The following is a 55,678-nucleotide window of genomic DNA, read 5'->3' on the forward strand; positions in this document are numbered from 1 at the left end:
GACGCGTGTGGCGCACGGGAAGGCGTCCGGACATATCCGGTGGCCCGAACGCCTTTGACGAGCGCCGTCAATTCGGCGTCCGCACCGCCCCAGTTGGCGACACCGCGCGGGATCTTGAGCCGCACGGGCAAGCGCCAGCGCTCGCCGGCACGAGGCGCGGCAGCTTCGTTCTCCTCGCCCCTGCTGTCTCCGCTGCCCCTGCCGCCCCCGCTGCCCCTGCTGCCCCTGCCGCCCCCGCTGCCCGTGCCGAACCTCGACTGCGCGGCCCACGAAAGTTCGATCCGCCTCGGCACTGGCACGGACTCACAGGCGAAGCGCCCGTGTGCCTGGCGCACACCTGATGCCGCCGGCGCCCCGGGTTCCGCCCGCGTGAGCGCACATCCCGCCTGCACGGCATATGCGTGTTCGACGTCGAAGGCGAACCGAACCCCATCGTCAGTCGATGCCGGCAGTCCGGCAACGACGCCAACGACCATTACGTCTCGCCCCTCCCATTCGGCCGGCAGCCGATCGCCCATTCGCGCGTCAGCGCGCAACGCCGCCCAGCCGTAGCCGAATAACCCGGCGCACGCCGCAAGTGCGGCTATCGCAACGAAACGCCATCTGCGCGATCGGGCCGCGGCAGAGTTCGCGCCGGACGCGGTGCGCGCCGCGCGCGCGTCTGACGGGCCGCACTCCCCGATGCGGCGAGCCCCTGGCGAATCGCCGAATTCGCGCGCCTGGCCGGAGCCCACCCCCACTGCCCCAGCTGCCCCGCCAACTGCCCCGCCAACTGCCCCGCCTGCTGCCCACGGCGCCGCCACGGCCCCCGCATTCCGCCCTTTCCGCATGTCCTGCACGGCCTGCGCATTCCGCACATTCGGAACGCCGGGCGCCCTGGATGCTGTCCACGCCATCCACGCCGCCACCACGCCGATGGCGGCACAAGCGCCGCCCCCCGCCCCCAACACCACCGCCAGCCACCGACCGGACGGCAGCACCGCCGCCTGTTGAAGCCACCAGACGCCCGCAACCCAGGCGAGCAGCACGAGTCTCATGACGTCACCGCGTCACAGTTTCGCGATTCGCGCAACGCCGCAGCGTCAGCGCGCCGGCGGGGCTGGTTTCGGGGAAAACAGAGAAACGGCAGACGCCGGCCCGTCGCCCGGCGTCATCGCCATCGCGCCCGACAACCTCGGCAGCACGCGCAGCGCATTGGCGCAGGTCGCCTGCGAGAGCGCTTCGGCCGAGATACCGCGCAACCCGGCAAGCACGCGCGCGATGCGCGGCAATTCGGCCGGGCTGTTGCGCTGCTTGTAGCGCCATTCGGGGGCGATGTCGGGGGCGTCGGTCTCGACCACCAGTGCATCGATCGGCATGTCGACAGCCAGGCGCCGGATCTGCAGGGCCCGCTCGAACGTCATCTGTCCGCCGAAGCCGAGACAGAAGCCCCGCTCGACGAACATGTCCGCCTGCTGCCGACTGCCGTTGAACGCGTGGGCAATGCCCCCGCGCGGCGTGAAGATGCGCAGTTGCTTGAGCAGGGCATCCTGCGAGCGGCGCACGTGCAGAATGACCGGCAAATCGAAATCGCGCGCAATCTTCAACTGCTCGACGTAGAAGAACTGCTGGCGCTCGGGGTCAAGCGTCTTCACGAAAAAGTCCAGCCCGATCTCCCCGATACCAACGAAGCGCGGATCGTCCATCGCGGCCTCGACGGCCCGTCGCAGCGTGGCAATGTCCTCGTCGCGAGCGCGCGGCGTATAGAGCGGATGTATGCCCAGCGCGTAGGCGCCGCCGGCAATGGCGCCGGCGGCCGCGCGTGCGCCGTCGAACGTCGCGCACTCGACAGCGGGCACGACGAGGCCGGCCACGCCGCCTGCCACGGCGTCGGCAATCACGGCCGCGCGGTCAGCGTCGAACTCGGCGGCGTCGAGATGGCAATGGGTGTCGATCCACATGGCTGATGTCCTTGAGCGTCAATTCTACGGGGCGATGACAAGGCTCGCACATCGTCGTTGCGCGGGCTATCGGACAACACCGCGTCAGGGGCTAGGACTTTGCCGAAACGGATGCGGCACGGATGCCGCAGGGGTGCCGCACCTGCAACGAAAAACGCCGGGACTTCCCGGCGCTTTTCCCTGTGTTTTCCCTGCATTTTCGCTGCATTTTCGCTGCATTTTCCCTGCGTCTTCCCCTTGGCCCCCGACGGGCGGCACGAGACTGCTCAGGTCGCCGCACGCCTGCGCTCACGCCGGCTCGAGCTTTCCTTCGCGCAGCCGCAGCGCGCGGTCGCATCGACGAGCGAGATCGATGTCATGCGTGACGATCACGAAGCTCGTGCGCAGTGTCTCGGACAGTTCGAGCATGAGCTCGAAGACAGTCTGCGCCGTATGTCCGTCGAGGTTGCCCGTCGGCTCGTCGGCGAGCACGCAGGCCGGTTGCGTCACCAGCGCGCGCGCCATCGCCACGCGCTGGCGCTCGCCGCCCGACAGTTCCGCCGGACGGTGCTTCACGCGCGACGCGAGCCCCACGCGCTCGAGCATCGCCAGCGCCGCCGATCGCGTCTGCTCGGTCGGCAGGCGGCGAATGCGCAGTGGCATCGCCACGTTGTCGAGCGCCGAGAACTCCGGCAGCAGATGATGGAACTGGTAGACGAAGCCGAGCGACTGATTGCGCTGCGCCGTCTTCTCACGCTCCTTGAGCGACGAGAACGGCTTGCCCAGCAGCGACACCTCGCCGCGCGAGGGATCGTCCAGCCCGCCCAGCACATGCAGCAGTGTGCTCTTGCCGGAGCCCGAAGCTCCCACGATCGCCACCTTCTCGCCAGGCGCCACCTCGAGACTGGCGCCGTTGAGCACAGTCACGTTGAGCTGGCCCTGACGGAACGTCTTGTGCAGATCGCGCGCGCGCAGCACCGGCCCGTCGTAGGCGAGGTTCGGCACGGGGTTCAGGGTCTTGTGAGTGTCACTCATAGCGCAGCGCCTCCGCCGGTTTGACGCGCGAGGCGCGCCAGCTCGGGTAGATCGTGGCCAGCGCCGAGAGGATGAACGAAATCACCCCGATGCGGATCACGTCCGACGATTGCAGATCCGAAGGCAATTCGGAAATGAAGTAGATGTCTTGCGGCAGGAAATGAATGCCGAGCAAGCGTTCGATGAATGGCACGATGGTGCCGATATTGACCGAGATCAGACAGCCGAGGCCCACGCCGAGCAACGCCCCGGCAAAGCCGATCGTCACGCCCTGCACGATGAAGATCTTCATGATCGAACCGGGCTGGGCGCCGAGCGTGCGCAAAATGGCAATGTCCGCGTACTTGTCGGTGACCGTCATCACGAGCGAAGACACCAGATTGAACGCCGCCACCGCAATGATCAGCGTCAGGATGATGAACATCATGCGCTTCTCGGTCTGCACGGCCACGAACCAGTTCTTGTTCTGCTGCGTCCAGTCTCGCACCCACATGTTGCCGGACAGCGTCCTGGCCAGTTCCCGCGCCACGAGCGGCGCCTGCTCCATGTCCTGGATCTTCAGACGCACGCCCGTCGGCCCGCTCAGGCGAAACAGCGTCTCGGCGTCCTGCAGGTCGATGAGCGCGAGCGAACTGTCGTACTCGTAATGGCCGGCCGTGAAGATCGCCACCACGGTGAACTGCTTGACCCGGGGCAGCACGCCTGCCGGCGTGATGGTGCCTTGCGGCGCGACGAGCGTGATCCTGTCGCCGATGCTCACGCCGAGCGAGCGCGCCAGCTCGCGTCCGAGCACGATGCCGAAGCTGCCCGGCGTCAGATTCGCGAGCGTACCCTCGGTGATCTGCTTGCCAAGATCGGACACTTTCGCTTCCTCGCTCGGGACGATGCCGCGCAGCACCACGCCGCGCACGTTGTCGTCGCGCGTGAGCATGGCCTGCTCGCCCACATAGGGGGCCGCGGCGATCACGCTCTTGTTCTGCATGGCTTCGGCGGCGGTGCGCTGCCAGTCGGGCAGGTTGCCGTCGACCGCGAAGACTTCGATGTGCGCGAGCACGGAGAGCATGCGGTCGCGCACTTCCTTCTGGAAGCCGTTCATCACCGAGAGCACCACGATGAGCGCCGCCACGCCCAGCGCGATGCCGGCCATGGAGATGAACGAGATGAAGGAAATGAAACCGTTGCCGGAGGATCGCTTGCCGGTGCGCGTGTAGCGCCAGCCGATCTGCCATTCGTATGGGAATTTCAAACGGATTCCTGATTCTTGATAGGGATCGATCGGAGCGTACCGGGCCGGTGTGCACCGGCGGCCCCGCCCGGACAGGCAAGGCCGCCGCAGCCGAAGCACGGGTACGTTCCGTACCTGACGTCAGGGTCACCCAACTGCCAGCGCGAAGTTTGCCATACAATTCGCCTCGACATGGATACACCTGCCCTGCACTTTCTTTTGCCGTTCGCGCTGCCCGCGTCGGCCCACTTGCCCGCACTTCTGGCCGGTTTGGAGTTGCCCGCGCTCGAAAAGTTGCTCGCGCGCGGCCTCCCGTCCGCGCAGGACGTGCCCGAAGACCCGTTCGTCCCCACCCTGCCTCATGAGCGCTGGCTCGCCGACGCCTTCGGGCTGCCCGGCGGGCCCGAGCGCGCACCGCTCGCGCCGTTCATGCTGCTCGAAGACAGCGGCACGCTCGACACGCGTTTCTGGTACTGCGCGCAGCCCGCGCATATCCACATCGCAACCGACCATCTGGTGCTCACGGACCCGGCCGAGCTCGCCCTGAGTCACGAAGAATCGGCCGCGCTCTTCGCCACCGCCCATGCCCTGTTCGCGGAAGAAGGCGCGGAGCTGATCGCGCCGCGCGCCGATCGCTGGTATCTGAGCACGCCGACGCTGGGCGACTTGCTCACGGCGTCGCCCGCACGCGCGGCCGGACGCAACGTCGATATCTGGTTGCCGCAGGGCAAGGCCGAGCTGACGTGGCGCAAGTGGCAGAACGAGGTGCAGATGGCGTGGTACGACCATCCCGCCAACCAGGCGCGCGAAGCGCGGCGCCTGCCCCCCGTCAACGCCCTCTGGCTGTTCGCCGGCGGCCAGCGCATTGCGGCGCCGCGTCTGAACCGCCCCTGCGTGAGCATCATTGCGGACGCTCCGGCCACGCGGGGCCTGGCGACCCATCTGCAAATCGCCCTGCATCCGAGCAGCGCGGGCCTCGGGGCGGCCAACGGCCGCACGCTCGTGCAACTCGACGGCCTCACGCCGCACTTCCTGACCGAAGACTGGGCCCGCTGGCGCGACACCCTCGTCGGCATCGAGCGTCAATGGCTCGCGCCGGCGCTCGAAGGCGTCGCCAAGGGTCGCACTCGCGAGGTCGCCGTCACGCTGTGCGGCGACAGCCACAGCGTGACGATCCGCATGCGCGGCGGCGACCTGCGCAAGTTCTGGCGGCGCCAGCCGCTCGCGGCGCGCATGGTGCCGCTCGCCCGGCTTGGCGAGGAAGCGGCATGACCGACATTGTCACGCGTCACGTCGACGACGCCGCGGCCGATGCCCTCGCGCGCGACGGCGTCCATCCGGTGCTCGCACGCCTGTTCGCCGCGCGCGGCGTGGCCGCCAGCGCGCAGACCGAAACGGCGCTCGGGCGACTCATTCCGCCCACGCAGCTCAAAGGCGCGCAAGAAGCCGCCGCGTTTCTCGCCGACGCCATCGCCGCGGGCAAGCGCATGCTGGTCGTGGCCGACTACGACTGCGACGGCGCCACGGCCTGCGCCGTCGCCGTTCGCGGTCTGCGCATGTTCGGCGCCAGGGTCGACTATCTCGTGCCCAATCGCTTCGAGTACGGCTATGGCCTCACGCCCGAGATCGTGGCGCTCGCCGCGCGCGGCAAGCAGGGGCCGCCCGACGTGCTGATCACGGTCGACAACGGCATCGCCAGCCTCGACGGCGTGGCCGCGGCGCAGGCGCTCGGCATCGAGGTCGTCGTCACCGACCACCACTTGCCGGGCAGCGAGTTGCCCAACGCGCGCTGCATCGTCAATCCGAACCAGCCCGGCTGCGAATTCCCGAGCAAGCACCTCGCGGGTGTGGGCGTCATGTTCTACGTACTGCTCGCGCTGCGCGCGGAACTGCGCCAGCGCGGCGCGTTCGACGCACGCGAGCAGCCGCGGCTCGACACGCTGCTCGATCTCGTCGCGCTCGGCACCGTGGCCGATGTGGTGAAGCTCGACGCCAACAATCGCATTCTCGTGGCGCAGGGACTCGCGCGCATGCGCGCCGGCCGCATGCACCCGGGCATCAACGCCCTCTTTCGCGCGGCGGCCCGCAACGCGCGACAGGCCGGCAGCTTCGACCTGGGCTTCGGGCTCGGCCCGCGCCTGAATGCCGCCGGACGCCTTGCCGACATGTCGCTCGGCATCGAGTGTCTGCTCACCGACGACGATGCGCGCGCCTGGACGCTCGCCCAGGAGCTCGACGCCATGAATCGCGAGCGACGCGAAATCGAAGCGGGCATGCAGCAAGAAGCGCTGGCCGATCTCGCACGCTTCGATCCGCGCGCCGCGACCACGCTGTGCGCGTTCAACGAGACGTGGCATCAGGGCGTGATCGGCATCGTGGCGGCGCGCCTGAAGGAGAAGTTCTACCGCCCGACCATCGTGTTCGCGCCGGGCGACGATGGTTTGATCAAGGGCTCCGGCCGTTCGATTCCGGGCTTTCACATGCGCGACGCGCTCGATCTCGTCACCAAGCGGGAGCCGGGATTGATCGCCAAGTTCGGCGGCCATGCCATGGCGGCGGGCCTCACGATCGCCGCCGACGCCTTGCCCCGGTTCCAGGCGGCCTTCGAGGCGGTCGGGCAGGAATGGCTCGACGAGAAGGCGCTCTCGCGCGTGATCGAGACCGACGGTGACATTGGCGACGACTGCTTCGCGCCGCCCTTCGTGGCGCTGCTCGATGCGCAGGTCTGGGGTCAGGGCTTCCCGCCGCCCGTATTCTCCGGCGAGTTCGACGTGCTCTCGCAAGCGATCCTCAAGGACAAGCACCTGAAGTTGCAGCTCGGGCGCGGACGCATGCGTTATAACGCCATCTGGTTCAACCACGCCGACACGCTGCCCAGCCGCGCGCGGTTCGCCTACCGGCTGGCCGCCGACACCTTCAACGGCGTGTCGCGCGTGCAGATGATCGTCGAGCACGCACAGGGCTGACCGGCGCGGTCGCGGCCAGGGGCCCTCCGGACCACATCGCTGCCACCGCGCCTACTGCGGCGATTGCGGCCATTGCGGCCACCGCATCCGCGCGTGCGCTCCGCCCTCAGCCCAATGGCTGCGCCGAACGCCGGGTGCGTCCCATGGGGGTGACGAACGCGAGCACTGCCGGCGCGAGCACTCGCAGACGATGCCAGCATCGGGACGGCACCACCGCCAGACACGGCGCGGTGATCTCGAGCGTGCGCACAGCGCCAGTCGCATCCACGAAGTCGAGCGCCAGCCGGCCCCGCGCCACCATCAACAGTTCGTCGCCCGCGTCGTGACACTCCCACACGTGGGCATGCACCGACGCATCGTCCGGCGCATCGAACAGGCCGATCATGCGAAGCGCGTCCCCTGGCCCGGCGAGCGGCGCGATCGTCTCGCCGTGGAGGCCGAGCATCGCGCCTCGCCCGGGCTCGCACGTCCATGGCACGCGTTCGGCACGGTCCCCGTCGGGCAGGCTGCCCTCGTCAGCGGTCATGAGCGGCCTCAGCGCGACTCGCAGCGACGCTGTCGAACGCGAGCGATGCCGATACGTGACGCGGACCCATCACCCGCTGCCCGGTAAGTACGATCGTGCGCATTGCCTGCGCCCAGCCCTGCATCGTCACGAGCGACACCTGTGCATGCACCACGCTCGTGCCGGCCGAACTCGCCCGCTGCGGCGCCTTGCCCGGCGGCCAGGCGCGACGCAGCTCGTCATCGACCGGCGCATCGTGAAAGCCTCCGCTCATGGTCATGTCGAAGACCAGCGTGTGATCGTCTTCGCCCGGGCAGTACGCCATGCCGGACACCCCGAAGCGATGCGCGCCTTCCGAAACGAGTCCCGTGATGTCGAACAAGCGTGTCGAGGCGCTGTCGTGCGGGACGAGTACGAGTTCGATCGGCAGCGGCCCTTCGGCCTCGAGGCGGTAAGTGCCGCGCAGCACCGCTGCCGTCGGCGCGCTCGTGCAGAGTTTCGGCATGTCGGGCGCCGAGGTGAGCGCGGCAGGCACGGCAGACGGGGCCGGGGTCTGCGCATGAGCGAAGGAAGCACTCAGCGCAGCGGCGAAGGCCGCGGCTGCCGCCAGCCGCGCCGCACGCATCGTTCGCGGGGGCATTGCCATTTTTTTCACGGATTGACTCCTGTCAGGTTGGAGAATGTGCCGAGCGGTGCTACCGGGCGCATCGCCCTGCCGTGCACGCCCGGCAGGGGGCTCAGTAATCGGCGCGCAACGTCAGCATCACGCTGCGCGGCGCACCGTAATGGTTGTTCCAGGCGGCGTTCGACAGACTCTGGTAATAGCGGCGATCGAATACGTTGTTCAGATTGAGCGCGGCCGAGACGCGCGGGCTGTAGCGATATCCCGCGCGCAGATTGACGATCGCGTAGCCGCCTTGCCGCAGTCGGATACCGTTGGACGTCGCCGAGGTCTCGCTCTGCACGTCGACACCGCCGCCCACGCTCCAGCGCCGCGCATCGAACGGCAACGCATAGTTCGTCCACACGCGCAGCAGGTGACGCGGCGTGAAGTCGGCGAACGACTGCCCCTGCATCGTGGCGTCCGCGAGGTACTTCGTGGTGTTGAAGGTGTAGCCGGCAGACACGCTCCAGGCGTCCGTGATCCGGCCGTTGGCCTGCATTTCCACGCCCTGGCTCTGCACCTCGCCCGAGGCGAGGTAGCGACACGTGGTGCCCATGCACGGCACGCTCGGATCGGTCTGCGCACGGTTCTTCTGACGAATGCGGAACACGGCGAGCGATACGTCCATCGCCGCGTCGAACAACTGCCCCTTGACGCCGGCTTCGTAGCTCTCGCCGGTGATCGGTTTGAGCAGGTTGTTGCCCGCGTCGAGCACCGTCTGCGGCTGGAAGATGTCGGCATAGCTCGCATAAAGTGACCAGTGCTCGTTCAGGTCGAATACTGCACCGGCATAAGGCGTCGCCTTCGCGCCGGTGCGATAGGCGCTCGCCGGCGCGTGCTGGTCCCACCAGGACACGCGCGCGCCGAGCACGACGGTGAGCGGCCTGGCGAGCCGGATCCGGCCCATCGCGTAGGCGCCGTTCTGCACGGTGCGGGTTGGCGTGACGCTCGACAACGGCCCTGTGCCGGGCTCGGGCACGCGATTCGGGTCCCACCGGAAGATGTCCACGGGCGTGCCGTTGACCGGGGGGACCAGCGAGGCACTGCGTTGCTGCGAAGTGGCTTCGAGCCGTTGCAGGCCGAACAGCAGATGGTGCTCGCGGCCGAACCACCGCACGGGGCCGTCGAGCTGCACGTCCACGCCCGTCTGCGTGTTGTCGAAACGATAGGCCGCGCCGGTCAGCTGGCTGCCGGCCCCCGTGACTGAATCGATTGCGCCGAACGCCACGCCGTACTTCAGGTCGCCGCCGGCGTCGAGATAGTTCGCGGAGAGTTTCGCGGCCCAGCCGTGACCGAGCTGCTGCTCGAGCGTGCCGAACACGCGCGTTTCCGTCCAGTCGAACGTGTCCCACGACGAGCCGAGAAACGTCGAGCGGGGCAGATGCAGATCATCGCCCTTGGTCGAGAACGGTACGCCGGCAAGATTGGGCGTTGAGGTCGTGCGTTGATGTTGCATGCCCGCCCGCAGCATCGTCGTCGAGGTAAGGTCGGCCTCGGCCACGCCATAGAGGGTCGTGGCGTGCTGACGGCCGACGTCGTAGTACATGCGCTGACGCTCGTCGGACACCGCCACCCGGGCACGCAGCGAACCGCCGGCGTTGACCGGGCCGCCGATGTCGACCTCTTCCCGATAGCGGTCCCAACTGCCGAGCGTGACGGCCGCCGAAGCCTTGGGGCTCGCGCCGGGGCGCTTGTGCACGAGGTTCACCAGCCCGGCGGGATTGCCCGTGCCATGGAAGAGGCCTGCCGAGCCGCGGATGATCTCGACGCGCTCGTAGGGCGTCATGTCCTGCGGCCCTGCCGCGGTGTTGGCCATCAGGACCGGCACACCGTCCTGCTCGAAGGCGTCGAGCTTGAAGCCGCGCGAATAGAACGCGGTGGTGAGCAGCACATACGGCTGCACCGTGATACCGGGCACGTTCTGCAGCACGTCTTCGATCGTATGGGCGCCCTGTTGGGCCATGGTCTCGTCGTCGACCACCGTGACCGTCTGGGGAATATCGCGCACCGATGGCGCGATTCTGCCCAGCACGGAGCCCTGCGCCGCCGGATCGCGTTCGGTGGCCGCGCTCACCTGCGTGATCGGCAGCACGTTCGCCGGCACGCCGTCGGGGACAGGCGCGGTCTGCGCCGATTCGGGCGATGGCGGCAGCGGCGCGGACGTTTGCGCCAATGCCGGCAGCGCCGCCGCACCGGTCACGAACGCCGCGGCCGCGAGCGCCACCGCGCGCCGCCGCGCGCCATGCGCTGGCGCGCCGATGGAAACGGCATCGGGTGGAACGGGATTTTTGAAAGACATCGGCAACAGCAACGAGATGAATAGTCGATCTCGTCATCGTGCCGCTCGCGCGTCGCGCGCACTCGCGTTTGCATCACCAAGGCTGGCGATCGCATCACGAAATGGCGCCGCTGGCCGCTTCGTCGCTTCGTCGCTTCGTCACTTCGTCGCTTCGTCACTTCACGGCCATGCCGTGTCCGCCCCCTCGCGCGACAGCACGTTCGGCAACATGCCGAAACGGGCGCGGAAGACTTTCGCGAAGTGGGAATCGGTGTAGCCGCAGCGCCACGCCGCCTCTCCCACGCTGATGCGCCGCACGCTCAGCAGCTCGTATGCCATCGTGAGCCGCCGCTCGCGCACGTAGCCTTGCACGCTCACGCCGAGATGTTCGCGAAAACCGGCGCACAGCTTGTTGACGTTGATGCCGACTTCCCGCGCCAGTTCCGGCAACGAAGGCGGCGCCTGCAAACGCGCGTCGAGCACGTCGCGCGCGGCCAGCACGGCGCGCCGCGTCACTCGCGCACGGTGCGACTGCGATGCGGTTGGCGCCAACGCGCCGGACGGGCGGTGCGCCATCGCGCCCTCGCGGGCGACCGAGGCCGGCGCGTCTTGCGACACATCCAGCGCACCCGGCGCGCCCGGTATGTAGGCAGCGCATCGCGCCAGCGCGTCGAACGTCTGCGCCACGAGCGCCAGACGCTGCCACGCCGGGTCGGCGCCGTCGCACTCGCCATTCGCTTGCGACGCCATTGCGCTTGCCCAACGCCATTCGTCCGCGCTCATGGCACGCGAGAGCACCGCGGTATTTTCCGACCAGTCGCCTGCCACGCGAGCGGGGGCGAGCGGCCGAGGATGGTGCGCCGCGTGACGCCAGCGACGAACCAGCGCATGCGCGTCCAGCCCGCTTGTGGCCTGCAGATACTGCGCGGACAAGCGAACCCCGCAGTAGCGCAGTGAGCGCGCTTCGCCGTAAACGTTCTCGATGTCGAAGCCGCTCGGGCCGAAGCACACGTTGACACTGCCTGGCCAGGCCGGCATCAGCGGCGTACCGGCAGCGCCCCAATGCAACGCGCCTTCGAGCAGAAATACGATCTTGATGTCGCCGGCCGCGAGCGGCTCCCTCGTCCTCTGCCCCGCCTGCGCCAACTGCACGCCACGCGCCAGGGACAGCCCCTCGAGATCGATTTCGTGACGCCAAGGTCCCGACATGCCATGCCCCACTTGAATGTTAATGAGACACATTATCATTTGAGTGCTGAATCACGCAATGGCGAGGCCGGGGCCGCCTCTCTCAGACAGGCTGCCCCTGCGCCACATACTCGCGCATCACCCGCAGGAAGGCTTCGCGCGCCGGATGGACGTCCACACCGCGGTGGCGCACGAAGAAGTTCGGCACGGCGGGCAGGTCCTCCATCTCGTGGCCGAGGAGATTCGCCTCCTGCCGATAGCGCAGATAAACGCCGCGCGGTACAAGCGAATAACCCACGCCCGCTCCCACGCACGCCACGATGGTCGCGTAGCTGCCGTAGCTGAGAATGCGTCCCGGCGTGACGGCATTCGCGGCCAGCCACTGCTCGAGCGTCGCCCGGTACGGGCATCCGGGCGGCCACATGAGCAGCGTCGCACCCGACAGATCCGAAGCGCCCTTGAGCCGGCCGGCGCGCGCCGGCGCCACGAGCATCACCGGCTCGCGATAGATCTCGTCGGCCACCACGCTCGCCTGCGCCTGCGCTTCCTGACACGCCGTGCCCGCGATCAGCGCGGCGTCCACGCGCCCATGCTGAATCTCGTCGAGCAGATTGAGCGACGTGTCGGTCACCAGGTTGAGTCTCACCTTCGGGTACGCCGCGTGAAAGCGCGCCAGTACGGCCGGCAGGCGCGACGTGGCCGACGACTCGATGGCGCCGAGCGAGAAATCGCCCGCCGGTTCGTTGGCCGGATTGAGCGCGGCACTGGCCTCGCGCGAGAGCGCCAGGATGCGCTCCGCGTAACCGAGCAGCGTTCGCCCGCTCGGCGTGAGTTGCAGGCGCCGCCCCTGCCGATGGAACAGCTTGACGCCCACCGTGTGCTCGAGCGCCCGAATGCGCGCCGTGACGTTCGACTGCACGCAATGCAGCGCCTCGGCCGCCCGCAGCACGCTGCCCTCGTCGACGATGGCCTTGAAGGTCTGAAGTTGCAGAAAGTCCATGAGGATCTCCCGGCGCCGCGGCGCGTGGAACAGGCAAGCGAGGGGCGGGCCGAGCGCGACGACGTGAGGCACCGCGCCCGACGATGTCGCGCATGGTATGCGAGTCCACGCATCACTTCAATAATAATGAACGGAATGCTCTTTACATTTCACTTTTTTAGCGAAAAGGAAAGGCATAAGCTGCGGGTTACCCCTAGGTCGCGCGAGCCCGCGAATTTTGGCCTTCGGCCTGTCGCGGTACGACGCCCCGTGCGTTTCCGTGCGTTTCCGTGCGTTTCCGTGCGTTTCCGTGCGTTTCCGTGCGTTTCCGTGCGTTTCCGTGCGTTTTTCACAAAGGAAGATCCTCATGCTCCGCCCTCTGTCCGCCGCCAACCTCGACGCCTGCGCTCCGGTGATTGCCGCACCGGTGACGCCGCTCGGCCTGTTCTTTCGCGCCGTCGAGCAGTGGCGCATGCACTACGAGCAGACGCTGCAGGCCGAAGCACTCGCCGCGTTCGACGACACCTCGCTCGCCGACATCGGTTACACCCCGCGACGCGTTCGGCCTGCGCCGCGTCGCCCGCTGAGGGCCTCCCCCCCCCTCCTCGTTCCCTCCTCGTTCCCTCCTCGTTCCCTCCTCGTTCCCTCCTCGTTCCCTCCTCGTTCCCTCCTCGTTCCCTCATCGCCCCTTCATCGCTCCCTTACCGCCTCCGCTTCGCCGCTGTGCCCGAGTCCCGTCCGAAAGTCGCCGAAAGCCGCCCGAAAAGTGGGCGAGCGGGGGCTTGAACGGGAACTTAAACGGGGGCTTCGCTGCGCTATAATCGCTGTTTTCCCGAATTCGCAACCGTCATAGCTCATGGAAGCCCAACGCCTGAACGCCATCGAATCCCTGCTCGCCGACCTGCGCACCCGCGCCGGCGAGCTCAGGGGGTATCTTTGACTTCGATGCCAAGCAAGCTCGCCTGATCGTCGTCAACAAGGAACTCGAAGACCCGAACATCTGGAACGACCCGAAGCGGGCACAGGAATTCGGCAAGGAAAAGAAGGCGCTCGACAGCGTCGTCGAAACGCTGACCTCGCTCGATAGCGACATCAGCGACACGCAGGACCTGTTCGAACTGGCGCGCGAAGAAGGCGACGAAGACACCCTGCTCGCCACCGAAGCGGACGCACAGGCGCTGGAAAAGCGTGTCGGCGAGATGGAATTCCGCCGCATGTTCAACAACCCGGCCGACCCCAACAACTGCTTCATCGACATCCAGGCCGGCGCCGGCGGCACGGAAGCGTGCGACTGGGCGTCGATGCTGCTGCGCCAGTACCTGCGTTACTGCGAGCGCAAGGGCTTCAAGACCGAAGTGCTCGAAGTCTCCGACGGCGACGTGGCCGGCATCAAGAGCGCCTCGATCAAGGTCACGGGCGACTACGCCTACGGCTTCCTGCGCACCGAAACCGGCGTGCACCGCCTCGTGCGCAAGTCGCCGTTCGACTCGTCGGGCGGCCGCCACACGTCGTTCGCGAGCGTGTTCGTGTATCCGGAAGTCGACGACTCCATCGATATCGAAGTCAACCCCGCCGACGTGCGTACCGATACGTACCGCGCATCGGGCGCCGGCGGTCAGCACATCAACAAGACCGACTCGGCCGTGCGTCTCACGCACATCCCGACGGGCATCGTCGTGCAGTGCCAGAACGACCGTTCGCAGCACCGCAACCGCGCCGAGGCATGGGCCATGCTCAAGTCGCGCCTGTACGAGCATGAGCTGCGCAAGCGCCAGGCCGAACAGGACAAGCTCGAGTCGAGCAAGACCGATGTGGGCTGGGGCCACCAGATCCGTTCATACGTGCTCGACAACTCCCGTATCAAGGACCTGCGCACCAACGTGGAAATTGGCAATACGGGCAGCGTGCTCGACGGCGATCTCGACGAGTTCATCTTCGCGAGTCTCAAGCAGGGAGTGTAAGGAATGGCGTTTGTCCGCACGCTAGCCGTGTGGGTGGTGAGCGCGCTGTGCATGCAGCGCGCCGCCGTTGCCGCCCCGGCGAGTACGCCGGGCGCACCGGGCGCGAGTCCCGAGACGGGACCGTACCTGCATGAGCTGCTCAAGCGCCCGGACTTCTCGGGCGCTTATGCGCGCATCGTCGCGCCGCGCGCGGTGCCTTCGTGGGTGCGTCAGGGCGGCACGTCGACGCCTTCGCAACGCGTGAGCGTCGCCGGCAAGCCCTGGCTTCTGGTGCAGAGCTGCAAGCCGCACGACTGCCCCAGCGAGTATGTCCACATTTTGTATGAGCCGCGCTCGCAGGCGATCGCGGCGATGTTCGTGAGAGACCCGAGTGCGACGGCCAACGCCGGACCGCATCAGGATCGCACCGAACTGATCTGGCTGGGCGCGCCCGACGGCTCGCTCAAGAATGCCCTGCTGCACACGCTGCGTTTTACCGAATAACCTCATCGCTCGCATCATGACCGATCACAACACTCCGGCCGCATCGGCCACCCCGGCTGCTTCCGCCAATGCGGCCGGCGACCTGCCGCAGGACGACAACAAGCTCATCGCCGAGCGTCGCGAAAAACTGCAGGCGCTGCGCGCCGGCGGCGTGGCGTTCCCGAACGACTTCCGTCCCGAGCACCACGCGGGCGATCTGCAGGCGCGCTACAAGGACGTGGACAACGAGGCGCTCGAAGCCGAGCCCATCCCCGTGTCGGTGGCCGGTCGCATGATGCTCAAGCGCGTGATGGGCAAGGCGGCATTCGCGACCGTGCAGGACGGCAGCGGCCAGATCCAGTTCTTCATCGGCCGCGACGACGTCGGCGCCGATTCGATGACCGCCTTCAAGGGCTGGGACATCGGCGACATCATCGCCGCGACCGGTACGCTGTTCCGCACCCGCACCGGCGAACTCTCGGTCAAGGTCAAGGAATTGCGCCTGCTGGCCAAGTCGCTGCGCCCGCTGCCGGACAAGTTCCACGGCCTGGCCGACCAGGAAACGAAGTACCGCCAGCGTTACGTGGACCTGATCACGTCGCCGGAGACGCGCAACACCTTCCGCGCGCGCGCCAAGGCGATCGCCTCGATCCGCAAGTACATGACGGACGCCGACTTCATGGAAGTCGAAACGCCGATGCTGCACCCGATCCCGGGCGGTGCGGCCGCCAAGCCGTTCATTACGCACCACAACGCGCTCGACATGCAGATGTATCTGCGTATCGCGCCCGAGCTGTACCTCAAGCGCCTGATCGTGGGCGGCTTCGAGCGCGTGTTCGAGATCAACCGCAACTTCCGCAATGAGGGCGTCTCGCCGCGCCACAATCCGGAATTCACGATGATGGAGTTCTACGCGGCTTACACGGATTACCGTTGGCTGATGGACTTCACCGAAGCGCTGATCCGCCGCGCCGCCGTCGACGCGCGCGGCACCGCCACCATCGAATACCAGGGCCGCGAGCTCGATCTGTCCAAGCCGTTCCACCGCCTGACGATCGTCGAGGCGATCCGCAAGTACGCCCCCGAGTACACCGACGCCCAACTCGCCGATATCGAGTACGTGCGCGGTGCCTTGGGCAAGTACGGCGTGAAGGTCGATGCGCCGCAGTTCAAGAACGCGGGCCTGGGTGCGCTGCAACTGGCGCTGTTCGAAGAAACGGCCGAGAGCCAGCTCTGGGAGCCGACCTTCATTGTCGACTACCCGGTGGAAGTCTCGCCGCTCGCCCGTGCGTCGGACACCGTGCCGGGGATCACCGAACGCTTCGAACTGTTCATTACCGGTCGCGAGATCGCCAACGGCTTCTCCGAGCTGAACGATCCCGAAGACCAGGCGGCGCGCTTTCGCGCTCAGGTGGAGCAAAAGGACGCCGGCGACGAAGAAGCCATGTATTACGACGCCGACTACATTCGCGCGCTCGAGTACGGCATGCCCCCGACGGGCGGCTGCGGTATCGGCATCGATCGCCTGATCATGCTGCTCACCGACAGCCCGAACATTCGCGACGTGCTGCTCTTCCCGCATCTGCGCCGCGAAGACTGATCGGTCACGCGCTGGGACGCGTGCACGGAACATGCCGCAGCCCGCAGGGGCCGCGGCATTTTTTTTGGGCGCCGCCGGCATAGCGCGGGCGCACAGACTCTCCGAAACCAGCCGCCGGAGCGCGCCCGTCAGAAAGCCGGCGTGCCGCGGTAAGCGGACGGCCAGTCGCCATCGAGCCGTAACCACGCGCGTGAAATCGGCACAATCGCGCCGCCCGAGCCTGCTTCGATCAACTGGCGCAACGCCAGTGACGCCAGTGTCTTCGCGTCCGTCGGGAAAGCGACCAGAAACGTGCGGTTGACGGCAACCGCCGCAAACTCCTTCACGCCAAAATGCTCGACCATCGAACGATAGAGGTTGCCGAGCACCAGTGCGCCGGCGGGCGCGAGCCAGTTGCCGCGCGAGCCGCCGATCATCGTACCGTCGTCGAGCCGCGCGATGCCGAACTCGAAGTGGCGCGCCGTCCACGCACGCGCGAGATTCGATGCGGCATGTTCGAACGCCGCCTCGAACGTGAGGCCCGCGCCCGCCAGGTCCGGCCCCCGCAGACGCCGCAGTCCGTGTGCACTATCGAGCACCAGTGTAACGAAGACGTCGTCGGAGAACGGCTCGCTGACGTCGGCCGCCGGGTCGTGCGCGTCAATCCACGCGCGCTCGACGACGTAGGGATAGAGATGCGCGTGAGCCGCGGCATCGAGCGGCATATCGAGGGGCAGGAGCGTGTCGAGCATGGCGGGACGTTCACAGACGATGAGCGTCATTATGCGCGTCCGGCGCCTGCCACGCGCGCCAAAGCGTGCGCGCCATCAACATCGGCAGCACGACCGCGCCCCACTGCCCCATCGGCGGCCACAGTACGGCGAGGTAGGCCTGCATCGGCAACAGCCATGCCGCGGCAACCAGCCAACGATCGACGCGCTGCCAGGCGCCGCCCCGCGGTTCGCGACGCCCGCCGACCTCGGGGCTGGCGTCGTGCGCATCGCCTGCGCCGACCGCCTCGCAGGACAAACACAGCAGCGGCACAATGAGCCAGACCAGTTCGTAGTACAGCAGGTAGGGCTGCGCCAGCAGCGTCGCAATCATGGCCGATGCCACGCGCCACCGCAGCGGCGCGCGTCGCCTCCACAGCCACGCCGCGCCGATCACCGAGGGCGCCGCGATCGCCGCATGCCACCCATACGCGAGCGGCAATCCTGCGCCATGCAGACGCGCCAGCGCGAACACGGTCGGCATTGCATGCCAGATGCCGCCGGCCCCCTGCTGCACCCCCTGCGCGTTGAACTGCGATACCGCCGTCAGGAACGCTTGCCAGAGCGTCCAGCCGGACCATAGCAACGTGAGGCCGAACACGATGGCTGCCGTGATGGCCGCCCACGTCAGCGCGCGCCAATGCCTGCCGCAAAGCCACCACAACGGCAGCAACACCGCGAACTGCGGTTTGATAATGAGCAATCCGCCGCATACACCGGCAAGCGTGGCGCGGCGGCTCGCATACGTGATCGCCATCGTCGTCAACCACAGCGTGAGGACCGAATTCTGTCCCGCGAGCAGCGTCACCCAAAGCCCGGGAAATGCGCCGACGACAAGCCATGGCCAACCGGCCAGACGCCGCCAGTAGCGTACCGCCGCGACGAGTAGCGCGATGCTGAGGGCAACGTACAACGCGTAGACGAGCGGATACGGCAATCGCGAGATCGGCGCAATGAGCCATTGAAACGGTGGCGGATACAACCACCGCCCCGCTTCCGGATAGGCGGGGAAGAACCGAAGCTGCGTGGGAATCAGCACCGTTGGGTCGAAAGCGGCGAGCGCGCCGAATTGCTCCGTGATCCAGGAGACCGTCCAGAACACGCGCAAATCATGACCGAGCGGCGGCATGCCCTCACCGCCGCGCCCATCCGCCGCCAGCCAGCTCACCGCCCATGCGCCCAGCGCGAGCCACTGGACCAGCAGCAAGACGAGCGCCGCGCACTCAACGCCGCGCGATGCGGGCGTTAGCCGCATTTCGCGGGGTCTCGCCTGTCGATTCACTCTCGCCTGCTCCGCGACTTGTTTCATTTGTTAAGGCACTGGGCCGGACGTGACTTCCGCGCGGCCGTTCGATATCAGGAAAACCGTTGATTTTCAAAGCGTTACACGACGCCACCCGCAACTTTCGTGGTATTGCCGGCGACGAACATCTTACATCGCGTTACAAAAAGAAACGGTCGCCGCGCGTGCCGTCGCCGACACTTCTCACATGCGAAGCCGCCCGTGCCTTGCCAGCACGCAGAAGGGGGGTTCGCGACAACCGCACGATGGAGAAAACAATATGGATAACGATCTGCAACCGCGCCGCATGCATCCGCTGATCGCTGCCGCCGCCGGCAGCATCGTGGTCGTCAGTCTGCTCGGGGTCGCCGCCATCACGGGCGTCCTGCCCACGGCGAAGAGCACTGACGGCCCCGCCCCCAGCGCGAGTGGCTCGCAGTACGCACTGACGTCGCCACAATCTACGCCATCGGAATGGCAATCCTCGCCGCAATCCGGCCAGCAGCCGCAGGTTGCGCAGCCGACTCAGTCTTCGCAGGTTCCGCAAGAGGCTCGACAACCGGCGCCGGCGCAACGCGCTCCGCAACCGTCGTATGCGCAGGCGCCTGCAACGCCCGCCCGACAGCAGGCTGCGGCCTGCTCAACCTGCGGCACGGTGCAATCGATAGAGCCGATCCGTACACAGGGGCAGGCCACCGGCCTCGGCGCGGTGGGCGGCGCAGTCGCCGGCGGTCTGCTCGGCAATCAGTTTGGCGCCGGCAACGGCCGCACGGCGATGACGGTGGTCGGCGCGCTCGGCGGCGGCCTGGCCGGCAACGAAGTCGAGAAGCGCGTTCGCTCGGAGACGTCGTACCGCGTCTACGTGCGCATGGACAACGGCAAGACGCGCTACTGGACGTATCAATCCGCACCAGGCGTGCAGCCGGGTGACCGCGTTCGCCTCGAGAACGGTGCGCTGGTGCGTGCCGGATGACCGGACATTCCGTCGGCCGTGACGGGCATCGCAGAAACTGGGCATCGCAGAAAGGACAAAGGCCGCTCATCGGAGCGGCCTTTGTCATGGCGGAGACGGTTGGGCGCCTCAAATACGTTAAATGCGTAGCCGCACCCCGAGCGGCGCGCACTAGCCAGGCGCCGTCAACGTACTTTCATGTCCGCCGGATACGCGTTTAACGCCTTCTTCTCAACGCGCTTCGTCAATCCACGCCATCTGAATGGCTTCAAGCACTTTCTCGCCGGCACGGTCGGCCGCATCGTCGAAGCCGTCGAGCGCCATCACCCACCGGTGCAGGTCGGTAAAACGCACGTATTGCGGGTCAACGTCGGGATGCGCGTCGGTCAACGCGATCGCGATGTCCTGAATGTCGGTCCATTTCATGGGGCAGGCTCCTTGTTGTTCCTCTCTTGTCACCCGAGCGCGACACGCCGCGCTCAGTGATTTTCCTTGGCGTGGTTGATCGTGTACTTCGGAATCTCCACGACGAGATCCGAGTCGGCCGGCATCTTGGTCTGGCAGGACAGGCGCGACGTCGGCTCCAGCCCCCAGGCCTTGTCGAGCAGGTCCTCCTCCTCGTCCTCGGCCGGCTCCAGCGACTCGAAGCCTTCGCGCACGATCACGTGACACGTGGTGCAGGCGCACGATTTCTCGCACGCATGTTCGATCTCGATGTCGTTGGCCAGCAAGGCGTCGCACACGGTGGTCCCCGGCGCGACCTCGAGCACCGCGCCCTCCGGGCACAGTTCGACGTGAGGCAATACAACGATTTGTGGCATGGCTTGGATTTCCGTGTGTGTCTTACAGTTTGTCGATGTCCGCCACGCGCCGGCCCGCCAGCGCCGCGCGGATGCTCTTGTCCATGCGGCGCGCGGCGAAGGCGTCGGTCGCATGCGAGAGCGTTTCGGTCGCGGCCTTGATCGCCGCCTGATCGTCTCCGGCCGCCTTCTCGCGCAGATCGGCCAGCAGCGCGTCGATGCGGGCGCGCTCCTCGGCGTCGAGCAGTTCGGCGTCGGTCTGCAGCGCGCTGTCGATCGCCACCAGCAGGCGCTCGGCTTCGACCTGCTGCTCACGCAGTGCGCGTGCGCGCATGTCCTTCTCTGCAGCGCCGAAGCTGTCCTGCAGCATGCGCGAGATGTCGTCGTCGGCCAGGCCGTAGGACGGCTTGACCTCGATCGACGCTGCGACGCCTGAATGCATTTCCTGCGCCGAGACCGCGAGCAGCCCGTCGGCATCGACCTGATAGGTCACGCGAATGCGCGCCGCGCCGGCGGCCATGGGCGGAATGCCGCGCAACTCGAAGCGCGCGAGCGAACGGCAGTCCGACGCCAGTTCGCGCTCACCTTGCAGCACGTGAATGGCCATGGCCGTCTGGCCGTCCTTGAACGTGGTGAATTCCTGGGCGCGCGCCACCGGAATCGTCGCGTTGCGCGGAATGATCTTCTCGACCAGACCGCCCATGGTCTCGACGCCGAGCGAGAGCGGGATGACGTCGAGCAGCAGCCAGTCGTCGCCTTCGGGCTGATTGCCGGCCAGCAGGTTCGCCTGCACGGCGGCGCCAAGCGCCACGACCTGATCCGGATCGAGATCGATCAGCGGCTCGCGGCCGAAGAAGTTCGCCACCGCGGCGCGTACCTGGGGCATGCGCGTGGCGCCTCCCACGAGCACCACGCCCTTGACGTCCTCCGGGCCCATGCCCGCATCGCGCAACGCCTTGCGCATCGGGCCGATCGTGCGCTGCACGAGCGGTGCGCCGAGCGCCGTGAATTGCTCGCGCGTGAGCTGTAGCGCCACGGCGCGATCACCGGACAGCGTAAGGCTGATGCCTGCCTGCTCGGCGTCGGTCAACGTTTCCTTGGCCGTGCGCGCATGATCGAGCAGCGTGCGAACGTCCTCCGGCGTGAGCGAGGCGGGATCGAGACCGGCTTCGGCCACGGCCCAACGGTAGATCACCTGATCGAAGTCGTCGCCGCCGAGCGCCGAATCGCCGCCCGCGGCGAGCACTTCGAAAACCCCCTTCGTCAGACGCAGGATCGAGATATCGAACGTGCCGCCGCCCAGGTCGTAGACGGCGTAGAGGCCTTCGGCCGCATTGTCGAGGCCGTAAGCGATTGCCGCGGCCGTCGGTTCATTGAGCAGACGCAGCACGTTCAGGCCGGCCAGGCGCGCGGCATCCTTGGTGGCCTGGCGCTGCGCGTCGTCGAAATAGGCCGGCACCGTGATCACGGCGCCGACGAGCTCGTCGCCCAGCGTGTCCTCGGCGCGCTGGCGCAGCGTGGCAAGAATCTCGGCGGACACTTCCACCGGGCTCTTCACGCCGCCGGCGGTGTTCATCTGCACCATGCCGGGCGCATCGACGAAGTCGTAGGGCGCGTTGTCGGCATCGGCCACATCGGCCAGCCCCCGGCCCATGAAGCGTTTGACCGAGACGATGGTGTTGCGCGGATCGAGGGCGGCCGACGCCTTGGCGTCGTAGCCGATCTGCGTGCGCGGGCCGCCCAGGTAGCGAACGACGGACGGCAACAGCACGCGGCCCTGCTCGTCGGGAAGGACTTCGGCCACACCGCTGCGCACGGCGGCCACGAGCGAGTGCGTGGTGCCCAGGTCGATGCCCACGGCGAGTCGCCGCTGGTGCGGCGCGGGGGACATGCCGGGTTCGGAAATTTGCAGAAGGGCCATGACTTTGCAATGCGGGCGACGCGCTCGCGCGTGCGCCCTGTTCTCAAGCGGTTCTCAATGACATGTGACGGCGCCGCACCGGGCCGTCACGCGTTTTCCAGCATTTCGATGCGGTGTCCGACGTCCTCTTCGGCACGCGCAATGAACATCAGTTGCCGCACGGCTTCGGCCGCCGGCTGCCACGCGGCGCTGTCGAGCCATTCGGCGAGCTTGGCGAGCCGCACACGGCGGTCCTCGCGCAACGAGCGGGCCAGGGCGTCGAGCGCGTCGACGTTGCGCGCGGCCACGGCGTCGTCGATCGCCTCGCGCCATTCCATCTGCTGCATCAGAAAATCGGGGGCCATCGCGGTATTGTTCTCCGCGCCCACGTCGATGCCCTGCAGCGAGAGCAGATAGGTCGCGCGCTGCAACGGATCGCGCAGCGTGCGATACGCGGCGTTCGCCTGCGCGGCCCACTGCATGGCCACGCGCCGCTCGGCGTCGCTCGCGCTTGCAAAGCGATCCGGGTGCACACGCGACTGCACGGCGCGATACGCGGCGTCGAGCGCGTCCATGTCGAGCGCGAAGCGCTGCGGCAGCTCGAACAGCGTGAAATAGTTGTCAGTCAATGCACTCATCGCGCACTCATCATTCCGTCAGGGACGCCGGCGCGAACGGTGTTCACACCCGCGCACCCGTAAAAAAAGCGGCTCGCGCCGCCTTGTTGCCGCCGCTACCGCTGCGCCGTCATCGAGGATCGGGCGCCTCGCCGCGCTCGCACTTGCGGCATCGCAGCGTGGCGCCGAGCATCGCTTCGCGGCCCGCCGCGCTTTGCGTCCACGTCCGGATCTGCCATGGCGGCAGATGCCGGACATGTTGCCCGTGCCCGCAGGCCAGTCGAGCCACCCAATGGCCCTCCTCGTCCTGCCGAAAGCCGACGATCTCGCGCGCCGGCGCCAACTCAGACGCGGAACGACTCGCCGCAGCCGCATTCATCCTTGACGTTCGGATTGTTGAAGCGGAATCCTTCGTTCAGGCCTTCGCGAGCGAAGTCGAGCTCGGTGCCGTCGATGTAAGGCAAGCTCTTCGGGTCGACGATCACCTTCACGCCGTGGCTCTCGAAAACCGTGTCTTCGCCCGCCACTTCATCGGCGTATTCCAGCTTGTAGGCCAGGCCCGAGCAGCCGGTCGTCTTCACGCCCAGCCGCAGGCCCACGCCCTTGCCGCGCCGCGTGAGATAACGCGATACGTGCTGCGCGGCCTTCTCGGTCAATGTAATGGCCATCTTTGCCTGATTCCTTTATCCGTCGCGCCGCTCAGGCGGCCTCGGGGGTTGCTGCCGCCGCGCCGTGCTTCTGCTTGTAATCGGCCACGGCCGCCTTGATGGCGTCCTCGGCCAGGATCGAGCAGTGAATCTTCACCGGCGGCAGCGCCAGTTCCTGGGCGATCTGCGTGTTCTTGATCTCGAGCGCCTGATCCAGCGTCTTGCCCTTGACCCACTCGGTCACCAGCGACGACGAAGCGATCGCCGAACCGCAGCCGTAGGTCTTGAACACGGCGTCTTCGATCACGCCGGCCTCGTTCACGCGGATCTGCAGCTTCATCACGTCGCCGCAGGCCGGCGCGCCGACCATCCCCGTGCCGACGCTCTCGTCGCCCTTTTCGAACGAACCGACGTTACGCGGGTTTTCGTAGTGATCCAGAACTTCCTTGCTGTACGACATGGCTAACTCCTTGAATGCTCAGTGTGCGGCCCACTGGATCGAATTGAGATCGACCCCGTCCTTGTACATTTCCCACAGCGGCGACAGGTCGCGCAGCTTGCCGATCTTGCTCTTGAGCAGGTCGACCACGTAATCGATTTCCGCCTCGGTCGTAAAACGCCCCACGGTGAAGCGGATCGAGCTGTGCGCCAGTTCGTCGTTGCGGCCGAGGGCGCGCAGAACGTAAGAAGGCTCGAGCGAGGCCGACGTACACGCCGAACCCGACGACACCGCCACATCCTTGATCGCCATGATGAGCGACTCGCCTTCGACGAAGTTGAAACTGATGTTCAGGTTGTGCGCGACGCGACGCTCCATGTCGCCGTTCACGTACACCTCTTCCATTTCGCTCAGACCGCGCAACAGACGGTCGCGCAGTCCGCGAACCCGCTCGTTTTCCGCGGCCATTTCCTCACGCGCGAGCCGGAACGCTTCGCCCATGCCCACGATCTGGTGAGTGGCCAGCGTGCCCGAGCGCATGCCGCGCTCGTGACCGCCGCCGTGGATCTGGGCCTCGATACGCACGCGCGGCTTGCGACGCACGTACAGCGCGCCGATACCCTTCGGGCCGTAGGTCTTGTGCGCCGAGAACGACATCAGATCGACCTTCAGCGTTGCCAGATCGATCGGCATCTTGCCCGTGGCCTGCGCGGCGTCGACGTGGAAGATGATGCCCTTCTCGCGGCAGATCTCGCCGATCGTGGCGATGTCCTGGATCACGCCGATTTCGTTGTTCACGGCCATGACCGAGACAAGGATCGTGTCCGGGCGCAGAGCGGCCTTGAACACTTCGAGATCGAGCAGACCGTCTTCCTTGACGTCCAGATACGTGACTTCGAAGCCTTCGCGCTCGAGCTCGCGCATGGTGTCGAGCACGGCCTTGTGCTCGGTCTTCACCGTAACGAGGTGCTTGCCCTTGCCATCGTAGAAGTGGGCAGCGCCCTTGAGGGCGAGGTTGTTCGATTCGGTGGCGCCCGACGTCCAGACGATCTCGCGCGGATCGGCGTTCACCAGCTTGGCGACTTCCTCACGCGCCTCTTCCACCGCCTGCTCGGCAGCCCAGCCAAACGAGTGGCTGCGCGAGGCAGGGTTGCCGAACTGCTCGCGCAGGTACGGCAGCATCTTGTCCACCACGCGCGGGTCGATCGGCGTGGTGGCGCTGTAATCCATGTAGATGGGAAGATTGAGGGTGTCGTTTTTCATGGGGTGCTCCAGGATCGTGCCGTGGCGCCTGTTATGAACGGGCCATATCGAAGACCGAATTGGGAATGCGCGCCGCAACGGTCTGAGGGTTGGTACCGGACTCGCGCGTGTCGCGCAGGACAGCCTGCTGGGCCTGCTTGCTGCGCTGCTGCTCGACGAGGTCGCGCAGCGAAACGGAATCGAGATACTCCACCATCTTCTGGTTGAGCGTCGCCCACAGCTCGTGCGTCATGCAGTGGCCGCGATGGCCGTCCTGGCCCTTCTCGCAATTGCCCTTGCTGCCGCATTGGGTGGCATCGAGCGGCTCGTCGACCGCAATGATGATGTCCGCGACCGTCACCTCTTCCGCGCGGCGCGCAAGGCTGTACCCGCCGCCCGGACCGCGGACGCTTTCCACGATTTCGTGGCGACGCAGCTTGCCGAACAACTGTTCCAGATAGGAGAGGGAGATTCGCTGACGCTGACTAATGCCCGCAAGCGTCACGGGACCCGCGTCCTGGCGCATGGCCAGGTCGATCATCGCCGTGACGGCGAAACGGCCTTTCGTGGTAAGTCTCATGATGATGCAGGGGATTAATCTCGACTATTTTCGTCAAGTATAAATTCCCTACGAATTTAGTCAAGTACTTCTGGCCCATTTTTTGCAAAAGTTCCCGCGCCCGTTTGGGAGAACTCTTATTTTTCGGGACGCGGATCCGCCCGCGGGGTGCGCGGAGGAAACAACAGCACCAGGGGATTGCGCAGCACGGCGCGCCAGATGGCGCGGTGGATTTGCCGGCGGTCGCCCAGACGCAGTGGACGCGAACGGAGCGCCATGTGAAATGCTAACGCAAAACTGACCCCGACGTTGAGCAGGGCCATTGCCCCCACGCCCGCCACGGCCAGCCACAGCGCGGAGTCGCGCAGCACCGGCGGGCCGAGCACGCCGACGGACGTGGCGATGGCCCCCGTCGAGAGCGTGACGTGGCGCACCTCGAACGGCAGCGCGAACGCCGTCAGCACGGCGGGCACGAGCCCCAGCATGAAGCCGAGCGTCAGGTTGCCGAGCACCGGCGCGACGTGACGGCGGCATGCGTCGGCCAGCCGGGCGGCGCCGTTGCGGCCGAGGACGAACCGCACGCGCCGGTTGTAGGCCAGCACGTCGCCAATGCCGTGCAGCGCGAACCAGTTGTCGGCCCAGCCCGAGATCAGGCTGGAACACCAGAGGAGTACGCCAGTCAGTGCCGCGAAGAACGGCGTCACGCCAAGAATCGAGAACGACGCGAGCGTCGCGTGCGCCTTTTCCGGGGCAATCGTGTTCATGCCGAGCGCGGCCGACACGGCCCATTGCACCAGCAGACAGAACGGGAACACCATTGCCAGGTTGCCGAAGATAGCGGCGGCCTGCGTGCGCACGAGGGCGATCACCTCGCCCACGAAGGCGTCCATGCCGGCGGGCGTATCGACGTCGTCGAGCTTGCTGGCGATGGCCGGCGCGGTCATGGCCGGCTGCTTGGTCGCGAGCGTGAAGTGGCAAAAATGCATGAACAGGAAGCACGCGGCGTAGTTGGCGCCCGCAAGGAAGCCTTCGACGATCGTCGGCAGATGCGCGCTCGTGATCAGGAACTTCACATAGACGGTCACGACGGTCACCAGGCCCCCGCCGCAGGCCATCTTGAGCATGGCGAAATACTCGCTGCGATTGCGCGCGATGTAGTGCTCGCCCGTCTCGGCGCTGCGCTCGACGACCTTGCGCGCGAGCAGCCCGAACGAGGTACGCGCCAGCTCGCCCACGCTCTGGCTCGCCCGGTTGGCGCGAACGAGGTCGGCGAGCAGGCGCACGCGCGCCGCGGCCCGATCGCCGGGCTCGCCGGATGTGAGCCACGCCTCGAGCAAGCGCTCGAGACGGCGGATGCGCGCCTTGGCGCGCTCCACTTGAAACACGATGTCGACGCTCACGCCGTTCTCGTCGAGATGGGCGTACACCTGACGCACCGCGCGAGCGCAGTCATCGAGCAGCGCGCGAAATACGTTGATTTGCTGCACGAAGCGCTGCGAGGCCGGCGCGCCGTGCACGAATTCCTCGCCGGCGTCCTCCAGTGCCTGCATGGCGCGCCCCAGCCGATAGAACGGCGAGTCCGTCACGCGTGGATAAGTCAGGCGCGAGCGCACCGCCTGCGACAGCCCCGTCGACGCGATCTGGTCCACGAGGTGATGCATGGCCGCGAGCAGATCCTGTGCGAACGGGTTCCAGTCACTGTCCGTTTCCTCCGCTTCCCCTTCGTGCAGCAAGGCGATCAGGTCGGCGAGCAGTTCGGGCGGGATGGCGGCAATCCAGTCCGCGGCATCGCCGTCGGGAAACATCAGCGAGCACAGCGCAGAGAGATCGCGTCGCGTGGGCGGCGGCGGAATGAGCGCCTTTTCGATACGTTCGACGAGCGCGCCCCAGAAGCCGGGGCGTACCGGCATGCCCGTGTCGCACAACAGCGAAATGGCGTCGCTCTCGTTGATGATGCTCCGCAGCGTGCGGGCAACCGGCAGTCGCCAGGCGGGGTTGCGCTCGAGCATCTGCAGGAGGTAGCGCAATCGCGTATGCGGACGGTAGCGTGCGGCCTGCCCTGCGCCGCGCGCCTCGTTGACCAGGGCGCCGCGCTTCTGGACCCAGTGTGCCAACTCGATCAGCCATTGATTCCTCACGGCCAGCGGCGCGGCCGGATCGGCATGCGCGAGCAGTTCGTCGAGCTGATGGCCGGCATGGCGCGAGGCGCGCCACTTACGCCAGTACGAGGTGAGCGAGTTGAGCATCTATGGGGCGATCGGAAAGGAGACGGGAAAAAACGAGAACAGGAGACGTGAAGGCAACGGACGCAGGCAGGTCGCACAGACGGCGACGCATGCGCGGGTTCAGGCAAATACGCAAGCCGCGCGCCGGGCGAATGGCTGGCCGAATGATAGCCCCATCCGTGGTCAGCGGGAAAGCGGCGTCCCAGCCGCCGCAGGGTGCGTTCGGGCGCTTGGGCCTCGGTTCGAGCGCCGCGGTTCGCGGCCTGCGACCACGCCGCATCGACGCGGCGCGTCATGTGCCGGGTAATGACGAGGGAATGACGAGGGAATGACGAGGGAAATCGACGACGGTAATGGACGGCGGTAATGGACGACGGTAATGAGCGCCGGTAATGTGGTGCGGCGATGAGCGGCGACTTACTTGCTCTGCGCGTCCTGCCTGAGCCGCTCGAGCAAGCCGTCTAGGCCGTCCTCGATGTAGTCGAGCACCGTCTCGAAGCCCTGTTCGCCGCCGTAGTATGGATCGGGCACCTCGGTGGCATCGTGTCGCGTGGCGAAATCCATCAGACGCACGATTTTGTGACTTTGCCCGGCCGGGCAGCGCGCCATGAGCTCCGCGACGTTCGCATCGTCCATGGCGACGATCCAGTCGAAACGCTCGAAGTCGCCGGCCTCGACACGGCGGGCGACCAGCGCGCTCAGATCGTAACCCCGGCGCCTGGCCGCAGCCTGCGTTCGCACGTCGGGGGCGTGCCCCAGGTGATAACTGTGCGTGCCCGCCGAATCCACCTCGACGAGTCCGGACAGTCCGGCCTCGGCCAGACGATGACGAAAAATACCGTCCGCGCTCGGCGAACGGCAGATGTTGCCCATGCAAACGAACAGAACCGACGTCTTCTTCATTCGTGATATTCGTGTTGTTTCCCGCGTGCCGGGCCCAGGCCCGACTCAAACCTTCGGCCCCAGTTCGGCCTCGCTCGCGCCGTCCGTGCCGAACACCAGCGCCTTGACGTGCAGCAATTGGTCGCGCACCTTCGCGGCCTTCTCGAATTCGAGGTTGCGGGCGTGTTCCTGCATCTGCTTCTCGAGCTTCTTGATCTCGCGCGCCAACTGCTTTTCCGACATGTCCTGGTAGTGCGCCTGCTCCTTCGCTTCGGCGAGTTCGGCCTTCGCATCCTGCGGATCGTAGACGCCGTCGATGATGTCCTTGATGCGCTTTTTCACGCCCTGCGGCACGATGCCGTGCGCCTCGTTATGCGCGATCTGCTTGGCACGTCGACGCTCCGTCTCGCTGATCGCCCGCGCCATGGAATCGGTCATCTTGTCCGCATAGAGGATGGCCGTGCCGTTCACGTTGCGTGCGGCGCGCCCGATCGTCTGGATGAGCGAGCGCTCCGCGCGCAGAAACCCTTCCTTGTCGGCGTCGAGAATCGCGACGAGTGAAACTTCCGGAATGTCGAGCCCCTCGCGCAGCAGGTTGATCCCCACCAGCACGTCGAATGCGCCGAGCCGCAAATCACGGATGATCTCCACGCGTTCCACGGTATCGATGTCGCTGTGCAGATAACGGACCTTCACGCCGTTGTCGGAAAGGTATTCGGTGAGCTGCTCGGCCATGCGCTTCGTGAGCGTGGTGACGAGCACGCGCTCTTCGACGGCGACGCGCTTGTTGATCTCGGAAAGCACGTCGTCGACCTGAGTACGCGCGGGGCGCACGATGATCACCGGATCGATCAGCCCCGTGGGCCGCACCACCTGCTCCACCACCTGGCCCGTGCGCTGCTTTTCGTAGTCGGCCGGCGTGGCCGACACGAAGATCGCTTGACGCATCTTGCGTTCGTATTCGGCGAATTTGAGCGGACGGTTGTCCAGCGCCGACGGCAGACGAAAGCCGTAGTTGACCAGATTCTCCTTGCGCGCCCGGTCCCCGTTGTACATGCCGTTGAGCTGGCCAATGAGCACATGCGACTCGTCCAGGAACATCAGGGCGTCGGGCGGCAGATAGTCGACGAGCGTGGGCGGCGGCTCGCCCGGCGCAGCGCCCGACAGGTGGCGCGAATAGTTTTCGATGCCCTTGCAAAAGCCCAGCTCCTGCAGCATTTCGAGATCGAAACGCGTGCGCTGCTCGAGCCGTTGCGCCTCGACGAGCTTGCCTTCCTTGTAGAAGTAATCGAGCCGCTCGCGCAGTTCCTCCTTGATGGTCTCGATGGCGCGCAGTACGGTGTCTCGCGGCGTCACGTAGTGCGAGGACGGATACACCGTGAAGCGCGGCACCTTCTGCCGCACGCGCCCGGTCAAGGGGTCGAATAGCTGCAACGTGTCGACTTCGTCGTCGAACAGCTCGACGCGCAGCGCCAGCTCGGCATGCTCCGCCGGGAAGATGTCGATCGTGTCGCCGCGCACGCGGAACGTGCCGCGCCCGAAATCGGTCTCGTTGCGCGTGTACTGCATGGCGATCAGGCGCGCGATGATCTCGCGCTGCCCCATCTTGTCGCCCTGGCGCAGCGTCAGGATCATCTGATGGTATTCGTTGGGATTACCGATACCGTAAATCGCCGACACCGTCGCCACGATCACCACGTCGCGGCGCTCGAGCAGGCTTTTGGTCGCCGACAGGCGCATCTGCTCGATGTGCTCGTTGACCGACGAATCCTTCTCGATGAACAGATCGCGCTGCGGCACGTAGGCCTCGGGCTGGTAATAGTCGTAGTACGAGACGAAGTACTCGACGGCGTTGCGCGGGAAGAACTCGCGGAACTCCGAGTACAGCTGGGCGGCCAGTGTCTTGTTCGGGGCGAACACGATGGCCGGGCGCCCCAGGCGCGCGATGACGTTGGCCATCGTGAAGGTCTTGCCCGAGCCGGTCACGCCGAGCAGCGTCTGGAACGCCAGGCCGTCCTCGACACCTTCGACCAGTTGCTCGATGGCCGTCGGCTGGTCCCCGGCCGGCGGAAACGGGCAGTAGAGCTGATAAGGCGAATCCGGGAACGTCAGGAACTTGCTTTCGTCGAGATCGTTGTCAGCCGCAGGGGTCATGGCGGGGTGCGAGCATGAGGGACGGAATCTGCCATTCTAGCGCGTCGGGCCGATCCCTGACGCCGATGGGTGACATGGACAAGCCTGCGCGCTTGCCCCTCGCGGATGCGCGCCGGGCCGAGGCCGCGCAGCCAGTGCCCGGCGTGCGCGCGCCCGCCAAACTGGCCGCCGCCCGCCGCCCGCCGAGTTTCCGCCATTTCGTCAATTTCTGGCATTGTTTGGCAGTTTTCGTGCCGAAATACCACCAAATCGCGCCCAAACCGCACACAGGCGCCCGGCATTCACCACAAGCGCGGTCAATCTTGGCTAAAATAGCCCGTTGGGCCGATGCCGTGCATGTCGCGACCGGCCCGCTGCACTTTCCTACTACCTGCTTCGAGCCGTCGAAATGACTCTCTTCTCCGCTGTCGAACTCGCTCCGCGCGACCCCATCCTTGGCCTGAACGAAGCCTACAACGCCGATCACCGCACCAATAAGGTGAACCTGGGCGTGGGCGTGTATTTCAACGCGGAAGGCAAGCTGCCCCTGCTCAAAGCCGTCAAGGCAGCGGAAGAACAACGCGTGGCCGCGGGCCTGCCGCGTGGCTACCTGCCGATCGAAGGCATTGCCGCCTACGACAAGGCCGTCCAGGAAATGCTGTTCGGCAAGGACTCGCCCGTGCTGGCCGAAGGCCGCGTGATCACCGCCCAGGCGCTGGGCGGCACCGGCGCGCTGAAGATCGGCGCCGACTTCCTCAAGCAGTTGACGCCGAACGCCAACGTCGCCATCAGCGACCCGAGCTGGGAAAACCATCGCGCCCTGTTCACGCAAGCCGGCTTCAACGTCATTTCGTACCCGTACTACGACGCCGCCACCCACGGCGTGAACCTCAAGGGCATGCTCGAGCGTCTCGGCGAAGAGCCGGAAGGCACGATCGTCGTGCTGCACGCCTGCTGCCATAACCCGACCGGCGTCGACCTGACGATGGATCAGTGGACGCAAGTCGTGGACGTCGTAAAGGCCCGCAAGCTGGTGCCGTTCCTCGACATCGCCTATCAAGGCTTCGGTGACGGCATCGACGCCGACGCCGCGGTGGTGCGCCTGTTCGCCTCGGCCGGCCTCAACTTCTTCGTATCGAGCTCGTTCTCGAAGTCGTTCTCGCTGTATGGCGAGCGCGTCGGCGCCCTGTCCATCGTCACGGCCAGCAAGGACGAATCGGCCCGCGTGCTCTCGCAACTCAAGCGCGTGATCCGCACGAACTATTCGAACCCGCCGACGCACGGCGGCTCGGTCGTCGCCGCCGTCCTCGGCAACCCGGAGCTGCGCGCCCTGTGGGAAGAAGAGTTGGCCGAAATGCGCGAGCGCATCCGCGACATGCGCCTGAAGCTGGTCGAAAAGCTGCGCGCCAAGGGCGTGGAGCGCGACTTCTCGTTCGTGATCAAGCAGCGCGGCATGTTCTCGTACTCTGGTCTCACGGCCGACCAGGTGGAGCGTCTGCGCGAGGAATTCGGCATCTATGCCGTGAGCACGGGCCGCATCTGCGTGGCCGCGCTCAACGACGGGAATATCGACCACGTGGTCGATGCGATCGCCGCCGTGCTGAAGTAATCCGCTTCGACGCCCGCGACGTGAAAGGCCCGCCGTCCCGGCGGGCTTTTTTTATGCGCCTTTGCTGCAATGCAGCATCGATAGTTAATGACAATCGATGAAATAAGCTCAGACTATCGATCTGATGCGCAAATGCCATATATCAGGGTTATGCTGCGTTGCACAGCCGCGCTAAACGGTTGCATAATTCCCTCATCCTCCGCCTCAGGGCACACAACATGCTGTATCAGATTCATGAGTACAACCGCGCGTGGCTGAACCCCCTCACCACGTGGGCAAAGGCCGCTGCGACGACTTTCGTCAACCCGGGCAGCCTCCTTGCCATGATGCCCGGGGCCCCGCGCATCGCCGCCGGATACGAACTGCTCTACCGGCTCGGCAAAGACTACGAAAAACCCGAATTCAACATCAAGGCGGTGGAGGTCGACGGCCATAACATCCCGGTCGTGGAAATGACCGCGATGGAAAAGCCGTTCTGCCGTCTGCTGCGCTTCAAGCGCTATGCCGACGACGCGAGCGCCGTCGGCCAGCTCAAGGACGATCCGGTCGTGCTGGTCGTGGCGCCGCTCTCGGGCCATCACGCCACGCTGCTGCGCGATACGGTCCGCACGCTGCTCAGAGACCATAAGGTCTACATCACGGACTGGGTCGACGCGCGCATGGTGCCGGTCGAGGCCGGCCCCTTTCATCTGGACGACTACGTCGCCTACATCCAGGAGTTCATCCGCCACATCGGCGCGGAGAACCTCCACGTGATTTCGGTGTGCCAGCCGACCGTGCCCGTGCTTGGCGCGATCTCGCTCATGGCCTCGAACGGCGAGACGACGCCCAAGACGATGACGATGATGGGCGGCCCGATCGACGCCCGCAAGAGCCCGACGTCGGTCAACTCGCTCGCCACCAACAAATCCTACGAGTGGTTCGAGAATCACGTGATCCACCCGGTGCCGGCAAACTATCCCGGCGCGGGCCGCATGGTCTATCCCGGCTTCCTGCAGCACGCGGGCTTCGTCGCGATGAATCCGGACCGCCACCTGAAGTCGCACTGGGACTTCTATCTCGATCTGATACGCGGCGACAACGACGACGCGCAAGCCCATCGCCGCTTCTACGACGAGTACAACGCCGTGCTGGACATGGCTGCCGAGTACTATCTCGACACGATCAAGACGGTGTTCCAGGACTTCAGCCTCGCGCGCGGCACGTGGGACGTGGCCGGCCAGCGCGTGCGTCCCCAGGACATCAAGACGACGGCGCTCTTCACCATCGAAGGCGAGCTCGACGACATCTCGGGCAGCGGCCAGACGCAGGCCGCACACGACCTGTGCACGGGCATTCCGGCCAAACGCCGCTCCCACTTCACGGCGCCCTCGTGCGGCCATTACGGCATCTTCTCGGGCAGCCGCTGGCGCAATGTGATTTACCCGCAGATCCGCGACTTCATCGCAAAACACGGCTGACGGGCAGTTGCAGCGGCTGCGGCGGCTCCCTGACTCCCTTTCGCACCCCCATACGAAAACCGCCGCGAGGGCCTCGGCTCTCGCGGCGGTTCCGTTTGGGATTCGCGCAAACGGCAGGGCGGGTCAGCGCGCACGCAACGCATCCATTAGCATCTGCGTATTGAAGTCCGTGTACGACTCGCGCTCGTCTTCTTTCGCGTAATCACGGCCCATCACGATGGCCAGCGTATGGCGATTGGACATCACGTAATAGCCCATCGCGGAGATCGTCACGTAAAGCGAAATCGCATCGATGCCCTGGCGGATCTCGCCGCTGGCCTGGCCGCGGGCGAGCGTCTGCTTGAGCAGATCGACGATGGGCGAGACCTGTTGAGGGATCTCGCTCGACTTCTTCATCGAGTCGGCGCCGTGGAGATTCTCGTTGTTGATGAGGCGGATGAGTTCCGGGTGCTCGGCGTAGTAGTCCCAGACGAAATGCGCCAATTCGGCGATCGCTTGCAGCGGCGGGAGCGCATCGAGCTTGAGCGCGTGCTCCGCGCGATTGAATGCGCCGTACACTTCTTCGAGCACTGCCAGGTAGAGCCCGTCCTTGGAACCGAAGTAGTAATACAGCATGCGTTCGTTGACCTCGGCGCGGCGCGCGATGCCATCCACGCGCGCACCGCTGGAACCGAGTTCCGCGAACGCTTGCGTCGCGGCATCGAGAATGCGCTGGCGGGTGCGTTCGGGGTCGCGTTTGATCTTCGATGCTGATGTGGTCATGATCGGCCGGTCGTTCTCAACGGGCGGAATTATGGCACATCGGTTTCAGGGTTTTCATAAAATGAAGGATAATTCGAGTTTCCGCTGAATCCCCCACAAAAGTCGTGTCCGAAGTCAGCGCGCTCGCGCAGCGCATCGATGCCTTATTGCCCCAGACGCAGTGCACCAAGTGCGGTTATGCCGGCTGCCGTCCCTATGCCGACGCCATCGCGAGCGCCCAGGCGAGCTATAACCAATGCCCGCCGGGCGGTGCGCAAGGCGTCGCACGGCTGGCCGGGCTGCTTGGGCGTCCCGTCATCCCGCTCAATCCGGAGAATGGCGCGGAACGTCCGCGTCCGCGCGCCGTCATCGACGAATCGCTGTGCATCGGCTGTACGCTGTGCCTGCAGGCCTGCCCGGTCGACGCCATCGTCGGCGCCGCCAAGCTCATGCACACCGTGATCGAGGACCGCTGCACGGGGTGCGATCTGTGTGTGCCGCCCTGTCCCGTCGACTGCATCGACATGGTGCCGGTCACGGGCGAGCGCACCGGCTGGGATGCCTGGACGCAGGCGCAGGCCGACCAGGCGCGCGCGCACTACGAAGCCCATCTGGCGCGCCTCGCCAGGGACAAGGCCGAGCGCGAAGCGCGTCTGGCCGCCCGTGCGGCGCGCGTCGCGCCAGTTGCCCCCTCTTCCCCCCCTTCCGCCTCGGCGGCGCCGGCGCCCGGCGGCGAACCGCCTGCCGCGGCCGTGAAGACCGCCGGCATCGCGGCAGACCTCGCGAGCACCGCGCCCGCGGGCGCCGCCCACGACGAAGCGGCTGCCGCCGCCGCGCGCAAACAAGCCATCATCCAGGCAGCACTCGAACGGGCTCGCCAGAAGAAGGCCGCGCTGGCCGCCCAGGGGTTAGGTCCGAAGAATACGGAGAACGTGTCTGCCGACGTGCAAGCGCAGATCGACGAAGCCGAAGCGCGGCGCAAGCGGCTCGGGCTCACCAAGCCATAGGCGTGGCCCATGCGCCGTCCCGAAAGACCAGACAGCCTCCACACGCCCATTCAGAACAACACCAATCTCGCGCGCCACACGCCATGAACGACGCCAAACGCCGTGCCCTGTTCGAGACGCTGCAGCAACTCAATCCGAATCCGACGACCGAACTCGAATACACGTCGCCGTTCGAGCTGCTGATCTCCGTGCTGCTCTCCGCGCAAGCGACCGACGTGTCGGTCAACAAGGCCACGCGCAAGCTGTATGCGCACGCCAACACGCCGGCAAAGATGATCGCGCTCGGCGAAGCCGGCGTGGCCGACTACATCAAAACGATCGGCCTGTATCGCACGAAGGCGAAGAACGTGATCGCCACGTGCGAGTTGCTGCTCGCCCGGCACGGCGGCGAAGTGCCGCGCTCGCGCGAAGCGCTCGAGGCGCTGCCGGGAGTGGGCCGCAAGACGGCGAACGTCGTGCTCAACACGGCGTTCGGCGAGGACACGATCGCCGTGGACACGCACATCTTCCGCGTGGCGAATCGCACCGGGCTCGCCCCCGGCAAGGACCCGCTGGCGGTGGAACTGGCGCTCGAACGTGTCACGCCGCCCGAGTTCCGGCACGACGCACACCATTGGCTGATCCTGCACGGCCGCTACGTCTGCAAGGCGCGCAAGCCCGAGTGCTGGCATTGCGCGATCGAGCCGCTGTGCGATTTCCGCCCGAAGACGCCCGCGCCGACGGCATGACGCGCGGCCCACGCCGGCGTAGACGGCAACCGGCGGCCGAAACGACAACGGGCGGTCCCGACTTCTGGCCGCCCGCTGCGTCTTGCCTTCTGCTCGCCGGCACGCTTGCGCCATGGCCCAAGCGCGAAATCAGAGGATGCGCGCGGCCTCGTCGAACGACAGGCGCGGGTTGCGCGGGAACAGCTTGGCGTGATCCCCGTAGCCGAGGTTGCAGATGAAGTTCACCCGCCAGTCGGTGCCGGCGAAGAAAGTGTCGTTGACCTTCTGCGCGTCGAAACCGGCCATCGGGCCGCAGTCGAGCCCCAACGCGCGCGCGGCCAGAATGAAGTATCCGCCCTGCAGCGAGCTGTTCATGTGCGCCGCGCCGGCTGCCTTGGCGGCATCGCCCGAGAACATCGGCACCATCCGGTCGGCGCCGTTCGGGAACAGCCGCGGCAGGTGCTCATAGAACTTCAGGTCGTAGGCGATGATCGCCGTTACCGGGGCGGTGCGGGTCTTCTCGACGTTGCCCGGCGCCATGCACTCGAGCAGCCGGGCCTTGGCTTGCGCGCTTTTCACGAACACGATACGCGCCGGCGTGGTGTTGGCCGACGTCGGGCCCCACTTCACCAGATCGTACAGTTCGCGCAACGTCTCGTCGCTCACGGGCTTGTCGAGCCACTCGTTGTGGGTACGGGCCTCGGTGAACAGTTGGGCGATGGCTTCTTTGGCAATGGTGCTCATGAATAATGACCTCGGGTGATGAGTAGCGAAACGTCGGGCGATTTTACCGTCGCGGCGCCGCGCGCGCAGGCGATCGAAAATACCCGGCCAGATCAGGCGGTTGTCGCGGCGCCTCGCGCCGAGAGCCAGAGCACGCCGGCCAGAATCAGCGCGCCGCCGCCGAGCTGCGCCGCGCTCAGCGTTTCACCCAGCAGCATGGCCGCGAGGAGCACCGTCACCACCGGCTCAAGCGTCGAGAGCATCGAGGCGCGCCCCGCGCCCAGACGTTGCAGTCCGGCGAAGAACGTGAGGATGGCGACGACGGTCGAGCACACCGCGATCGCGGCAAGCGCCGCCCAGCCGCCGGCCCCGGTCGGCCACTGCAGCGACAGGCCTTGCGAGGCGCGCACGGCGGCCATCGCACCGAAGGAAACCGTCGCCGCCAGACAGACTAGCGTGGCCGTCGCGCGGGCGTCGACGCCCCGCGTGAGGCGTGCGCCGATCACGATATAGCCCGAGTAGATCAGCGCCGCGGCCACCGCGAGCGCCATCCCCAACGGCTGCCCGCGCCCGCCGCCGACCGTCAGCGCGGTGCCGAGCGAGCACAGCACCAGCGCGCCGAGTTTCACGGGCGTGAGGCGCTCATGCAGAAAGATCGCCGCCAGGATCGTCACGAAAACCGGATACAGGTAAAGCAGCAGCGCCACGAGGGACGCCTGCGCATACTGAAGCGCCCCGAAGAAGCACAGCGATTGGCCGACGTAGCCGATGCCGCCCATCAGTGCAATGCCGAGCGCCTGACGCCGCGACGGCAACGGCACTCGCTGCACCCGGCACCAGATCAGCAGCAGCACGCTCGCTACGAAGAAGCGAAACAGCAGCATCGCAAACAGATCGGCGCCCGAGGCCGCGGCCGCCCGCGCGAAGATTGCCATCGCCCCGAACGCCGAGGCCGACACGGCGATCAGCGCCACGCCCGCCCAGGCCGATGGCGGGGGCGCCGGGGGCAGGACGGGGGCGGCGGAGGCGCGGGGGCTTTGCGACATGATTGGGAAAATTGAGCGACAATACAGCGTGTTTTATGGGCGTTGCCGGGCAGATCGCCGGTCGGCGCCGGCGCGATCCGCCATTGTAGCCACGGCGCGGCGCGCCGCAAGATGCCTCACCAGAACCACGGAGTCCCCATGTTCAATCCGAGCCGCGACGAAGTCCGGCAATTCTTCTGCACCACCTGGCAAAAACAGCGAAGCGGCAGCATTCTCACCCCGCTCGAGACCATGGCGGCCGACTGGATTCAGGAGCACCCGGAATATCACGACGCGCTGGCCGATACCGAGGAGGCCGGCGCCCGCGACTATCCCCCCGAGGCCGGGCAGACCAACCCGTTCCTGCATCTGTCGATGCATCTGGCCATCAGCGAGCAGGTATCGATCGACCAGCCGCCGGGCATCCGCGCGGCCTACGAGAAACTGACGCAGCGCCTCGACTCGCCGCACGAGGCGCAGCATCGCATCATGGAGTGCCTCGGCCAGACGCTCTGGGAAGCGCAGCGCAGCGGCCAGCCGCCGGACTCCGACGCCTATCTGCAGCGCATCGAGCAACAGGCCTCGCGCTGAACGCAGTGTTTGGGCCACAAACGCAAACGACGGTCGCTCTCCGAGCGGCCGTCGGCGCTTGTGCCCGCTTGTGCCCGCTTGCGCACTCCCCTTGCCGGCCGGCACCGGCAGGCACGTCGTATTACTTCTTCGTCACGAGATCGCCGGGCAGCGACTCGATATAGGCCGAAATGTCCCGCAACTCCTGCGAGGTGAACGGACGTGGCTTGCCGTCCTTGTCGACCGTCGCCGGATTGGACATTACCTGCGTCTTCATGATCGCGTTGCTGCGGCCATACACGAGGCTGTGCTCGTTCTGATAGGCGCGCAGCGCGTTGTAGACGTAATCCGCATACTGGCCGGCCAGTTTCGGGTACTCGGGCGAGATCGGGGCGTTCAGGTTCGCGCCGTGGCAGCTCGCGCACATGCCCTTGTCGACAAGCGCCTTGCCATTGGCGACATTGCCGGCCGCGGCGACGCCGCCGCTCCAGCCGGCGAGCATGGCGCCGAGCGTCAGGGATGCCGCCGCAGCGGCCTTGGTCATCGCATGCATCGAATGCTTCATCGTGTTCTCCTCAGCCACGCACGTTTTACTTTTGGGGATTGACCGGCGTCGACGACGTCTGCGCCGCGTAATAGGCGGCGATGTCGACGATATCCTGCTCGGTCAACGTGGCTGCGATGCCATGCATCGTCTGGAACTTGCGATCGCCCTTGGCGTACTCCTTCAGGGCGTTCTCGATGTATTTCGCATTCTGCCCGCCGATCCGGGGCACGTGATACACCTCCGGAAACGCGGTGCGATAGTCGGGAATACCGTGGCAGCCGATGCACATGGCCACCTTGTCCTTTGCCGCCTCTGCGTTGGGCTTGAGTTCGGCCGCGTGAAGCGCAGTGAACGACGTGCTGCCGAGCGCCAGCGCCATCATCGTGAGGAACTTTTTCATGGTCTTCTTGGGAACGTTTTTGGTTGGAATACCGGTCCGCAACACGCAGGCTGACGTCCCGACTCCAAGGCCGCCGACCTGTGAAAAAAGCAATCGATTGTAACCCACACCCTTGCGGTCGCAAACTCGGGGCTGACCCGCACAGTTCTCCGAAGTTTTTTCGCAAGCCCTTGATGCCAATGCACATTTCCGCGATGCGAGCGAGCCGTATGCGCAATGTCTTATACTGAACTTTTTCTCTGCCCGGCCGCCCGGCCGGCAGTTTGCGGACGGCACAGACAATGCGCTTCGAAGGCTCTTCCCAGTACGTCGCCACCGACGATCTCAAGCTCGCCGTGAACGCGGCGGCTACCCTGCAGCGACCCCTGCTCATCAAGGGCGAACCCGGCACCGGCAAGACCATGCTCGCCGAGGAAGTCGCCGCCGCGCTCGACATGCCGCTGCTGCAATGGCACGTGAAGTCCACGACCAAGGCGCAGCAGGGCCTGTACGAGTACGACGCCGTCTCGCGCCTGCGCGACTCCCAACTGGGCGACGAGCGCGTGCGCGACATCGCCAACTACATCGTCAAGGGGGTGCTGTGGCAGGCCTTCGAGGCCGACCGGCCCACGGTGCTGCTCATCGACGAAATCGACAAGGCCGACATCGAGTTCCCCAACGACCTGCTGCGCGAGCTCGACCGCATGGAGTTCTACGTCTACGAGACGCGCCAGCTCGTCAAGGCGCGCCACCGGCCGCTCGTGATCATTACGTCGAACAACGAGAAGGAACTGCCCGACGCCTTCCTGCGCCGCTGCTTCTTCCACTACATCAGGTTCCCCGACCCCGCGACGATGCAATCGATCATCGACGTGCACTTCCCGAACATCCGCCGCGAGCTGGTCAATGCCGCGATGGCAACCTTCTTCGAGGTGCGTGAGATCCCCGGACTCAAGAAGAAGCCGTCGACCTCGGAGCTGATCGACTGGCTCAAGCTGCTCATGGCCGAGGAGATCGGCCCCGAAGCGCTGCGCAGCCCCGACAACAAGCTGGCGATTCCGCCGCTCGCGGGCGCACTGCTCAAAAACGAGCAGGACATGCATCTGTTCGAGCGCCTCGTCTTCATGAACCGCGCCAACCGGTAAGCGCGCCGCCGTCATGCTGATCGACTTCTTCTACACCCTGCGCGCCGCAAAACTGCCGGTCTCGGTCAAGGAATTCCTAACGCTGCTCGAGGCCCTGCAGCGGCAGGTCATCGCGCCTTCGCTCGACGAGTTCTACTACCTCGCACGGCTCTCGCTCGTGAAGGACGAGAAGCACTACGACAAGTTCGATCAGGCGTTCGGCGCGTATTTCAAGGGCGTGCAGCAGATCGTCGACGCTTCGGGCGAAGTGCCGCTCGACTGGCTCAGAAAGCGCATGCAGCGCGAGCTCTCGCCGGAAGACAAGGCGCGCATCGAGGCGCTCGGCGGCCTGGACAAGCTCATGGAGCGGCTCAGGCAACTCCTCGAGGAACAGAAGGGCCGGCACGAAGGCGGCAGCAAGTGGATCGGCACGGGCGGCACGTCGCCGTTCGGCAACGGCGGCTTCCATCCCGAAGGCATCCGCATCGGCGGCGAGAGCAACGGCAATCGCACGGCGGTAAAAGTGTGGGACCAGCGCACCTACCGCGACTACGACGACACGGTCGAGCTCGGTACGCGCAACATCAAGGTCGCGCTGCGCCGGCTGCGCAAGTTCGCGCGCGAGGGCGCTGCCGAGGAACTCGATCTGGACGACACCATCCGGTCGACAGCGGCCAACGCCGGCTGGCTCGACCTGAAGCTGGTGCCGGAGCGGCACAACAACGTCAAGGTGCTGATGCTGCTCGACGTGGGCGGCTCGATGGACGACCACATCGCGCGCGCCGAAGCGTTGTTCTCGGCGGCAAAGTCCGAATTCAAGCACCTCGAGTTCTACTATTTCCACAACTGCGTCTACGACTATCTGTGGCGGCAGAACCGTCGCCGCCACAACGAGCGCTTCGACACGTGGGACGTGCTGCGCAAGTACCCGGCCGACTACAAGCTGATCTTCGTGGGCGACGCCACGATGAGCCCCTACGAGGTGCTGCAGCCCGGCGGCTCGGTCGAGTACAACAACAAGGAAGCCGGCGCGGTGTGGCTGCGCCGCTTCATCGACCGGTTCGCGCACCACGTCTGGCTCAATCCCGAACCGGAAGCGATCTGGCCGTATCGGCAGTCGATTTCCGTCATTCGCGAGCTGTTCGCCAACCGCATGTACCCGATCACGCTGGCCGGCCTCGAATCGGCCATGCGCGTACTAAGCAAGTAAGGCGGGCCGGCACGCCACCCGGCACACCGCGGCGCGGGGCCGGCATCGCAGGGCGTTGCGGCCCAGCCCACAGACAGCGCGCCCGCCTGTGGGCGCACACAACAACATACTTCGAGGCACTTTCCTATCATGACGTCCAGTACGACTCCCGTCCCACCGCTGCGGCCGTGGTCGGACACCTCGCCGTCGGCCATCGTCGCCGGCTTCGTCGCGATGATGACCGGCTACACCAGCTCGCTGGTCCTGATGTTCCAGGCCGGTCAGGCCGCGCACCTCTCGTCCGCGCAGATTTCGTCGTGGATCTGGGCGCTGTCGATCGGCATGGGCGTGACGACCATCGGGCTGTCGCTGCGCTATCGCACGCCGGTCGTCGTGGCCTGGTCGACGCCGGGCGCTGCGCTGCTCGTCACGTCGCTGCCCGGCGTGCCGTATGGCGAGGCCATTGGCGCGTTCATCGTGTGCAACGCGCTCATTGCACTGTGCGGCCTCACAGGCGGCTTCGAGACGATCATGCGGCGCGTGCCGCCCGCGCTCGCCTCCGCGCTGCTCGCGGGAATCCTGTTTCGCATCGGCCTGGAGATCTTCGTCGCCGCGCAGCACCAGACCGCGCTCGTGCTGTCCATGTTCTTCACCTATCTCGTGGTCAAGCGCTTCGCGTCGCGCTACGCGATCCTGCTCTCGCTCGTCGTCGGTACGGCAGTGGCGGGCAGTCTCGGCCTGCTCGATTTCAGCCACTTCGACATCGCCCTGGCGAAGCCCGTGTGGACCACGCCGTCGTTCTCGCTCTCGGCCACGATCAGCATCGCCATCCCGCTGTTCGTGGTCGCGATGGCCTCGCAGAACGTGCCGGGGCTGGCGGTGCTGCGCGCGGACGGCTACAGCGTGCCCGCCTCGCCGCTGATTTCCACCACGGGCATCACGTCGGTAGTGCTCGCGCCGTTCGGCTCGCACGGCATCCATCTCGCGGCGATCACCGCGGCCATCTGCACCGGCCGCGAAGCGCACGAAGACCCCGCCAAGCGTTACACGGCCGCCGTGTGGTCGGGCGTGTTCTATCTCGTGGCGGGCACGTTCGGCGCGACCATCGCGGCGCTCTTCGCGGCGTTTCCGAAGGCCCTCGTGGTGTCGATCGCCGCCCTGGCGCTGTTCGGCTCGATCATGAACGGCCTGGCCAATGCCATGCAGGACACCAGACAGCGCGAAGCGGCGCTCATCACGTTCATGGTGACGGCCTCGGGCCTCACGCTGCTGTCGATCGGCTCGGCGTTCTGGGGCCTGATCGCCGGTGTGCTGACGCTGGCGATCCTGCAATGGCACCGCGCATGAGCGAGCGCGCGGGGCGCGGCCGGAAGTGTCTGAAGAAGGGGCGCCCGGCAGTGCTGCCGTCGGGCCGTGCGCCGGCGTGCGCGTGGCGCCGAAGTGATACCATTCGGCCCGCAACGTTTTCCGAAATCAACGCAAACGCAGGAGTAGTCTCACCATGGCAGTGATCGAACCGACCCCGGTCTTCAAGGACAACCTCGCCCGGATGGCGGCCATCGGCAGCAGCATCGACGGCATCGCGCGCATCGAGCTGCGCGACGGCTCGGGCGCTGTCGTGGGCACCATCGAGAACGCGCCGGGCAAGCAGGGTTCGCTCGCCGTCTACCACTACCTCAAGCAGGCCTTCGGCACACTTGACGCCAAGGCCGCCGAGCACGCCCTCGCGGTCTTCGGCGAACACACGGCTGACGCGCGCAACCGGCCCGGCGCGCATCCGAACGTGGACCGCCTGCTCGCGATCGTCGGCGGCGGGGCCGCGCTCACCATCGACGAGATCGCCGCCTGAGGTTGCGCGGCGCCGGTATCGCCGGTTCAGCGCCCGCCGCGCGCGAGTCGTGAGGGACTCGCCATGCGCAACGTCAGATCGTCAGCACCGGGCCGCCGTCGCCATTGGCCGAGCGAAGCTGCTTGACCCAGCGCTTGGCCGGCAGCCCCGTTGCGGCTTGCACGACATTCGCGCGCGCTTGTACGTCCTTCCATGCCACCGACAGCCGCGGGCCATTGAAGGCCAGCGCAATGACGTTGCCGTCGTGCACTTCGGGGAACTCGATCACACGATTGTCGAACGCCTGACGCAGACGGCGAATGTTCTTCGGATAGCTGTCGTGGTCGCCGAACAGGTTCATCGTGAGCATGCCCGGCTCGCGCAGCGTAGCGCGGCAGGCCTTGTAGAACGCCGGTGTGTCATGCACGGGACCGCGCGCCGTCGCGTCATACAAATCCACCTGCAGCACATCCACGCTGCCGTGATTGGCGGCGTCGGTGACGAAATCCCACGCGTCGGCCTCGATGACCTTCAAACGGCGCGAATCGTCGGGCAGGCCGAACATCGTGCGTGCGGCGACCACCACGGCCGGATTCAACTCGACGGCCGTCACCTGCGTGCGCTCGAACTGCCGATGCGAGAACTTGGTGATCGAGCCCGTGCCGAGCCCGAGCTGCACCACGTGCCTGGGCGCCTGCATGAACAGCAGCCACGCCATCATCTGTTGCGCGTATTCCAGCTCGATGCGATCGGGCCGGGACAGACGCATCGCCCCCTGCACCCATTCCGTGCCGAAATGCAGGTAACGCACGCCACCCAACTCGGAAAAAGTCACCGGCGCGAAACGCGGCGTGTAGCCGGGACGCGGCGCACGGGCGGCGCGCTCGTCACTGACGAACGCTTCGGCTTCGATGGATTTGCGTTTGATGAGGGTCATGTGTCCTTCTGTAAAGCTCGGGAAATTCCGATGGGTCCGCATTGTACCGGGTTCGCGGGCGACGGCTGCCGCGAGTGTCACTCGCGTATCGGCTACCGCGATCGCGCTCGGGCGGCGACTTCAGGCCGATGGCGAGGTGCCGAGCCACTCGCGCAGCACGAGCCAGGCCTCGCGCTTGGTCGCATACGGCACGGTGTAGGCGGGACTGCTCGACGGCAGCAGGACGACGGGCAGCGTCAAGCCAGCCCGCGCCAACGCGCGCTGCCCGATGCGCGCCGCGGTGCCGCCGTTGAACGCGACCGCACGCAGTGCGGGCAGCGTGGCGATCAGGCCCGCCAGGTCGCTACCGGCGTGCAGACGAATGTTGCTGTCGAGGCTGCCTTCGCGCCGCGCTTCGGCCACGACGTCCCATAACCCCACGCGATGCGCGCGCAACGCCTCGAGCCGATGCGCATACGGCAACGTCGGCAGCGGTTCGTCGATCACCTCGCCCACCAGATGCCAGAAGCGGTTTTGCGGATGCGCGTAGTACTGCTGGTGCGCGAGCGACACCTCGCCGGGCAGGCTGCCGAGGATCAGCACGCGCGTGCGGTCGTCCACAACGGGCGGGAAGTTGCGCTTGAGATCACCCACGCCGGACGGCATCCCGGCGCCATCGGTGCCATCGGCACGAGTGGCACGAGGGGTACGAACGATATGGCGGCTCATGGATTTCGGCATGGCGGCAAACGATGGCGTGGCCGTCAGCCTTCGGCCCGCACGCGCTGCGCGGCCTGCAGGCGGCGCCAGAAGCGCGGCAGGAACGCCTCCGTGACGAGCAGCGGCGCACCGTGGCGCACGAACACCGAGCGCCGCGCCCACAGCCGCGCATGCGGATGCTCGCCGACGAGCGGGTCGCGCGCGTCGTGCCGCGCCCGGGCGTGCAGCAGATGCCGCGGCCCCAGCGGGCACGATACCAGCATCGAGCGCGACACCGTGGGATCGTGGTAGAGCAGATCCGCGAGCGGGCGCGTGCGCAGTCGGCGCATCGCCTGCCAGATCGAGCGGCTGTACGCGAGCGGCGTGACGCTATGAGCCGCGACAACCGGCTCGCCGTCGACCAGCAGAATGACGTCGCGGGCCCACATAGGGGTGCGCAGCGGCACGCCGATCGCGCGGCACTGGTCCGCATCGGCCGGCATGACGCGCTCGGCGACGACGCGCACGCTCACGCGCCCGAGCGCGGCCAGGTGACGCGTGAGCGCACCGCCGCGCGTCAACCAGTCCTTGTGATGGCGCGAGAGCGCCGGTGACGGAACGGCCTGCCAGCGCCGCCCGCTTGCATCGAATCGGAAAGTCATGGCTCGGCATTATAAAGGCGTGGGGCCGCGGCCCGCCGGCCACGTCGCCGCACGGCAAAAAGCCCTCGCGCCATGACAGCGCGAGGGCTTGGGGCCGACCTCGTCCGTCGTTGCGACGGCGCCTCGGCGCGGGTCAGTGCGCCGCGAGCAGCAGCGCGTTGGTGCGCTTGACGAATGCCGCCGGGTCTTCCAGGCTGCCGCCTTCGGCGAGCAACGCCTGATCGAACAGCAGTTGCGTCCAGTCGGCGATATCGGCGCTCTGCGCGCTCAGGCGCTTGACCAGTGCGTGCTCCGGATTGATTTCGAGAATGGGCCGGAACTCGGGCATCTTCTGACCAGCGGCCTTCATCAGGCGCTGCAGCGTACCGCTCATGTCATTCTCGTCGGAGACGAGGCACGACGGCGAATCCGTCAGACGGAACGTCACGCGCACGTCCTTGGCCTTGTCCGCGAGCACCGCCTTCATCTTCTCGATGAGCGGCTTGAGCGCTTCGCTGGTCTTCTCCTGTGCCGCCTTTTCCTCGGCGTCTTCGAGCGCGCCCAGATCGAGGTCGCCGCGCGCCACGCTCGCGAGCGGCTTGCCGTCGAAGTCGTGCAGATACGAGAGCATCCACTCGTCAACGCGATCGGTGAGCAGCAGCACTTCCACCCCCTTCTTGCGGAACACCTCGAGGTGCGGGCTGTGGCTCGCCGCCACCCAGCTCTCGGCGGTGACGTAGTAAATCTTGTCCTGGCCTTCCTTCATGCGGCCCACGTAGTCGGTGAGCGATACGCTCTGCTCGGCCGAATCCGTGTGCGTGCTCGCAAAGCGCAGCAGCCTGGCAATGCGCTCGCGGTTCGCGTAGTCCTCGCCGGTACCCTCCTTGAGCACCTGACCGAATGCCCCCCAGAACTGCGCGTACTTGTCTTTCTGGTTCTCCGCCAGATCCTCGAGCAGGCTCAGCACGCGCTTGGCGCAGCCCTCGCGAATGGCCTTCACGTCACGGCTTTCCTGCAGGATTTCGCGCGAGACGTTCAGCGGCAGATCGGCCGAATCCACGACCCCGCGCACGAAGCGCAGGTAGTTCGGCAGGAGCTGCTCGGCGTCGTCCATGATGAACACGCGCTTGACGTACAGCTTCAAGCCGCCACGCGAATTGCGGTCCCAAAGATCATAGGGCGCATGCGACGGCAGATACAGCAGTTGCGTATATTCGCTGCGGCCTTCGACCCGGTTGTGGGTCCACGCCAGCGGCGGCTGCGTGTCGTGCGCGATGTGCTGGTAGAACTGCGTGTATTGCTCGTCGGTGATGTCGCTCTTGCTGCGCGTCCACAGGGCGCTGGCCTGGTTGACCGTCTCGTCGGCGTCGGCCGGCACCATCGCTTTTTTCTCCTCGTCCCAGCGCTCGCCGCGCATGACGATCGGCAGCGAGATGTGATCCGAGTACTTGCGGATGATTGACTGGAGACGCCACGACGACAGCAACTCGTCTTCGCCTTCGCGCAGATGCAGCGTGATCGCGGTGCCGCGCGCGGCGCGCTCGATCGTCTCGACCGAGAAGTCGCCCTCGCCCGTCGACGACCAGCGCACGCCCTGGTCGGCCGGCAGACCGGCGCGGCGCGACTCGACTGTCATGCGATCGGCGACGATGAAACCGGAGTAGAAGCCCACGCCGAACTGGCCGATGAGCGCGGCGTCCTTCTGCTGGTCGCCCGACAGGCGCGAGAAGAACTCCTTGGTGCCGGACTTGGCGATTGTGCCCAGATGCGCAATGGCTTCCTCGCGGCTCATGCCGATGCCGTTGTCTTCGATGGTGATGGTGCGCGCGTCCTTGTCGAACGACACGCGAATCTTGAGGTCCGGATCCTGCTCGTACAGCGCGGCGTCGTTGATGGCTTCGAAGCGCAGCTTGTCGGCGGCGTCCGAGGCGTTGGAGATCAGCTCGCGCAGGAAGATTTCCTTGTTGCTGTACAGCGAATGAATCATCAGTTGCAGAAGCTGCTTGACTTCCGCCTGAAAGCTCATGGTTTCTTGCGCCATGGTCGGGAACCCTCGTGAAACGGTGAGATGAATGGAAATTCGGCTCGGACCGCCGCCCCGGGTGCGCTTGCGCGCGCGCCGCCGGGCCGGCGATACAGCCCCGAACATAGGGACGGCCCGCCGGCATTTCAAGGCCGCCGCAAGGGTTATTTGCAGGCTCGGGGCGCGACAGGCGCTCGAGAAGCGCCCGGGAAGCACCGGCGAGGCGCCCGAGACGCGCCGGGAAGCCCCGATTCACGCAATGTGCGGGGTCGCGCGGGCCGCTCGACGCCGGCCGGCGGGCGCGGCTCAGGCTGCCAATTCCAGTTGCCGCGCCAGGAATGACAACATGGCGGGGTCGCTGGAGCATGCGATGTTCATGCGCATCCAGGTGCTCGGCGCCTGACGCGGCGAGAACAGCGCCCCGGGCGCGAACAGAAAGCCGGCTTCGTGGCCTGCGGCCGCCACGGCGCTCGTGTCCACGCCCGCGTCCACCCACAGGAACATGCCCCCGGTCGGGTCTCCGAACATGCGCAGGCCGATGCGCTCGAGTTGCCGGCGCGTGCCGTCGCGCACCTCGTCCAGGCGGCTGCGCAGACGCTCGACGTGGCGACGGTAGTGCCCCTCGGTCAACGCCTTGTAGACGATGCGCTCGTTGATCTCCGGCGTGGTCGAGCCCGACAGCATCTTGTGATCGACGAACGTCTTGGCGAGCTGCGGCGAGCACGCGACGAAGGCCACGCGCAGATTGGCGGCCAGCGTCTTGGAAAAGCTGCCCATGTAGATCACGCGCTTGAGCTGATCGAGGCTTGCCAGACGCGCGACTTGCTGATGCGGCGGACACAGGTCGCAATAGATGTCGTCCTCGAGCACCATGAAGTCGTACTGCTCGGCCAGGCGCAGAATCTGGAACGCGCGGGCCGGCGTGAGCGAGGTGTTGGTCGGATTGTGAAGAATGGAATTGATGATGAGCAGCTTGGGCCGATGCTGCTGCACCAGCCGCTCGAGCGCCTGCATGTCCATTCCTTCGGGCGTGTAGGGTACGCCCACGGTGTGCGCGCCCTGCGACGCGATACGGCCGAACATCACAAACCAGGCGGGGTCGCCCACGAGCACCGTGTCGCCCGCCCGCACGTAGAGCCGCAGCAGGAAGTCCACCGCCTGCGTGATGCCCGACGTGAGCACGATCTGCTCGGGGCGCGCCCCGATCTCGAGTTCCGCCAGTTGGGTCTGGAGTTGCACACGCAGCGGCAGGAAGCCGTTCGGATGACCGCTTTGCAGCAAATGCGCGCTCGACTGGCGGCTCATCGAACGCATGGCCGAAGTCATCATGTCCGCGTCAAGCCAGCTCGGCGGCAAGTAGCCCATGCCGGGACCGCGCTCGGGCGCCACCGAGTGCAGCATGCTGCGCACGAGCCATGCCACGTCGATCGGGCCCTGCGCGACCATCGGTGCGGCGGCGTTCTGCGGCGGCACCGCCGGCCGCTCGCGCACGTAGAACCCGGAGCCGCGCCGCGCCTCGAGATACCCCTGCGCCACGAGCCGCTCATACGCCTCGACCACCGAGAAACGCGAGACACGCTTGTCTTCCGCCAGCGAACGGATCGACGGCATGCGCATGCCCGGCAGGAACACCCGTTCCTCGATACGCAACGTGGCCCAGTGCACGAGCTGATCGACGAGCGTCATGCGAGCGGTGTCCAGCGCCGCGTTGTCCGCCAGCACGAGCGGTGAGATGCGATTGGGGGTGCGATCGGGGGTGCGATCGGAAGCGCCGTTGGAAGCGCCGTTGGAAGCGCCGTTGGAGGCCCCGTTGGAAGCGCGATCGGAAGCGCGACCCGAAGCGCGGCTGGTTGTCGTCATCGTCTTTCCACCTTGTTTCGGCTCGCCGGAGCGCCGTTCCGTGCGCGCGGTCGTGCCGGCGCCGGCATGGTGCATCCGCGCATCTGACCGGCGGCAGATCGGACAAGTGTCCGTCCGTCTTCGCCCTTGGGTCGCCACTCTACGCCACCCAAAATCCCTGTCAATCCCGAACTGTACCGAAAATGATCTTCACATCTGTATCGGTACTGTACCGGAGTTAACCGATAAAGTGTTCTCTCAACTGGAGACCGCCATGCGTGAAATCCGACTCTTCGAACTGGACCAGAGGCAGACCGTCCTCTGGCACGGCCCGGCCGGCGAACTGCCGCAAACGCTGCAGGTGCTGCAAGGCCTGCTGTGGCTCACCGTGGAGGGCGAGCACACCGATCACTGGCTGCGCGCGGGTGAAAGCTTCGAGATGCGCGCCGGGCAACGCATCTGGCTGGGTACCTGGGACGACGGCGCGCGGCTGCGCGTGAGCCAGCCGGCGAAGACGGTAATGACGTCGGCTGGTACGCGCATCGTGCATACGGCGCGCGCCGGCTGGCGCCTCGTGTCGCGCGGCATGGCGGCGCGCGTGGCGAATCGGGCGGTGGCACGGCTCTCGCGCGGCTGATGGGGTGACGGGCGCTGGCAGCCCGACGCCGCGACGGCGATGTCCGCCGAAAGGCCGGTCCGCAAGGCGCGGCGAAGGGATGGCGGCAGACGCGGCGAGACGGGGTAAGCTATCGGTTTTTCCCGCGCGCAACGGCGCCGGCGGCCCGATCGCTCTGATCTCCCCGATCGCCCCGATCACCCCGACACTCCGGCGCCCCGGCAGCGCTCATCGTGCCCGTCAAGCCGGCGGCGCCGGCCGCTGCCCGTGCCGCAATACGCCCACGCCATACGCCTTGCCGCCTTGGCCTCGAACGCTTCGCCTGAATGCTGATATGACCACACCGCACGCCCTGAAACTGGACCATCTCGTCGTTGCCGCCCAAACGCTCGAAGCGGGCGAAGCGCACGTCATCGAGCAACTGGGCTTGACCGACGTCGTTCCGCAGCGCGGGGGCAAGCACGCCCGCATGGGCACGCACAACAGTCTGCTGGGGCTTTGGGGCGGGACGTACCTCGAGATCATCGCGATCGACCCGGACGCCCCGCCGCCCGAGCGCGCGCGCTGGTTCGGACTCGACGACCCAACCGTCAGAACGCGCCTCGAACGCGGCCCCTATCTCGCGCACTGGGTGGCGCGCGTGGAGCGTCCGCGCTCGCTGCCGCGCTGGCAGGCGCAATACCCGCAGCGGCTCGCGCCGGTGATCGCCATGCAGCGCGGCGCGCTGACGTGGCAGATCGGGGTGCCCGACGACGGCAGCCTGCCCTCGTGGCAAGGCGCCGGCCAGGGGCTGCTGCCGACATTGATCCAGTGGGATACGCCGCGGCATCCGAGCGATACGCTGCCCGACGCCGACTGCGCCATTACCGCCTTGCGGGGCTTCCATCCGCAGGCGGCAATCATCAACGAACAATTGCGCTGGCTCGGCGCGGATGCACTCGTGAGCGTCGAAGCGACGCTGGTCGAGCCTTCGCTCGTTGCCGAGATCGCAACCCCCGGTGGCCCGCGCACGTTGCGATAGCACCGCGGAGCCCGCAGCACCGAACGCCCGGCACAACGCATGGCGGGCGGCAAAACCACGACAAACACGAGGCGACACCATGAATTCGCGCGAATCCCGGGGCATGCTGATCGGATTGATCGGCGTGCTCATCTTCAGTCTGACGCTGCCGATGACGCGCATCGTCGTGGCGGAGGTCAACCCGCTGCTCAACGGACTGGGGCGCGCACTCGTGGCCGCCGCGTTCGCCGGCGCGCTGCTGTGGTGGCGGCGCGAACCGTGGCCCACGCTGCCTCAGCTCAAGAGCCTGGCGATCACCTCGCTCGGCGTCATCGTGGCCTTCCCTGTCTTTTCGGCCTGGGCCATGAAGACGATTCCCGCCTCGCACGGCGCGCTGGTCAACGGCCTGCAACCGTTCTTCGTCGCCATCTATGCCTATTGGCTCGGCGGCGAGCGTCCGTCGCGCGGCTTCTGGGTGTGCGCGCTCGCGGGCAGTGCGCTGGTGATCGCCTTCGCGCTGCGCGCCGGCGGCGGCAGCCTGCACGCGGCCGACGGCCTGATGCTGCTCGCCGTGGTGGTGGGCGCGCTGGGCTACGCCGAAGGCGGCAAACTCGCCCGCGAGATGGGCGGCTGGCAAGTGATCTGCTGGGCGCTCGTCGTGTGCGCGCCGGTGCTGGCCCTTCCGGTGGGCTGGCTCGCGTGGCAGCAGCCGTGGCCGGTGAGCCCGCGGGCGTGGGGCGCGTTTGCCTACGTCACGCTGTTCTCGCAATTCATCGGCTTCTTCGCCTGGTACGCCGGACTGGCCATGGGCGGGATCGCGCGGGTCGGGCAGGTACAATTGCTGCAGATTTTCTTCACGATTGCGCTGTCCGCCCTCTTCTTCGGCGAGCAGGTCGATGCGGTGACGTGGCTGTTTGCCGCCGGCGTCGTCCTCACCATCGCACTCGGCAAGAACATGAAGATCGGCGCCTCGCGACTCACGGGCAAACCGGTCTGAAGTCGGCTCGCGGCGCATGCGATCCCTGCGCCGCGGCACGACTGCCCCCGGCGTTGCGCCTGCCCCCACGCGCCCGGCAACGGCAACGTCAAACACTCGCGGCCCCCAGAAAGGCCGCTTTCTCGAAGCGAGACCATCATGCATGAATGGCAATATTCCGAACGTGCCCGCAAGCTGACCAGCTCGGCGATTCGCGAAATTCTCAAGGTCACCGAGCGTCCCGAGGTCATCTCGTTCGCCGGCGGCCTGCCCTCTCCCGCGACCTTCCCCGTTGAGCAGATGCGCGCGGCCGCCGAGCGCGTGCTGACCGACACGCCGCAGGCAGCCTTGCAGTACAGCGCAACCGAAGGCTTCGCGCCGCTGCGCGAATGGGTCGCCAGGCGCTACTCGCGCGACGGCCTCGCGCTCTCGCCCGATAACGTGCTGATCACCACCGGCTCGCAGCAGGGCCTCGATCTCATCGGCAAGATCTTCATCGACGAGGGCAGCCGCGTGCTCGTGGAAGCGCCGAGCTATCTCGGCGCGCTGCAATCGTTCTCGCTGTTCTCGCCGGTGTATGTGCCCGTGCCGACCGACGATCACGGTCTGCTGCCCGACGCGCTCACGCCCGAACTGGTGAGCGGCGCGCGTTTCCTGTACGCCATGCCAAACTTCCAGAACCCGACCGGACGCCGTCTGCCGATGGCGCGCCGCGAGGCGCTCGCCGCGCTCGCCAGGCGCGACGGGCTCGTGATCATCGAGGACGATCCGTATGGCGAGCTCGACTACGAGGGGCAGCGCCTGCCGAGCATCATGTCGCTCGCGCCCGAGCGCGTGCTGTACATGGGATCGTTCTCCAAGGTGCTCGCGCCTGGCCTGCGGCTCGGGTTCATCATCGCGCCGCTGGCGGTCATCGCAAAGCTCGTGCAGGCCAAACAGGCCGCCGATCTGCATACGCCGAGCCTCACGCAGCGCATCGCCTACGAAGTGGTCAGGGACGGCTTCCTCGACACGCACATCCCGTCGATCCGCACGCTCTACGCCGCGCAGGCGCAGGCGATGCTCGCCGCGCTCGAGAAGCACATGCCGGCGGGCACCACGTGGACCACGCCGGCCGGCGGCATGTTCATCTGGTTGACATTGCCCGCGGGCATCGACACCATGCAGTTGCTGGAAAAAGCGATCGAGCAGAATGTGGCGTTCGTGCCCGGCGCGCCGTTCTACGTTGGCACGCCGCAAGCGAACACGTTGCGACTGTCCTTCGTCACGGTGCCGCCCGAGAAGATCGAGGCGGGCGTGGGCCGCCTCGGGGCCCTCGTCGCGCAGACGCTGGAGCGCCGCGCCGCGTGACGTGCGCACTCGCGCGAACCGTCAGCCCCTAAAACGCCGGGCCGTTACGGCCCGGCGCCAATCCGGTGCCGGTCCGGCGCGATCCAGCGCGATCCGGCGCGATCCGGCGCTGATCCGGCGCTAATGGGGTGCCAACCCGGCGCCAATCCGTTGCCAGTTGCGCTCACGCGCGATCGCCCAGCCCTCTTCCGATACACTGATCGGTCCGATTCAACGCATCTGCAAGGAAGCCGTACATGTCCGTCTACGACAAACTGAAGCAACTGGGTATCGAACTGCCGAACGCCGGCGCCCCCGCCGCCGCATACGTGATGAGCGCGCAAACCGGCAATACCGTGTTCCTCTCGGGCCATTTGCCGAAGAAGGACGGCAAGGTCTGGACCGGCAAACTCGGCAAGGACGTGAGCGTGGAAGAAGGCAAGGCCGCCGCGCGCGCCGTCGCCATCGAGCTGATCGCCACCCTGCACGCGCACACGGGCGATCTGAACAGGATCAAGCGCATCGTGAAGCTGATGAGCCTGGTCAACTCGACGCAGGATTTCACTGACCAGCATCTGGTCACCAACGGCGCCTCGGAGCTGTTCGCCGAAGTGTTCGGCGAGGCCGGCAAGCACGCGCGCTCCGCCTTCGGTGTGGCGCAGATTCCGCTGGGCGCATGCGTGGAAATCGAGCTGATCGCCGAGCTTGCCTGAGGCCGGCGCCACGACAGGCGTTCCACGATCGTCGGCGCGGCACGAATATGCGCGGCGCCCCCACAGCACCCCATGGTGCCCGATGGTGCCAGATGGCGCCCGATGGCACGCGCAGCCGGCGACGGTGAAGACCTCGTCGAGCAGGTGCGGCGGTTCGTCGCCGGCAGGACTTCCGCAACTGTCGCGGCAAAGCCAGCAGCCTCCCCTGAACCGGGGAGGCTGTTTTTTTTGCGCTGACGTCGACCGTAGCCCGCGCGAGGCGCATGGCGGCGGCATCGGATGATGTATTAGGGTGCCTGCGTGCCCGGGCAGGCCCCGCTGCCCGTGCGGCCTGCCGGGCGTTGATATCAGACGGGCTTGCCGGTCCCGTAGGCACGCCGCATGGCCACGGCCACCGAGAGCGACAGCACGACGGCAACGCCCAGCAGCGCCACCACACCGTGCCAGCCGTGCGCCTTGAGCATCACGCCGGAATAGCTGCCGAGCAGGCTCGAGCCGAGATAGTAGAAGAAGAGATACAGGGCCGAGGCGATCGCCCGCCCTTGCGTGGCGCGGCGGCCGACCCAGCTGCTGGCCACCGTGTGCGCACCGAAGAAGCCGAAGGTGAAGATCGCCAGACCGGTCACCACCCCGAGCACCTGCGAGGCGAGCATCGTGACGAGTCCCACGAGCGCCAGCGCCACCAGCACCCACAGCAGACGCGCGCGTCCGACGCGATCCGACAGCGGCCCCGCAATGAACGAGCCGATCACGCCAATGAGATACATCGTGAAGATCGCCCCGATGGCCGCGTGAGGCAGATGAAACG

The 55,678-nt window shown here is 66.6% G+C and carries 54 protein-coding genes and 1 pseudogene (1 of these 55 cut by a window edge); 21 read left to right on the forward strand and 34 right to left on the reverse strand.

Translation table 11 applies throughout. From position 1 onward, the window contains the following. Nucleotides 1-29: 29 nt before the first annotated feature. The 4 genes and pseudogenes from CDN36_RS22505 to CDN36_RS03085 all read right to left on the reverse strand — a co-directional run. Nucleotides 30-1,037 (reverse strand): annotated as a pseudogene (locus CDN36_RS22505) (DUF4131 domain-containing protein); the annotation flags it as partial. 45 nt (nucleotides 1,038-1,082) lie between these two features. Beyond that, nucleotides 1,083-1,940 carry a TatD family hydrolase gene (locus CDN36_RS03075; RefSeq protein ID WP_287495959.1) on the reverse strand — a complete coding sequence of 286 codons (858 nt, stop codon included), beginning with the start codon at nucleotides 1,938-1,940 and terminating at the stop codon, nucleotides 1,083-1,085. Nucleotides 1,941-2,228: 288 nt separating this feature from the next. Beyond that, complete coding sequence (gene lolD, locus CDN36_RS03080; RefSeq protein WP_150555020.1) at nucleotides 2,229-2,954, reverse strand: lipoprotein-releasing ABC transporter ATP-binding protein LolD; 726 nt, start codon at nucleotides 2,952-2,954, stop codon at nucleotides 2,229-2,231. Continuing rightward, a complete protein-coding gene (locus CDN36_RS03085) occupies nucleotides 2,947-4,200 on the reverse strand; it encodes a lipoprotein-releasing ABC transporter permease subunit (RefSeq protein WP_150555019.1) in 1,254 nt (417 codons plus the stop codon). Before CDN36_RS03085 ends, lolD begins: the two co-directional genes overlap by 8 nt. 171 nt (nucleotides 4,201-4,371) lie before the next feature. On the opposite strand from CDN36_RS03085, the gene CDN36_RS03090 reads away from it, so the two are divergent. Then, a complete protein-coding gene (locus CDN36_RS03090) occupies nucleotides 4,372-5,451 on the forward strand; it encodes a regulator (RefSeq protein ID WP_287495960.1) in 1,080 nt (359 codons plus the stop codon). Next, complete coding sequence (recJ, locus tag CDN36_RS03095) at nucleotides 5,448-7,145, forward strand: single-stranded-DNA-specific exonuclease RecJ (RefSeq protein ID WP_287495961.1); 1,698 nt, start codon at nucleotides 5,448-5,450, stop codon at nucleotides 7,143-7,145. Before CDN36_RS03090 ends, recJ begins: the two co-directional genes overlap by 4 nt. Before the next feature lie 106 nt (nucleotides 7,146-7,251). On the opposite strand, the gene CDN36_RS03100 is transcribed toward recJ, so the two are convergent. From CDN36_RS03100 to CDN36_RS03120, 5 genes are all read right to left on the reverse strand, one after another. Continuing rightward, complete coding sequence (locus tag CDN36_RS03100; protein WP_287495962.1) at nucleotides 7,252-7,671, reverse strand: cupin domain-containing protein; 420 nt, start codon at nucleotides 7,669-7,671, stop codon at nucleotides 7,252-7,254. Continuing rightward, nucleotides 7,661-8,305 (reverse strand): hypothetical protein, encoded by a 645-nt coding sequence (locus CDN36_RS03105; RefSeq protein WP_287495963.1) that lies wholly within the window; start codon nucleotides 8,303-8,305, stop codon nucleotides 7,661-7,663. Before CDN36_RS03105 ends, CDN36_RS03100 begins: the two co-directional genes overlap by 11 nt. Nucleotides 8,306-8,387: 82 nt before the next feature. After that, nucleotides 8,388-10,613: a TonB-dependent siderophore receptor gene (locus tag CDN36_RS03110; RefSeq protein ID WP_287495964.1), complete on the reverse strand. Its 2,226-nt coding sequence runs from the start codon at nucleotides 10,611-10,613 to the stop codon at nucleotides 8,388-8,390. Between the two features lie 159 nt (nucleotides 10,614-10,772). Continuing rightward, nucleotides 10,773-11,801 (reverse strand): helix-turn-helix transcriptional regulator, encoded by a 1,029-nt coding sequence (locus tag CDN36_RS03115; RefSeq protein WP_287495965.1) that lies wholly within the window; start codon nucleotides 11,799-11,801, stop codon nucleotides 10,773-10,775. 82 nt (nucleotides 11,802-11,883) lie between these two features. Further along, nucleotides 11,884-12,780, reverse strand: coding sequence for a LysR family transcriptional regulator (locus tag CDN36_RS03120; protein WP_287495966.1), 897 nt, complete (start codon nucleotides 12,778-12,780; stop codon nucleotides 11,884-11,886). 835 nt (nucleotides 12,781-13,615) lie between these two features. Between CDN36_RS03120 and prfB the strand changes: the two genes are divergently transcribed. From prfB to lysS, 3 genes are all read left to right on the forward strand, one after another. After that, a protein-coding gene (gene prfB / locus CDN36_RS03125) for a peptide chain release factor 2 (RefSeq protein WP_174966320.1) occupies nucleotides 13,616-14,720 on the forward strand; the annotation gives its coding sequence in 2 pieces (ribosomal slippage) (nucleotides 13,616-13,687 and nucleotides 13,689-14,720; 1,104 coding nt in all). 3 nt (nucleotides 14,721-14,723) lie between these two features. Then, nucleotides 14,724-15,203: an Ivy family c-type lysozyme inhibitor gene (locus CDN36_RS03130; protein WP_150555009.1), complete on the forward strand. Its 480-nt coding sequence runs from the start codon at nucleotides 14,724-14,726 to the stop codon at nucleotides 15,201-15,203. A 16-nt stretch (nucleotides 15,204-15,219) separates the two neighbouring features. Continuing rightward, a complete protein-coding gene (gene lysS / locus CDN36_RS03135; protein WP_287495967.1) occupies nucleotides 15,220-16,782 on the forward strand; it encodes a lysine--tRNA ligase in 1,563 nt (520 codons plus the stop codon). Nucleotides 16,783-16,910: 128 nt separating this feature from the next. Here lysS and CDN36_RS03140 read toward each other — a convergent pair whose 3' ends face one another. Next, the gene (locus CDN36_RS03140) at nucleotides 16,911-17,543 is read right to left on the reverse strand and encodes a DUF1444 domain-containing protein (protein WP_287495968.1); all 633 of its coding nucleotides are present in this window, start codon (nucleotides 17,541-17,543) and stop codon (nucleotides 16,911-16,913) included. Further along, a complete protein-coding gene (locus CDN36_RS03145) occupies nucleotides 17,524-18,786 on the reverse strand; it encodes a glycosyltransferase family 87 protein (protein ID WP_287495969.1) in 1,263 nt (420 codons plus the stop codon). The genes CDN36_RS03140 and CDN36_RS03145 overlap by 20 nt, the downstream gene beginning before the upstream one ends. 307 nt (nucleotides 18,787-19,093) lie before the next feature. Here CDN36_RS03145 and CDN36_RS03150 point away from each other — a divergent pair, with 307 nt between their 5' ends. Then, nucleotides 19,094-19,786 carry a glycine zipper 2TM domain-containing protein gene (locus CDN36_RS03150; RefSeq protein WP_287495970.1) on the forward strand — a complete coding sequence of 231 codons (693 nt, stop codon included), beginning with the start codon at nucleotides 19,094-19,096 and terminating at the stop codon, nucleotides 19,784-19,786. A gap of 210 nt (nucleotides 19,787-19,996) precedes the next feature. Here CDN36_RS03150 and iscX read toward each other — a convergent pair whose 3' ends face one another. From iscX to uvrB, 12 genes are all read right to left on the reverse strand, one after another. Continuing rightward, on the reverse strand, nucleotides 19,997-20,191 hold the full coding sequence (gene iscX / locus CDN36_RS03155) for a Fe-S cluster assembly protein IscX (RefSeq protein WP_150555003.1): 195 nt from the start codon (nucleotides 20,189-20,191) through the stop codon (nucleotides 19,997-19,999). A 53-nt stretch (nucleotides 20,192-20,244) separates the two neighbouring features. Continuing rightward, nucleotides 20,245-20,586, reverse strand: coding sequence for an ISC system 2Fe-2S type ferredoxin (gene fdx, locus CDN36_RS03160; protein WP_150555002.1), 342 nt, complete (start codon nucleotides 20,584-20,586; stop codon nucleotides 20,245-20,247). Between the two features lie 22 nt (nucleotides 20,587-20,608). Beyond that, entirely contained in the window at nucleotides 20,609-22,486 is a 1,878-nt protein-coding gene (gene hscA, locus CDN36_RS03165) for a Fe-S protein assembly chaperone HscA (protein ID WP_150555001.1), read from the reverse strand. Between the two features lie 86 nt (nucleotides 22,487-22,572). Next, nucleotides 22,573-23,103, reverse strand: coding sequence for a Fe-S protein assembly co-chaperone HscB (gene hscB / locus CDN36_RS03170; protein ID WP_150555000.1), 531 nt, complete (start codon nucleotides 23,101-23,103; stop codon nucleotides 22,573-22,575). 109 nt (nucleotides 23,104-23,212) lie between these two features. Next, on the reverse strand, nucleotides 23,213-23,461 hold the full coding sequence (locus CDN36_RS03175) for a DUF3565 domain-containing protein (protein WP_287495971.1): 249 nt from the start codon (nucleotides 23,459-23,461) through the stop codon (nucleotides 23,213-23,215). After that, nucleotides 23,427-23,750 (reverse strand): iron-sulfur cluster assembly protein IscA, encoded by a 324-nt coding sequence (gene iscA, locus CDN36_RS03180; RefSeq protein WP_023596698.1) that lies wholly within the window; start codon nucleotides 23,748-23,750, stop codon nucleotides 23,427-23,429. The genes CDN36_RS03175 and iscA overlap by 35 nt, the downstream gene beginning before the upstream one ends. Before the next feature lie 31 nt (nucleotides 23,751-23,781). Next, entirely contained in the window at nucleotides 23,782-24,189 is a 408-nt protein-coding gene (iscU, locus tag CDN36_RS03185; protein WP_150554998.1) for a Fe-S cluster assembly scaffold IscU, read from the reverse strand. Between the two features lie 18 nt (nucleotides 24,190-24,207). Then, nucleotides 24,208-25,431: an IscS subfamily cysteine desulfurase gene (locus CDN36_RS03190; protein WP_150554997.1), complete on the reverse strand. Its 1,224-nt coding sequence runs from the start codon at nucleotides 25,429-25,431 to the stop codon at nucleotides 24,208-24,210. Between the two features lie 31 nt (nucleotides 25,432-25,462). Next, complete coding sequence (gene iscR / locus CDN36_RS03195) at nucleotides 25,463-25,990, reverse strand: Fe-S cluster assembly transcriptional regulator IscR (RefSeq protein ID WP_150554996.1); 528 nt, start codon at nucleotides 25,988-25,990, stop codon at nucleotides 25,463-25,465. A 116-nt stretch (nucleotides 25,991-26,106) separates the two neighbouring features. Beyond that, a complete protein-coding gene (locus CDN36_RS03200; RefSeq protein WP_287495972.1) occupies nucleotides 26,107-28,215 on the reverse strand; it encodes a site-specific recombinase in 2,109 nt (702 codons plus the stop codon). A gap of 396 nt (nucleotides 28,216-28,611) precedes the next feature. After that, nucleotides 28,612-29,097, reverse strand: coding sequence for a low molecular weight protein-tyrosine-phosphatase (locus tag CDN36_RS03205; RefSeq protein ID WP_287495973.1), 486 nt, complete (start codon nucleotides 29,095-29,097; stop codon nucleotides 28,612-28,614). 45 nt (nucleotides 29,098-29,142) lie between these two features. Further along, on the reverse strand, nucleotides 29,143-31,230 hold the full coding sequence (gene uvrB / locus CDN36_RS03210) for an excinuclease ABC subunit UvrB (protein WP_150554994.1): 2,088 nt from the start codon (nucleotides 31,228-31,230) through the stop codon (nucleotides 29,143-29,145). A gap of 74 nt (nucleotides 31,231-31,304) precedes the next feature. On the opposite strand from uvrB, the gene CDN36_RS03215 reads away from it, so the two are divergent. From CDN36_RS03215 to CDN36_RS03225, 3 genes are all read left to right on the forward strand, one after another. Next, on the forward strand, nucleotides 31,305-31,622 hold the full coding sequence (locus CDN36_RS03215) for a hypothetical protein (protein ID WP_287495974.1): 318 nt from the start codon (nucleotides 31,305-31,307) through the stop codon (nucleotides 31,620-31,622). Next, nucleotides 31,619-32,818: an amino acid aminotransferase gene (locus CDN36_RS03220; RefSeq protein ID WP_150554992.1), complete on the forward strand. Its 1,200-nt coding sequence runs from the start codon at nucleotides 31,619-31,621 to the stop codon at nucleotides 32,816-32,818. The genes CDN36_RS03215 and CDN36_RS03220 overlap by 4 nt, the downstream gene beginning before the upstream one ends. 218 nt (nucleotides 32,819-33,036) lie before the next feature. Beyond that, nucleotides 33,037-34,278, forward strand: coding sequence for a polyhydroxyalkanoate depolymerase (locus tag CDN36_RS03225; protein ID WP_150554991.1), 1,242 nt, complete (start codon nucleotides 33,037-33,039; stop codon nucleotides 34,276-34,278). A gap of 123 nt (nucleotides 34,279-34,401) precedes the next feature. Here the strand turns inward: CDN36_RS03225 and CDN36_RS03230 are convergent, their stop codons facing one another. Then, entirely contained in the window at nucleotides 34,402-35,040 is a 639-nt protein-coding gene (locus CDN36_RS03230) for a TetR family transcriptional regulator (protein ID WP_287495975.1), read from the reverse strand. 104 nt (nucleotides 35,041-35,144) lie between these two features. Here CDN36_RS03230 and rsxB point away from each other — a divergent pair, with 104 nt between their 5' ends. Further along, nucleotides 35,145-36,026 carry an electron transport complex subunit RsxB gene (gene rsxB / locus CDN36_RS03235; protein WP_287495976.1) on the forward strand — a complete coding sequence of 294 codons (882 nt, stop codon included), beginning with the start codon at nucleotides 35,145-35,147 and terminating at the stop codon, nucleotides 36,024-36,026. An 83-nt stretch (nucleotides 36,027-36,109) separates the two neighbouring features. Then, nucleotides 36,110-36,754: an endonuclease III gene (nth, locus tag CDN36_RS03240; RefSeq protein ID WP_150554988.1), complete on the forward strand. Its 645-nt coding sequence runs from the start codon at nucleotides 36,110-36,112 to the stop codon at nucleotides 36,752-36,754. A gap of 129 nt (nucleotides 36,755-36,883) precedes the next feature. Here the strand turns inward: nth and CDN36_RS03245 are convergent, their stop codons facing one another. Beyond that, nucleotides 36,884-37,477 (reverse strand): malonic semialdehyde reductase, encoded by a 594-nt coding sequence (locus CDN36_RS03245; RefSeq protein ID WP_150554987.1) that lies wholly within the window; start codon nucleotides 37,475-37,477, stop codon nucleotides 36,884-36,886. Between the two features lie 92 nt (nucleotides 37,478-37,569). Next, on the reverse strand, nucleotides 37,570-38,502 hold the full coding sequence (locus tag CDN36_RS03250) for a DMT family transporter (RefSeq protein ID WP_287495977.1): 933 nt from the start codon (nucleotides 38,500-38,502) through the stop codon (nucleotides 37,570-37,572). A gap of 111 nt (nucleotides 38,503-38,613) precedes the next feature. Here CDN36_RS03250 and CDN36_RS03255 point away from each other — a divergent pair, with 111 nt between their 5' ends. Beyond that, nucleotides 38,614-39,072: a DUF1841 family protein gene (locus CDN36_RS03255; protein WP_370749926.1), complete on the forward strand. Its 459-nt coding sequence runs from the start codon at nucleotides 38,614-38,616 to the stop codon at nucleotides 39,070-39,072. Between the two features lie 121 nt (nucleotides 39,073-39,193). On the opposite strand, the gene CDN36_RS03260 is transcribed toward CDN36_RS03255, so the two are convergent. Together CDN36_RS03260 and CDN36_RS03265 are read right to left on the reverse strand one after the other, a co-directional pair. Further along, the gene (locus tag CDN36_RS03260) at nucleotides 39,194-39,595 is read right to left on the reverse strand and encodes a c-type cytochrome (protein ID WP_150555147.1); all 402 of its coding nucleotides are present in this window, start codon (nucleotides 39,593-39,595) and stop codon (nucleotides 39,194-39,196) included. Nucleotides 39,596-39,641: 46 nt separating this feature from the next. Then, the gene (locus CDN36_RS03265) at nucleotides 39,642-39,998 is read right to left on the reverse strand and encodes a c-type cytochrome (protein ID WP_039410080.1); all 357 of its coding nucleotides are present in this window, start codon (nucleotides 39,996-39,998) and stop codon (nucleotides 39,642-39,644) included. A 281-nt stretch (nucleotides 39,999-40,279) separates the two neighbouring features. Between CDN36_RS03265 and CDN36_RS03270 the strand changes: the two genes are divergently transcribed. The 4 genes from CDN36_RS03270 to CDN36_RS03285 all read left to right on the forward strand — a co-directional run bounded on the left by CDN36_RS03270 (nucleotide 40,280) and on the right by CDN36_RS03285 (nucleotide 44,139). After that, nucleotides 40,280-41,122 carry an AAA family ATPase gene (locus CDN36_RS03270; RefSeq protein WP_150554984.1) on the forward strand — a complete coding sequence of 281 codons (843 nt, stop codon included), beginning with the start codon at nucleotides 40,280-40,282 and terminating at the stop codon, nucleotides 41,120-41,122. Between the two features lie 13 nt (nucleotides 41,123-41,135). After that, a complete protein-coding gene (locus CDN36_RS03275) occupies nucleotides 41,136-42,311 on the forward strand; it encodes a vWA domain-containing protein (protein ID WP_150554983.1) in 1,176 nt (391 codons plus the stop codon). A 129-nt stretch (nucleotides 42,312-42,440) separates the two neighbouring features. Next, nucleotides 42,441-43,637, forward strand: coding sequence for a benzoate/H(+) symporter BenE family transporter (locus CDN36_RS03280; RefSeq protein WP_287495978.1), 1,197 nt, complete (start codon nucleotides 42,441-42,443; stop codon nucleotides 43,635-43,637). Between the two features lie 160 nt (nucleotides 43,638-43,797). Next, nucleotides 43,798-44,139 (forward strand): DUF2322 family protein, encoded by a 342-nt coding sequence (locus tag CDN36_RS03285; RefSeq protein WP_287496003.1) that lies wholly within the window; start codon nucleotides 43,798-43,800, stop codon nucleotides 44,137-44,139. 73 nt (nucleotides 44,140-44,212) lie between these two features. Here the strand turns inward: CDN36_RS03285 and CDN36_RS03290 are convergent, their stop codons facing one another. From CDN36_RS03290 to CDN36_RS03310, 5 genes are all read right to left on the reverse strand, one after another. Then, the gene (locus CDN36_RS03290) at nucleotides 44,213-45,055 is read right to left on the reverse strand and encodes a class I SAM-dependent methyltransferase (RefSeq protein ID WP_150554981.1); all 843 of its coding nucleotides are present in this window, start codon (nucleotides 45,053-45,055) and stop codon (nucleotides 44,213-44,215) included. A 120-nt stretch (nucleotides 45,056-45,175) separates the two neighbouring features. Then, complete coding sequence (locus tag CDN36_RS03295; protein ID WP_150555145.1) at nucleotides 45,176-45,700, reverse strand: DNA-deoxyinosine glycosylase; 525 nt, start codon at nucleotides 45,698-45,700, stop codon at nucleotides 45,176-45,178. Nucleotides 45,701-45,798: 98 nt separating this feature from the next. Continuing rightward, a complete protein-coding gene (locus CDN36_RS03300; protein ID WP_150554980.1) occupies nucleotides 45,799-46,395 on the reverse strand; it encodes a chorismate--pyruvate lyase family protein in 597 nt (198 codons plus the stop codon). A gap of 133 nt (nucleotides 46,396-46,528) precedes the next feature. Continuing rightward, nucleotides 46,529-48,415 carry a molecular chaperone HtpG gene (htpG, locus tag CDN36_RS03305; protein WP_287495979.1) on the reverse strand — a complete coding sequence of 629 codons (1,887 nt, stop codon included), beginning with the start codon at nucleotides 48,413-48,415 and terminating at the stop codon, nucleotides 46,529-46,531. Nucleotides 48,416-48,703: 288 nt separating this feature from the next. Continuing rightward, a complete protein-coding gene (locus CDN36_RS03310; RefSeq protein ID WP_150554978.1) occupies nucleotides 48,704-50,083 on the reverse strand; it encodes an aminotransferase-like domain-containing protein in 1,380 nt (459 codons plus the stop codon). Between the two features lie 427 nt (nucleotides 50,084-50,510). Here CDN36_RS03310 and CDN36_RS03315 point away from each other — a divergent pair, with 427 nt between their 5' ends. The 5 genes from CDN36_RS03315 (at nucleotide 50,511) to CDN36_RS03335 (ending at nucleotide 54,870) form a co-directional block, all read left to right on the forward strand. After that, the gene (locus CDN36_RS03315) at nucleotides 50,511-50,873 is read left to right on the forward strand and encodes a DUF2917 domain-containing protein (protein WP_287495980.1); all 363 of its coding nucleotides are present in this window, start codon (nucleotides 50,511-50,513) and stop codon (nucleotides 50,871-50,873) included. A 313-nt stretch (nucleotides 50,874-51,186) separates the two neighbouring features. After that, nucleotides 51,187-51,873 carry a VOC family protein gene (locus CDN36_RS03320; RefSeq protein WP_287495981.1) on the forward strand — a complete coding sequence of 229 codons (687 nt, stop codon included), beginning with the start codon at nucleotides 51,187-51,189 and terminating at the stop codon, nucleotides 51,871-51,873. Nucleotides 51,874-51,952: 79 nt separating this feature from the next. Next, the gene (locus tag CDN36_RS03325; RefSeq protein ID WP_287495982.1) at nucleotides 51,953-52,849 is read left to right on the forward strand and encodes a DMT family transporter; all 897 of its coding nucleotides are present in this window, start codon (nucleotides 51,953-51,955) and stop codon (nucleotides 52,847-52,849) included. A gap of 138 nt (nucleotides 52,850-52,987) precedes the next feature. After that, nucleotides 52,988-54,178, forward strand: coding sequence for an aminotransferase-like domain-containing protein (locus CDN36_RS03330; RefSeq protein WP_287495983.1), 1,191 nt, complete (start codon nucleotides 52,988-52,990; stop codon nucleotides 54,176-54,178). Nucleotides 54,179-54,414: 236 nt separating this feature from the next. Continuing rightward, the gene (locus CDN36_RS03335) at nucleotides 54,415-54,870 is read left to right on the forward strand and encodes a RidA family protein (protein WP_287495984.1); all 456 of its coding nucleotides are present in this window, start codon (nucleotides 54,415-54,417) and stop codon (nucleotides 54,868-54,870) included. Between the two features lie 347 nt (nucleotides 54,871-55,217). Here CDN36_RS03335 and CDN36_RS03340 read toward each other — a convergent pair whose 3' ends face one another. After that, on the reverse strand, nucleotides 55,218-55,678 hold the end of the coding sequence (locus CDN36_RS03340) for an MFS transporter (protein WP_150554972.1). Its footprint extends 808 nt past the window's final position; only the last 461 of its 1,269 coding nucleotides appear in the window; its start codon lies beyond the right edge, outside the window; the stop codon is at nucleotides 55,218-55,220.

Origin of the sequence: Pandoraea sp. CB10b_02, from assembly GCF_002216225.1 — a bacterium.
Lineage (GTDB): Bacteria > Pseudomonadota > Gammaproteobacteria > Burkholderiales > Burkholderiaceae > Pandoraea > Pandoraea nosoerga.

Bases quoted from the DNA above. Each gene is read 5' to 3' on its own strand.
- hscA (WP_150555001.1), bottom strand. From the start codon at position 22,486: ATGGCCCTTCTGCAAATTTCCGAACCCGGCATGTCCCCCGCGCCGCAC.
- CDN36_RS03100 (WP_287495962.1), bottom strand. From the start codon at position 7,671: ATGACCGCTGACGAGGGCAGCCTGCCCGACGGGGACCGTGCCGAACGC.
- iscA (WP_023596698.1), bottom strand. From the start codon at position 23,750: ATGGCCATTACATTGACCGAGAAGGCCGCGCAGCACGTATCGCGTTAT.
- CDN36_RS03115 (WP_287495965.1), bottom strand. From the start codon at position 11,801: ATGTCGGGACCTTGGCGTCACGAAATCGATCTCGAGGGGCTGTCCCTG.
- CDN36_RS03290 (WP_150554981.1), bottom strand. From the start codon at position 45,055: ATGACCCTCATCAAACGCAAATCCATCGAAGCCGAAGCGTTCGTCAGT.
- CDN36_RS03270 (WP_150554984.1), top strand. From the start codon at position 40,280: ATGCGCTTCGAAGGCTCTTCCCAGTACGTCGCCACCGACGATCTCAAG.
- CDN36_RS03110 (WP_287495964.1), bottom strand. From the start codon at position 10,613: ATGTCTTTCAAAAATCCCGTTCCACCCGATGCCGTTTCCATCGGCGCG.
- CDN36_RS03335 (WP_287495984.1), top strand. From the start codon at position 54,415: ATGTCCGTCTACGACAAACTGAAGCAACTGGGTATCGAACTGCCGAAC.
- CDN36_RS03295 (WP_150555145.1), bottom strand. From the start codon at position 45,700: ATGCCGTCCGGCGTGGGTGATCTCAAGCGCAACTTCCCGCCCGTTGTG.
- CDN36_RS03260 (WP_150555147.1), bottom strand. From the start codon at position 39,595: ATGACCAAGGCCGCTGCGGCGGCATCCCTGACGCTCGGCGCCATGCTC.
- CDN36_RS03145 (WP_287495969.1), bottom strand. From the start codon at position 18,786: ATGCGGCTAACGCCCGCATCGCGCGGCGTTGAGTGCGCGGCGCTCGTC.
- CDN36_RS03150 (WP_287495970.1), top strand. From the start codon at position 19,094: ATGGATAACGATCTGCAACCGCGCCGCATGCATCCGCTGATCGCTGCC.
- recJ (WP_287495961.1), top strand. From the start codon at position 5,448: ATGACCGACATTGTCACGCGTCACGTCGACGACGCCGCGGCCGATGCC.
- CDN36_RS03215 (WP_287495974.1), top strand. From the start codon at position 31,305: ATGGACAAGCCTGCGCGCTTGCCCCTCGCGGATGCGCGCCGGGCCGAG.
- CDN36_RS03300 (WP_150554980.1), bottom strand. From the start codon at position 46,395: ATGACTTTCCGATTCGATGCAAGCGGGCGGCGCTGGCAGGCCGTTCCG.
- CDN36_RS03075 (WP_287495959.1), bottom strand. From the start codon at position 1,940: ATGTGGATCGACACCCATTGCCATCTCGACGCCGCCGAGTTCGACGCT.
- iscU (WP_150554998.1), bottom strand. From the start codon at position 24,189: ATGTCGTACAGCAAGGAAGTTCTGGATCACTACGAAAACCCGCGTAAC.
- CDN36_RS03190 (WP_150554997.1), bottom strand. From the start codon at position 25,431: ATGAAAAACGACACCCTCAATCTTCCCATCTACATGGATTACAGCGCC.
- CDN36_RS03330 (WP_287495983.1), top strand. From the start codon at position 52,988: ATGCATGAATGGCAATATTCCGAACGTGCCCGCAAGCTGACCAGCTCG.
- CDN36_RS03320 (WP_287495981.1), top strand. From the start codon at position 51,187: ATGACCACACCGCACGCCCTGAAACTGGACCATCTCGTCGTTGCCGCC.
- CDN36_RS03130 (WP_150555009.1), top strand. From the start codon at position 14,724: ATGGCGTTTGTCCGCACGCTAGCCGTGTGGGTGGTGAGCGCGCTGTGC.
- iscX (WP_150555003.1), bottom strand. From the start codon at position 20,191: ATGAAATGGACCGACATTCAGGACATCGCGATCGCGTTGACCGACGCG.
- CDN36_RS03245 (WP_150554987.1), bottom strand. From the start codon at position 37,477: ATGAGCACCATTGCCAAAGAAGCCATCGCCCAACTGTTCACCGAGGCC.
- htpG (WP_287495979.1), bottom strand. From the start codon at position 48,415: ATGGCGCAAGAAACCATGAGCTTTCAGGCGGAAGTCAAGCAGCTTCTG.
- CDN36_RS03280 (WP_287495978.1), top strand. From the start codon at position 42,441: ATGACGTCCAGTACGACTCCCGTCCCACCGCTGCGGCCGTGGTCGGAC.
- nth (WP_150554988.1), top strand. From the start codon at position 36,110: ATGAACGACGCCAAACGCCGTGCCCTGTTCGAGACGCTGCAGCAACTC.
- CDN36_RS03225 (WP_150554991.1), top strand. From the start codon at position 33,037: ATGCTGTATCAGATTCATGAGTACAACCGCGCGTGGCTGAACCCCCTC.
- CDN36_RS03325 (WP_287495982.1), top strand. From the start codon at position 51,953: ATGAATTCGCGCGAATCCCGGGGCATGCTGATCGGATTGATCGGCGTG.
- fdx (WP_150555002.1), bottom strand. From the start codon at position 20,586: ATGCCACAAATCGTTGTATTGCCTCACGTCGAACTGTGCCCGGAGGGC.
- hscB (WP_150555000.1), bottom strand. From the start codon at position 23,103: ATGAGTGCATTGACTGACAACTATTTCACGCTGTTCGAGCTGCCGCAG.
- CDN36_RS03230 (WP_287495975.1), bottom strand. From the start codon at position 35,040: ATGACCACATCAGCATCGAAGATCAAACGCGACCCCGAACGCACCCGC.
- CDN36_RS03140 (WP_287495968.1), bottom strand. From the start codon at position 17,543: ATGACGCTCATCGTCTGTGAACGTCCCGCCATGCTCGACACGCTCCTG.
- iscR (WP_150554996.1), bottom strand. From the start codon at position 25,990: ATGAGACTTACCACGAAAGGCCGTTTCGCCGTCACGGCGATGATCGAC.
- CDN36_RS03120 (WP_287495966.1), bottom strand. From the start codon at position 12,780: ATGGACTTTCTGCAACTTCAGACCTTCAAGGCCATCGTCGACGAGGGC.
- CDN36_RS03265 (WP_039410080.1), bottom strand. From the start codon at position 39,998: ATGAAAAAGTTCCTCACGATGATGGCGCTGGCGCTCGGCAGCACGTCG.
- CDN36_RS03310 (WP_150554978.1), bottom strand. From the start codon at position 50,083: ATGACGCTCGTCGATCAGCTCGTGCACTGGGCCACGTTGCGTATCGAG.
- CDN36_RS03220 (WP_150554992.1), top strand. From the start codon at position 31,619: ATGACTCTCTTCTCCGCTGTCGAACTCGCTCCGCGCGACCCCATCCTT.
- CDN36_RS03200 (WP_287495972.1), bottom strand. From the start codon at position 28,215: ATGCTCAACTCGCTCACCTCGTACTGGCGTAAGTGGCGCGCCTCGCGC.
- lysS (WP_287495967.1), top strand. From the start codon at position 15,220: ATGACCGATCACAACACTCCGGCCGCATCGGCCACCCCGGCTGCTTCC.
- CDN36_RS03255 (WP_370749926.1), top strand. From the start codon at position 38,614: ATGCCTCACCAGAACCACGGAGTCCCCATGTTCAATCCGAGCCGCGAC.
- uvrB (WP_150554994.1), bottom strand. From the start codon at position 31,230: ATGACCCCTGCGGCTGACAACGATCTCGACGAAAGCAAGTTCCTGACG.
- CDN36_RS03275 (WP_150554983.1), top strand. From the start codon at position 41,136: ATGCTGATCGACTTCTTCTACACCCTGCGCGCCGCAAAACTGCCGGTC.
- CDN36_RS03205 (WP_287495973.1), bottom strand. From the start codon at position 29,097: ATGAAGAAGACGTCGGTTCTGTTCGTTTGCATGGGCAACATCTGCCGT.
- CDN36_RS03175 (WP_287495971.1), bottom strand. From the start codon at position 23,461: ATGAATGCGGCTGCGGCGAGTCGTTCCGCGTCTGAGTTGGCGCCGGCG.
- CDN36_RS03090 (WP_287495960.1), top strand. From the start codon at position 4,372: ATGGATACACCTGCCCTGCACTTTCTTTTGCCGTTCGCGCTGCCCGCG.
- CDN36_RS03250 (WP_287495977.1), bottom strand. From the start codon at position 38,502: ATGTCGCAAAGCCCCCGCGCCTCCGCCGCCCCCGTCCTGCCCCCGGCG.
- lolD (WP_150555020.1), bottom strand. From the start codon at position 2,954: ATGAGTGACACTCACAAGACCCTGAACCCCGTGCCGAACCTCGCCTAC.
- CDN36_RS03315 (WP_287495980.1), top strand. From the start codon at position 50,511: ATGCGTGAAATCCGACTCTTCGAACTGGACCAGAGGCAGACCGTCCTC.